This is a genomic window from Streptomyces sp. NPDC059906 (assembly GCF_042730645.1).
Lineage (GTDB): Bacteria > Actinomycetota > Actinomycetes > Streptomycetales > Streptomycetaceae > Streptomyces > Streptomyces rubrogriseus.
On sequence record NZ_JBHWKU010000005.1, the window covers coordinates 54673 to 112343 of the forward strand.

Here is a 57671-nt window from a genome sequence, read left to right on the forward strand (position 1 = left end):
CCCCGCAGCAGCCGATGGGCGGCGGGTACGGACAGCAGCCGCCGCTGTACCCCGAGCCGTCCCCGCCCTCGCTCGCGGACGCGGTGCGCGCCTTCACCACCGGCCAGATGTCCGCCGAGGACTTCCAGCAGATCTTCGCGACCTCGAAGGTCTACTGCCCGCGCGGCGACAACCCCGGCTTCCTCGCGCTGCACAACACCCAGCAGCCCGTGATCCCGATGTTCACCGGCCTGAAGGAGCTGCGCCGGTACGCGGGCAAGGAGTCGAAGTACTTCGTGATCACCGGGGCGGAGGTGATCGACCTGCTGCCGACCGGCTACGGCTTCGTCCTGGACATGGAGGGCGAGCACCGGATGGTGTTCGACGCCAAAGCCGTCGAACAGATGGTCGATTTCGCCATGCGCCGCATGTACGGATAGACGTCGCGGCGCTTGGATGTCCGCGAGCCCGGAGGGAATGCCCTCCGGGCTTTCGTGGTTCCAGGTGGCAAGAAGTTCAATGCTCAACTAAAGTGGGGCGTACGCCGCCCGAGGAGGCCGACATGCCCGCCGTGACCGTCGAGAACCCGCTGACGCTGCCCCGCGTATCCGCACCCGCCGACGCCGTCGCACGTCCCGTGCTCACCGTGACCACCGCGCCCAGCGGTTTCGAGGGCGAGGGCTTCCCGGTGCGCCGCGCGTTCGCCGGGATCAACTACCGCCACCTCGACCCGTTCATCATGATGGACCAGATGGGTGAGGTGGAGTATCAGCCCGGGGAGCCGAAAGGCACGCCCTGGCACCCGCACCGCGGCTTCGAGACCGTCACCTACATCGTCGACGGGATCTTCGACCACCAGGACTCCAACGGTGGCGGCGGCACCATCACCAACGGCGACACCCAGTGGATGACGGCGGGCTCCGGCCTGCTGCACATCGAGGCGCCGCCGGAGCAGCTGGTGATGTCCGGCGGGCTCTTCCACGGACTCCAGCTGTGGGTGAACCTGCCGGCCAAGGACAAGATGATGGCCCCGCGCTACCAGGACATCCGCGGCGGCAGCGTCCAGCTGCTGACCACGCCCGACGGCGGCGCGCTGCTCCGCGTCATCGCCGGTGAGTTGGACGGCCACGCCGGTCCCGGCATCACTCACACCCCGATCACGATGATCCACGCGACGGTGGCGCCGGGTGCGGAGGTCACGCTGCCGTGGCGGGAGGACTTTAATGGGTTGGCGTACGTCCTCGCGGGCAAGGGTTCGGTCGGTGCCGAGCGCCGTCCGATCCACCTGGGCCAGACTGCGGTCTTCGGCGCCGGCGGTTCGCTGACCGTCCGCGCGGACGAGAAGCAGGACTCGCACACGCCGGACCTGGAGGTCGTCCTCCTTGGCGGGCAGCCCATCCGTGAGCCCATGGCTCACTACGGCCCGTTCGTCATGAACACCCGCGAGGAACTCCAGCAGGCGTTCGAAGACTTCCAGAAGGGCCGCCTGGGAACGATCCCGGCCGTGCACGGGATGTCTGAGGGTGGACTGTAGGGGTCGCTGAAGCTATACGCGGACGAGCCCAGCCCGGAGATGAAGGGCTCGTCCGCGCTGGCTGCCGCCTTGCCACCTGGGCGGATCTTTCCTGCGGGGCGCTGATATGGCCTTTGGTCGATTGCTGGCGATGGGTGCGACGGTCCTGAGCGGGTGTCTTGCGGACTGTGCGCGGGGCGCGGTGACGCTGTCCGGGCCAGGGAGTCTCGGGCCTGTGGCTTGCGTTGGGGCAGGTGGTTCTTGCACAGCTACCCCGCCCCGGCGGCTGCCCTGCGGGGCTATTCTTCTGGCCTGAGTTTGGGGGCGAGGGGGTGAGCTCGTCCACCAAGGCATGAGTGGATGAGGGGGCCCCATGCAGCAGTTGTACGTCGTCGGTCTTGAGGTGGCGCCGACGGATGTAGGCAGATTGCCGCTGGCCTTCGAACGGCTGTTGGCGCATATGGAGCAGCACGTCTCTCCGGCCACGAGTGGTCTATCTGCTGCGGCTCTAATGGCTGGCAAGGGTGAAATAGTTGTCCCGGGATACGGACAGGGACGTCCTGAGCAACACGTGCGTTGGTTGCCCGTCACTGTGGCCGATAACGTCCGCGCACTACGGATAGAAATCGAGCAGGATCTCCCCAAAGGTGGCCGATTCCTGTGCCAGCTCACCGCCTCCGAATACGACGGCAGGACAGGTTTTCGGGTCGTTATGGGCCGACAGAATGACGGCCTACTTGCCCCCGCCACAGTGGAGGACCTTAGGCCGCCTCGCGCGCTTAACGCGATCATGCGAGACCCTGATCTTAAGTGTACAGATGGTCGTGACAGCATCACCACCAACGTGATGCCGGTGCTGACGGCCCAGCTCCCTTTGATCCGTGAGCGTCTTTGCGCTCCTGAACGTCGCCTGCCCATTCTCGTTGTTTCCTCGGTTCGGACGATGGGGCCGCCGACCGCGTTTGCTCGCCAGGCCGCCCGTCGCCTCGCGGGTCTTGCCCACGTCGTGGTCATTTCTGGCTGGCTGGCATTCGATTCCTTCAATGCCGGACTTGAACGAAATCTGCTTCCACGAGATGGGGCGCGGCTTTATTGGCCCACCACGGATGCAAGAAGTCCATGGTGGGGATCAGCCGATCTCTACGGCGATCACGATGTCCTCCTGGGCAGACTTACTCGGCTTCTTGCTCCCCTCAGTGTCGTGGCTCGTGGGAGGGATCGTCTCTGGGATGCCATCCGCTCCGCCGAGACAAATGCACTCTTGGACGACCTTGCGGGCACAGAGGGTGAACAGATTGCTCGGCTGAAGGAAAAGCTAGAGGACGAACGTGACCAGCTTGTGCAGCTGCTCGAGCAGAACGAACAGCTGGAAAACCAGGTTGCCCGTCTGGGGATCGAAGTGGCCAACCTCACCGCTCAGCTTGAGACGGCGACGCTGCCGACTGTTGCTGAGCCGACCGACGTGCGCGGACAGCCGGTTGCAAACCCTGGCGACTTCTCCTCTGACTGGGATCGCTGGACTGAGGAATCTGACGGGGCCCTCATTTTCACGCCCAATGCGAAAGATCAGTGGCAAAGGTGCTCATATCCGTATCCGGAACGGATGAGGGAGGCGCTGGATACGCTAGCTGATCTCGCTAAGGAATGGAGGAAACAGAAAGGCAGCGTGGGAACCTCGCTTGTCTCGTGGATCGGCGATCGGACTCCCTTGGTTTATGCACCGTCGGATGAGCCTCTACGTAGGGCGAAATTGCATGAATTCAAGTTTGAGCGCAAGAAACCATGGGACCGGCAGCCTCATGTCAAGCTGGACGATCACACCACCCCGGACCGGGTTGGAAGGATCTACTTTGCCATTGACGGCGAAGTGCATCGATGGATTGTGGACCATGTTGGATTGAAGTTGTATGGCCTCTGATCGAGGCTCTTGCGGTATGCAATGTGATTTCGGTGGCAAGGATGCCCAGGGCTCCCTTTTCGCATCTCGATCGTTTTGGTGCCCGCAGCGATAAGGTCGAAGTCCTTGCGGCAGAGGTCGAGTTCGCGGGCGTGGGGCTGGCGCTCCTGGTGGCTGGTTCAGTCAGCATGTGGCTTTTCTAGGTTGCCGAGTGCGAGTGGCGAAGGACTCGCCCTGGCAACCGGCCGGGCCCCATCGTTCGCGCTTCTACTGCCAGCCGTCGAGGGAGACCTCCGGGCCTCCCGCGAGGTATCGGTGGAGGGCGCTTGAAGTGGTGTCCACGAAATTCTTGGGGATTGCGCCAGCGTCGGTCCAGCAGACCTGAGCATGCTTGCGTGGTTCACGATTCTCGGGTTCGCCGGTCCATTCGTGAGCGGCGAAGACGACGGTGAGGAAACCGTTGGGTGCTTCGACACCCCAGGCGCCATGGATGATGTGGGCGACCTGCAGGGACTCTGGCTTCACGGTCAGGCCCGTCTCCTCGTACAGCTCCCGCACGGCCGTTTCCGTGATCGGCTCGCCGGGTTCGCTCTTGCCAACGGGGAGGTCCCACATGCCCTGGGCGAACTTGGCGTTCTGGCTGCGCTGGAGGAGGACGACGCGGTTGGTGGCCTGGTCGTGGACGATGACGGCGGCGACCAGGAGGGTCATGGATTCGAGGGCGGGCTTTAGGGCTTTGGGCTGCTCGTTGCTTGTCCGCTGAGCCACGGCTGGTGTCCCTTCGTCGGCCGGTTGGTGGGCAGCTTAGGCCAGCGCTTCGCGTGCGCGGCGGGCGAGTTCGGCGGCTCCGGGCACTCTGCGGCGCTGGTAGATGGTGAGTGTGGAGCGGAGCGAGGTGATCGCTTTGCGGGTGCGGTCGGAGGTCATGCTTTCCATGAGGGTCAGGGCCTGGGACCAGGCTGCTACGGCCTCGTCGGCGCGGGCCTGGGCGGCGAGGCTGTCGCCGAGGTCGGCGTAGGTGAGGGCGTGGACGCGCTTGTACTTCTCGGGGTCCCACCGGACCAGGGCGTCGCGGTGCTGCTGTTCGGTGCCGATGTGGTCGGCGAGGTCGGTGAGCGTGCGGGCGGTGTGACTGGCAAGGGTGCCGGCGGCGGGGCCGCTGACGCGGGAGTAGCTGGGCTGGGGGCCGTCGTCGCGCAGTAGGGCGTCTTCGGCGGCGAGCAGGGCGCGGGCCGCTGCGGGTCTCTCGCCTGTGGCGGCGTAGGCGCGGGCGTGGGTGATGCGGAGGAGAGCTTCGGTCTGGCCGTCGACGTGACGGAGGCCGCGGGTGAGGGCTCCTTCGACGAGGTCGACGCAGTGGTGGGGCTGCTTGAGGCTGAGGGCCTGGTGGGCGAGGGCGCGCATCATCCAGGCGGCGTGTCCGTGGGGATCGGCTTCGCAGGCAAGTTGGTAGCCGACCTGGTAGTAGCGCTGGGCGGCGCCTTCCTGGCCGAGGTCGTGGTGCTTCCAGCCTGCCAGGTAGGCGAGTTCGGCCACGGCGCCGAAGGCCGCCTGTCGTAAGACTTCGTTCGGGTAGCGGCCTCGGAGCATGGGGGCGGCGGTGTCGGCGAGGTAGGCGGTGACCGTGGTCAGGCCGTGGCCACCGCCGAGCCGTTCGTCGGCCGCGCTGAAGGCTGCGGTGACCTGGCGTACGACGTCCACGTCCTCGTCACCGACCACGGATGTGCCGGTGCGGGCGCGGAGCATGCGTGCGGTGGCCTCGTGGTCGTGGGCGAGCGGCATGGCGACGCCAGCTGTGGTGAAGGCCGCTACCGCGAGGAAGCGACGGCGCTCGACGTCGGCGCGGCCCAGGCCGGTGGCTGCCAGGACGGGATCCCGCTCGACCGCCTCCTCGGCTTCTGGTACGCGCAGGCCGATCTCGGTCTGGGTAATAACGCGGCCTGCCCTGCGTGACAGGGCTTCGGCGAGGTACTGCCCGGTCCGTCCGGTGGGCTGGCGCGTGCCGTTCGCCCAGTGGGAGACGGCCGACTTGTTGGTCTGGAGAGTCTCGCCGTTCTCTGCGGCGATGCGTCGGACGTCCTTGGCCAGAGCCTCGTAGGTGCAGCCAATCGCGTCGAGGGCGTCACGCAGGCGGGAGTTGGGGTCTCTTCGCGCTGCCACGATCGCCTCCCGTCCGGAGCTGTAAACCGCGTATACCGCTTCAACTGCCTCTCACGGTACCCACTGTGCGTGACGGAGGGTTCACTAATCATCAGCCGCCCGGCCCCGGTCCGACACCGCGACCAGGCTCCCCCTTCGGCCGGACGGCCCCGAAGTTCCGTACGCCTACACCGGGTTCGGGCATTCCTGTGCTCGAACCCAGCCGATCAGAGACGGAGACACGGTGACCACCATCAACACCACGGCCATCACGGTCGAGCTGCCCGAGGCGTTCGACGAGCGCTGGAGCCGCTTGCCCGGCATCCAGGTCGACGGCCGACGCATCACCATCGACCCGGCCGAGTACTTCTTCCGCTTCGAGTCCAACACCTGGCTCGTCGCCGACTGGGAGCTGGTCAAGTCCCAGCTCCTGGACGTGGGGGAGACCACCGAGAGCGCGGTCGAGCAGCTCGCGCTGGACTTCATCAAGGCCCACGCCGAGTCCACCTCGGACGCCGCCCCCGTACTCTCCACCGCCTACGCGGTGTACGCGTACCTGTTCCGCGACGAGCACCTCATCGGCCTCGGCCTGCCGCAGATCACGGCCGAGCACCTGCGGATGCTGCGCGAGGCGGCCACGCTGATGGCGCTGAACAAGGTCGAGCTGGACGGGCACATCTCCAACGTCGGCCCGTGCTGGTTCTTCCCAGCCGCAACCTCCGTCGTCTTCGACCTGGACGACGAGATGGGCGGGATGCTCGACGAGGTCTACCACGGTGGCTGGTTCAACGAGCACCGCCGGATCGAGTCCATCAAGGCTCACGCCGCACTCGGCGGCAGGCTCGTACATGGCTGCCAGTCCGTGCCGGACCAGACCGGCGGCGTCGTGGCGCCCTACGGTGCCTCGATGGCCGCCTTCCGCGACGACCTCGCGGCCTTCAAGGCCGGATGGATCGAGCAGGTCTACGCCCACCGCGTGAGCCCAGCCGCGTAACACCGCACACCAGGCTCCGGGGCGGGCCGGCACCTCTCGCCCGCCCTGGACGCCCTCAACCTCCTTGGAGCCCCCACGTGACCACGAACCCCAGCGCCGAACTCCTCGACAACCTGCTCACCATGGCCAGCCGTACCACCGCCGTGCGCGAGGAGGTACGCGTGTGGTCAATGTCCGGTGTCGAGCGCCTGACCTTCCCCGACGCCACCACCGCGATCTTCAAGTACGCGAAGCGGCCGTTCGACAGCGAGGATCAAACTCTCCGTCTGGCGCGCACGCTCGGCGTTCCCGTCCCGCAGGTCCACGCCTCCGCGGCCCTGGACGGCTGGCTCGGCATGCTCATGGAGGACCTCGACCCCGCCGTCCGCGACGCCGACGACCTCGACGGCACCGCCGCGGCCGTAGTGCTGCACGGCACCTGCACGGCCCCCGCCCTGCCCGTCCTCGACCAGAACCGCCTCCGCACGCTTCCGAACCGGGCCCTGGAGCACCTCGCCCGGCTCCGCAAGGCCGACCGGTGGCAGGAGGCGGACGACGTCGAGGACACGCTCGATCGAACCGCCCAGGCCGCCGAGACCCGCTCGGCCGGTGCCACAGTGGCTCCATTCGGCTGGGTGCACTCCGAGTTCCACCCCACCAGCCTCCACATCAGCAGGCACGGCTGGCGACTGCTGGACTTCGCCCGCGCCTTCACCGGCCCCGGCCTGCTCGACCTCGCCAGCTGGCACGGCACCCTCGACGCCCCCGACCCCGTACGCCTGCGGGTCTTCCTGGAGCAATACGTCACCGCCGGCGGTACCCCCGACGCCCTCGACCGGCGTGGCGGGCTCACCGCCGAGAACTGGGCGCTGGGCTGGCACCGCATGTGGGCCGTCGAGTGGTTCATGGAGCAGTCCATCCGCTGGATCAACGATCCCGCCACCGACCCCGCCTACATCAAGGCCGTACGCCGTCACCTCACCGACGTCCTCCACCTCCTGGAGGTCTGACGTGCTCGCCCAGGCGTCCCCGTGGTACGTCCACGCTCTTCAGCGCACAACGGCCAGCCCCGCCGAACCACTGTCCGTACCGGCGCGGATGGAATGGACCACGCGGCCCGGCAGCGGGCCCAGCGCCGAAATCCTCGGCCCGGATCTGCGTCGCAAGCAGCTGCTGGAACTCGGCTGCGGCCCCGGCCACAACGCCGCCCACCTCGCCACCCGTTACGGCGCCCAGGTCACCGGCGTCGACCTCGTCGGCCTGCAGGTCCGTCGAGCCCGCTCGCACTACGGCCGACTGAACAACCTCACCTTCGTGGCGGGCCACGCCCTGCACTACCTGCAAGCCTCCGACGAGCAGTTCGACGCGGTCTACTCCGTCTTCGGAGCCGTCGGCCTCGTCGTCCCCGAACTCCTGCTCCCGGCCATCGGCCAGCGCCTCAAGCCCGGCCGCACTCTCGCCTTCTCCGTTCCCCACCCCCAACGCGGCGGCCTCCGCCCGGCCACCGACGACCGGCCCCGCCGCGACTACGTCACCCTCCCCGACCGCACCCAACTGATCATCCCTCGCTGGGACTTCGACGCCGATCGCTGGGAGAGACATCTCGATCGCGCGGGCCTCTGGCTCAGCTCGGCCCAGGAATTCCACGACGCCCGGCACGGTCGCTGGCCCACCACCCTGCTGATCACCGCGCGCAAGCTCTGACCCCCAACCAGTTCCCCTGGGAGAATCCGATGCGCCCGCCCTACCTGCTCCTCGACATCGACGGCGTCCTCATTCCCTTCCCCGACGCGGACGGCTCGACCCCAGCCACCCACGCCCGCCACGACGTCGTGCCCGCCGGCCGCAGCGCCGACGACCCGGTCACCATCTGGCTCAACCCCTCCCACGGCCCCATGCTCATGGAAGTGGTCCGTACCGGCATGGTCACGCCAGTCTGGTGCACCAGCTGGCGCCAGGACGCCTCCACTCTGATCGGACCGCTCCTCGGTCTCCCACCCCTGCCGCACGTCGATCTCCCGCACCCCAAGATCACAACCAGTCACCCCAATGGCTACCTGTGGAAGCGCGACCACGTCGACGCCTGGCTGGCTGACGCCCCCGCTGTGTGGATCGACGACGACTTCACTGGCCTCGACCACTCCTGGGCCGCAGAGCGCACCGCTCGTGGCGCGGCGACCCTGCTGGTTCAGCCTTATCCCCGTGCCGGGCTGCGGGGTGAACACCTGGCCGAAGTCCGAGCGTGGGCCGGGCGGCTGCTCGCCGGTCGGACTGGTGCATCCGCTGCTCCGAGCGGAACCGAAGCAGCCTGACGCGAAGCCGTGGCAGAACAGTCGGTGCCCCGCCGCGTTGCATGGCGAGGGCATCTGACCGGGTTGCGGTGCGATGCTGTCGGCGATGGCCAGGCCATTCACCGTCGGTCGGCGAAGCGGTGGCCGGGCTGGGCGCGGGGTTGTGCAAGAGACGGCTCCTGACGGTTGGGAGACGCAGGGGCGCCAGAGCAGCGAAGCGGCTGCCCGGAGCCCCGAGGACACCGTCAATGCTCCGGAGAATCACCGGTTTCTCTAACCGGCGATGTGGGTGTACTCCTCTCCCTCGCTCGTCTCGGTTCAGCAGCAGGTCAGACCGCTTCTGCTAGCACCTTCTGCTGCCTCGATTCGCCAGTCTCTGCGTCATCGCCCTCGGCCCGTTCCGGTCGTACGAACTCGACCGTCGCCCGCTTCTCGACGGGCGTCGACCTTCCCGCGCCGGTCGCCTTGGTGACTGTGACCCTGCGCACGAACAACTTGACGAAGTTCCGGCGCTCCTGGGCCGTAGCGGCCTCCCACCACGACCCCTCGCCCACCGGATCGACGTCCCCCGCACCCAAGGGCAGCCACAGGTGGATCGGGAGCGTCGGCGTCGCCGCCTCTTCCAACTCGGTGAGACGGGCCTCCGCCCGCTCCATACGGCCGAGGAGCCGTTCCCTGCGCTCCCGGAACCGGCGTCGTCCGACGGGGTCGTCGTAGTCGCCGGCCTCTTCCCTGTCGTACAGCTCTTCCAACGCGTGCTTGGCATCGGCCCGTTCGGTGACGAGGCTTCGGCGTTCGCCCACGATCTCTGGCTGTTCCGTCTGTGCTGCGTACCGTCGAGCAGTCGCGGCGAGGATGACCGCCGTCTCGGGGTCGTCCTCGGCCGTCTGGATGAGGGCGAAGATCCGCCGGGCGACGTACAGGTCCAGGGTCTGCATGCTGATCGTGCACTCGCCCTCGTGCTGGCCCGGCAGCGCTTTCCGGCGGCGGCAGCGGTACGCGGCCTTGTTGGGAGTGGTGGCACGGTGCGACGTCATCACCGCCCCGCAGTCGCAGAACAGGACGTCCATGGCGGAGAGGACGGCATGTCCACGCGACAGGCCCTTGCCCTGGCCCCGCCCGTCGAGCCACTTCTGCAGTTCGTGCCAGTCGTCCGGCGGGATGATCAGCGGGTACGCCTGGACCGGCTTCATGGTCTCGGGGTCACGCTCGATGCGGTAGCTCTCGATGGTGCTGGTCAGTTTGCCGTCCTCCCGGCGCTTGTACACCGGGGTCGCCGCGTAGCCCGCGATGCGCGGGTCGCGGAGGATGCGCATGGCCGTCTTCGGGTCCCAGACGCTGTCCTTCGTCTTCTTGCCGACCCGCTGCCCCTTCGTCGGCACGTCGTCGGCGGTCATCTGCGCACAGATGCCCGTGAGGGAGCCCGGGTGTCGGCGGCCCCCACCGGGCCGGTACGGCATGTCCTTGTGCTCCTTGATCCGCGCCCACATGTCCTGAATCACCGGGACCTCGTCGGGATCGTGCTCCAGGACATGGATCACGACGGGCCTGCCGTCGGCTGTCGTTCGCGTCGCGGGGACCATGCGAAAGCCGTACGGCGGCTTGCCGCCCACATAGCCACCGAGTTCGCGAGCCGTCTTCTTCGCGCCCCGCACCGCGTCGCTCTTGTTCTTGCTCTCGCTGTGGGCCGCGTCCAGCCGCAGGATCAGATGGATCAGGTCCATCAGGTTGCCCTTGCGGAACTCGCCCTCGGTGAGGCTGACGATCGTCACGCCGAGGTTGAGCAGTTCCGTGACGATGGGGATGGCATCCAGCGGATCCATCCGGGACAGGCGGCTGATGTAGTAGACGATGATCAGGTTGATCCGGCCGTCGTGGCAGTCCTTCAGCAGCCGGTCGAAGTCGGGGCGGCCGTCGCCCGTGAACGCGGATATGCCGAGGTCCTCGTACTCAGTGATGCTGACGGCCCCGCGCCGCTGGGCCTCGGCCACACCCGCAGCGCGCTGCGTGACCGTGCTGACCTCGGACTTATTGGCGCGTCCCACGGACTGACGCCCATAGACACCGGCATGGATGTCCATGCCGGTCACCACCCCTGGTCTGATCATGTGGGGACTCTAGCTGATTTTTTGAACCCCCAACTGGTTTCACCCAAGGGCACGCCCTGGCACCCGCACCGCGGCTTCGAGACCGTCACCTACATCGTCGACGGCATCTTCGACCACCAGGACTCCAACGGTGGCGGCGGCACCATCACCAACGGCGACACCCAGTGGATGACGGCGGGCTCCGGCCTGCTGCACATCGAGGCGCCGCCGGAGCAGCTGGTGATGTCCGGCGGGCTGTTCCACGGGCTCCAGCTGTGGGTGAACCTGCCGGCCAAGGACAAGATGATGGCCCCCCGCTACCAGGACATCCGCAGCGGCAGCGTCCAGCTGCTCACCTCCCCCGACGGCGGCGCGCTGCTGCGCGTCATCGCCGGTGAGCTGGACGGGCACGACGGCCCCGGCATCACGCACACGCCGATCACGATGGTCCACGCCACGCTGGCGCCGGGCGCCGAGGTCACCCTGCCCTGGCGGGAGGACTTCAACGGCCTCGCCTACGTCATGGCCGGACGCGGGTCCGTGGGCGCGGAGCGGCGTCCGGTCCACCTCGGGCAGACCGCCGTCTTCGGCGCCGGGGGCTCGCTGACCGTCCGCGCGGACGAGAAGCAGGACGCGCACACCCCGGACCTGGAGGTCGTGCTGCTCGGCGGGCGGCCGATCCGGGAGCCGATGGCCCACTACGGCCCGTTCGTGATGAACACCAAGGACGAGCTGATGCAGGCCTTCGAGGACTTCCAGAAGGGGCGTCTGGGGACCGTCCCGGCGGTGCACGGCATGTCGGGCGAGGGCCCCGGGGCCTGACCGCGCCTCACCCGGGCGGGCCGTCCGCGCAGGACAGCCCGCCCGGTGCGTGATCGGGTGGGGGCGTGCAGCTGCTCCCCGGTCCGGTGCGCCGGTTCGCCGCCTGGTGCGCCGTCATCCTGCTCGCCAGCGGTGTCGTCTACGTCGCCGTCCGGCTCTGCGTCGAGTTCCGCACCGCGGTGACCCCGGCGCTGCTCGCGCTGCTCGGCACCGCCCTGCTCCGGCCGCTGCACGCCCGGCTGGTGAAGGCCCATGTGCAGCGGTCGCTGGCCGCCGGGCTGACCTGCGCGGCCGTACTGGCCGTGGTCGGCGGGGCGGTGTACATCGTGGTCTCCGCGCTGGTCGAGACCGGCGACCAGATCGTCGCCTCCGTGCGGGACGCGGCGAAGGGCATCGCCGACCACTTCGGTGCGGCGGGCACCTCGCTGGACGACGTGGCCTCCAACGCCCGCGAACTGCTGGGCAAGTTCGGCGGCACGGCCGCCTCCGGCGTGGTGACCGGGATCAGCGTCGTCGGCGAGATGATCGCCATGGCCGTGCTCGCCCTGCTGCTCGTCTTCTTCTTCCTGCGCGACTCCGACCGCGCCGTCACCACGGTGCGCGCCCTCGCCCCGCCCGGCGCCGCCGACACGGTCGAGGCCATGGCCCGGCGGGCCTTCGGGGCCGTCGAGGGCTTCATGCGGGGGACGACCCTGATCGCCCTCATCGACGCGTTCTGCATCACCGTCGGCCTGCTCGTCCTGCGCGTCCCCGGCGCGGTCGGGCTCGGGGCGCTGGTCTTCGTCGGCGCCTACATCCCCTATCTCGGCGCGTTCATCTCCGGGGCCGTCGCCGTGCTGGTGGCGCTCGCCGACCGGGGGTTCGTCATCGCCCTGTGGGCCCTCGGCGTGGTGCTGGCCGTGCAGGTGCTGGAGGGACACGTGCTCCAGCCGATGATCCAGAGCCGTACCGTCCAGATGCACCCGGCCGTCGTGCTGCTGGCGCTCACCGCGGGGGCGTCGGTGGCGGGCATTCTCGGGATGCTGCTCGCCGTGCCCCTGACCGCCGCCGCGTTCGGGATCGTGCACGAGTTGCAGGGGCGTTACGGGGCCTCGGACTCGTAGAGCTCGTACCAGATGCTCTTGCCCTCGCCGCGCGGGGCGACGCCCCACGCGTCCGCGAGCAGCTCGACCAGCATCAGCCCGCGTCCGGAGGACGCCATCTCGCCCGGCCTGCGCTTGTGCGGCAGGTCGTCGCCGTTGTCGGTGACCTCCACCCGGATCCGCCGCTCGCCCGGCTCCCCCGCCACCTCGGCGACGAGCAGGGCGTCGGTGTCGGTGTGGACCAGGACGTTCGTCAGCATCTCGGAGAGCAGGAGTACCGCCGCGTCGCGCTGCTCCTCGCCCGGCCAGTCGTGCAGCAGGTCGCGCAGATGCTGCCGGGCGGTGGCGATCCGGGCGGGCTCGGCCTGGGCGACCGTCAGCATCGTGCGCCGCACCGGTGCCCGGGTGGCGGTGGATTCGCCGCAGCCGCAGCCCTCGCCCTGCCGGCACAGCAGCACCAGCGCGATGTCGTCCTCCCGGCGGTCGGACAGCGGGCCGACGGTGTGGTGCGAGGAGGGGCCGTGCACGGCCTGGACCAGCGCGTCGGCCAGCTCCTCCAGACCGCCGGTGTGCTCCTCCAGGATCACCCGCAGGCGGTGCCAGCCGCTCTGCAGATCGTGGCCGCCGGTCTCGACCAGGCCGTCCGTGCACAGCATCAGGGTGTCCCCGGGTTCCAGGGCGAGCCGTGTCGTCGGGTAGTCGGTGTCCGGGTCGATGCCCAGCGGCAGCCCGCCCGCCGTGGCGAGGATCAGCGCCGTCCCGTCCGCCATCCGCACCACCGGGTCCAGGTGCCCCGCGCGGGCGCTCTCCACGGTGCCGGTGGCGGGGTCGACCTCGGCGTAGTAGCAGGTCGCGAAGCGCAGGTCGCCGGGGTCGTCCTCGGCCGCGGCGAGACCGTGGAAGAAGTGGGAGGCACGGGCGAGCACCGCGTCGGGACGGTGCCCCTCGGAGGCGTAGGCGCGCAGGGCGATGCGCAGCTGCCCCATCAGCCCGGCGGCCCGCACGTCGTGGCCCTGGACGTCGCCGATCACCAGGGCGAAGCGGCCCCCGGGCAGCGGGATCATGTCGTACCAGTCGCCGCCGACCTGGAGGCCGCCGCCGGTGGGGACGTAGCGGGCGGCGACGTCCATGCCGGGGATCTCCGGGCCGAGCATGGGCAGCATCGAGCGTTGCAGCCCCTCGGCCAGCTCCCGCTGGTTCTCCGCGGCGCCGGCCCGGGACAGGGCCTGGGCGAGCATCCGCGCCACTGTGGTCAGCACCGAGCGCTCGTCCGGCGTGAACGCGACCGGGTAGGTGAAGGCGGCCATCCAGGCGCCCATCGTGCGCCCCGCCACGGTCAGCGGCAGATAGGCCCAGGAGCGGCGGCCGAAGCGTTCGGCGAGCGACCACGTCATGGGATAGCGGGACCGGTACTGCTGCGGGGAGGAGAGGTAGACCGCGCGGCCGGTGCGGACCACCTCGGCGGCCGGGTAGTCGGTCTCCAGGGACATGTCCACGAACGGGTTGGCCTCGTCGTCCGGCTGCCCGTGGTGCCCGATCACGGTGAGGCGGTCCCCCGAGACCCCGAACACCGCGAGCCCGTCCGGGGAGAACCCCGGCATCGACAGCCCCGCCGCGACCCGCAGCACCTCCTCGGTGGACCGCGCCTCGGCCAGGGCCCGGCCCGCGTCCAGCAGGAAGGCCTCCCGCGAGCGGCGCCACTCCCCGGTGACCGCGCTGAACCCGCCGGGGGTGCCCGGCCTCGGCTCGGCGACCTCCTGGAGGGTGCCGGTCAGCACGTACGCCTTGCGCTCGCGGTCGAAGGAGGGCTTGGAGCGGCTGCGTACGACCCGGACGATCTGGCCGTGCTCGTCCATGATCCGGATCCGGACCTCGGCGAGGGTGCCCTCGGCGACGGCGAGCTGGACCACCCCGGTGATCTCGTTCCAGTCCACCGGATGCAGCCGGGCCCGTACCTGCGCCTCGGTGAGGGTCGCCGGTCCGGCGGGCAGGCCGAGCAGGCGGGCGGCCTCTCCGTCCACCGTGACCTCACCCGTAGCGGTGTCCCAGTGCCACAGTCCGGTCGCGAGGGCGGCAAGGACGTCCCCCACCTCGGGCAGGGGCTCACCAGTGCGCATTGCCCCACTTTAAGAAGAGGTCGTCGACCGCTGCCACCGCTCGTGGCGGCCCCGCGGAGCGTCAATCGGGAGGAAGGCAGCCGTGGCTGCCCGGTACGCTGGGGTTGTTTCACGTGAAACGCGAAACACCATCCCCGATCCGCGAAGGCTGGATGAACGACGATGCATCGGTACAGGTCCCACACCTGCGGCGAGCTCCGCTCCTCTGACGTCGGCACCGACGTCCGACTGAGTGGCTGGCTGCACAATCGGCGCGACCTGGGCGGCATCCTCTTCATCGATCTGCGCGATCACCACGGCATCACGCAGCTCGTCGCCCGTCCGGGCACCGAGGCCTACGAGGCGCTGGACAAGCTGACGAAGGAATCGACCGTTCGGGTCGACGGCAAGGTCGTCTCCCGCGGCGCCGACAACATCAACCCCGACCTGCCCACCGGCGAGGTCGAGGTCGAGGTGGGCGAGGTCGAGCTGCTCGGCGCCGCCCAGCCGCTGCCCTTCACCATCAACACCGAGGACGGGGTCAACGAGGAGCGGCGCCTGGAGTACCGCTTCCTGGACCTGCGCCGCGAGCGCATGCACCGCAACATCATGCTGCGCACGTCGGTGATCTCCTCGATCCGCAGCAAGATGGTCGCCCTCGGCTTCAACGAGATGGCGACGCCCATCCTCACCGCCACCTCCCCCGAGGGCGCCCGCGACTTCGTCGTGCCCTCCCGCCTGCACGCGGGCCGCTTCTACGCCCTCCCGCAGGCGCCGCAGCAGTTCAAGCAGCTGCTGATGATCTCGGGCTTCGACCGGTACTTCCAGATCGCGCCCTGCTTCCGCGACGAGGACGCCCGCGCCGACCGCTCGCCGGGCGAGTTCTACCAGCTCGACGTCGAGATGAGCTTCGTCGAGCAGGAGGACGTCTTCCGCCCGATCGAGCAGCTCATGACCGAGCTGTTCGAGGAGTTCGGCAACGGCCGCCACGTGACCTCGCCGTTCCCGCGGATCCCGTTCCGCGAGGCGATGCTGAAGTACGGCTCCGACAAGCCGGACCTGCGCGCCCAGCTGGAACTGGTCGACATCACCGACGTCTTCGAGGGCTCGGAGTTCAAGGCCTTCGCCGGCAAGCACGTGCGCGCGCTGCCCGTCCCGGACGTCTCGGGCCAGCCCCGCAAGTTCTTCGACCAGCTCGGCGACTACGCCGTCTCGCAGGGCGCCAAGGGCCTGGCCTGGGTGCGCGTCGGCGAGGACGGCAAGCTGTCCGGCCCGATCGCGAAGTTCCTCACCGAGGAGAACGTCGCGGAGCTGACCAAGCGGCTCTCGCTGGCCCCCGGCCACGCGGTGTTCTTCGGCGCGGGCGAGTTCGACGAGGTCTCCAAGATCATGGGCGCGGTCCGCGTCGAGGCCGCCAAGCGCGCCGGCCACTTCGAGGAGAACGTCTTCCGGTTCTGCTGGATCGTCGACTTCCCGATGTACGAGAAGGACGAGGAGACGGGGAAGATCGACTTCTCCCACAACCCCTTCTCGATGCCGCAGGGCGGCATGGACGCCCTGGAGAACCAGGACCCCCTGGACATCCTCGCCTGGCAGTACGACATCGTCTGCAACGGCGTCGAGCTGTCCTCCGGCGCCATCCGGAACCACGAGCCGGAGATCATGCTCAAGGCCTTCGGGATCGCGGGCTACGACGCGGAGACCGTGGAGCGCGAGTTCGCCGGCATGCTGCGCGCCCTGCGCTTCGGCGCCCCGCCGCACGGTGGCATCGCCCCGGGCGTCGACCGCATCGTCATGCTGCTGGCCGACGAGCCCAACATCCGCGAGACCATCGCCTTCCCGCTCAACGGCAACGCCCAGGACCTGATGATGGGCGCCCCGACCGAGCTGGACGAGACCCGGCTGAGGGAACTGCACCTGACGGTGCGCAAGCCGCAGCCCAAGTAGTCCGCGGCGGCCGCACCGCGGCGACCGTCGTTCCTGATCCGTCGGGCCTGATCTGCCGTTCCTGATCCGTCGGGCCCGGTCTGCCGGTTCTGATCTGCCGGTTCTGAATCACGAAGGAGAAGTGCTGTGCCCCTGGTGTCCGTCGTGATGCCCGTGTACAACTCGGCGGCCACCCTCGGCGCAGCCGTCCGGTCGGTGCTCACGCAGACCCACGGTGATCTGGAGCTGCTGGTCACCGACGACCAGTCCTCCGACGGCTCCATGGACCTGCTGCGCGAGTTCGCCGCCCAGGACGAGCGCGTCCTGCCCCGCTCCGCGCCGGAGCGGGGCGGCGCGGGCCGGGCCCGCAACCTCGCCATCGAGCGGGCCCGCGGGGACTACGTCGCCTTCCTCGACTCGGACGACATGTGGCTGCCGGAGAAGACCGAGAAGCAGCTCGCCTTCGCCGCGGAAGGCACCGCGCCCCTGACGTTCACCTCGTACTTCAAGATGGACGCCGACCACGACGGCGAGAGCACCGACTGGGTCCCCAACGGCCGGGTGATCCGCGCGCGGGGGCACGTGGACTACCGCGCGATGCTGGTCCAGGACCACATCGGTGCCCTCACCGCCATGTACGACCGCAACGTCCTGGGCACGAGGCTGATGCCCGAGATGCGCAAGCGCCAGGACTACGCCCTGTGGCTGTCGATCATGCGGGACGGCGCCGACGCCCGGGGGCTGGCCGAGCCGCTCGCGGTGTACAGGGCCCATCAGGCGGGATCGCTGTCCTCCAACAAGCTCTCGCTCGTGGAGTACAACTGGGCCCTGTACCGCGAGCACGAACACCTGTCGGTGCCGCGGGCGACGCGGGCACTGGCCGGCGCCGTGTGGCAGTCGCTGCGCAACTCGCGCATCTAGCCCGCCCGGGGCTACCGGGCCACGAACTGGGTCAGGATCGCCTGGACCTCGTAGATGTCGACGCCCTTGGTGAAGGTCTTCTGGACGGGGGTCTGGGAGCCGGAGAGCCAGATCTTCAGTTCGGCGTCGAGGTCGAAGTGGCCGGCGGTCTCGACCGCGAAGTGCGTGATGCTGCGGTACGGGATCGAGTGGTACTCGGTCTTCTTGCCCGTGATGCCCTGCTTGTCGACCAGGATCAGCCGCCGGTCGGTGAACAGGATGGTGTCGCGGATCAGCAGGTAGGCCGCGTGGACCTGCTCGCCCTGGCCGAGCAGGCGCGCGTACTCCTGCTGCGCCTGGGCCGGGTCGATGCTGTGCGCGTTGCCGAAGAGTGCCATGGATGTCCCCCACGTGAGCCGGTTCTTCGTTCGATCTTCGCAAACGCCGAGGGCCCGGGAGAAGCTGCTGCCTCTCCCGGGCCCCTGCTGTAGCGAGCGCGTTACGCGGCCGGCTTCTCCTCGAGACGCGGGAAGAGCACCGCGCCCTTGGTGACCGTCGCACCGGCGGGCAGCCGGCCCCAGTCCGCCGCGTCCTGGACCCGCTGGTCCGCGAGGGCGCCCAGGGAGGGCTCGGCGCCGAGGGAGTCCCAGAGCTTCTGGGAGGTGTCCGGCATGACCGGGTTGAGGAGGACCGCCACGGCGCGGAGTGCTTCCGCGGCCGTGTAGAGGATCGTCGCCAGGCGGGCCTTGCCCTCCGGGGACTCGTCCTTCGCGACCTTCCAGGGCTCCTGCTCGGTGATGTAGCCGTTGACCTGCTTGACGAAGTCGAAGACCGCCAGGATGCCGCCCTGGAAGTCCAGCTCCTCGCCGATCTTCCGGTCCGCCTCCGCGACCGCCCGGGCCAGACCGTCGTGGATCGCCTTCTCCGCGTCACCGTCGGCCGTCGCGGCCGGCAGCTCGCCGCCGAAGTACTTGTTGACCATGGCCGCCACGCGGGAGGCCAGGTTGCCGTAGTCGTTGGCCAGCTCGCTGGTGTAGCGGGCGGAGAAGTCCTCCCAGGAGAAGCTGCCGTCCTGGCCGAAGGCGATCGCGCGCAGGAAGTACCAGCGGTACGCGTCCACACCGAAGTGCGAGGTCAGGTCCTGCGGCTTGATGCCGGTCAGGTTGGACTTCGACATCTTCTCGCCGCCGACCATCAGCCAGCCGTTCGCGGCGACCTTCCCCGGCAGGGGCAGGCCCTGCGCCATCAGCATCGCCGGCCAGATGATCGCGTGGAAGCGGAGGATGTCCTTGCCGACGAGGTGGACGTCCGCCGGGAACGTCGACTCGAAACGTGCCGGGTCCTCGTTGTAGCCGACCGCCGTGGCGTAGTTCAGCAGGGCGTCGATCCACACGTAGATGACGTGCTTGTCGTCCCAGGGGACCGGGACGCCCCAGTCGAAGGTCGAGCGGGAGATGGAGAGGTCCTGGAGGCCCTGGCGGACGAAATTCACGACCTCGTTGCGCGCGGACTCGGGCTGGATGAAGCCCGGGTCGGCCTCGTAGTGCGCGAGCAGCCTCTCGCTGTACTCGCTGAGCTTGAAGAAGTAGTTCTCCTCGCTGAGGATCTCCACCGGCTTCTTGTGGATCGGGCACAGCTTCTGGCCCGCGTACTCGCCCTCGCCGTCGAGCAGCTCGCCGGGGAGCTTGTACTCCTCGCAGCCCACGCAGTACGGGCCCTCGTAGCCGCCCTTGTAGATCTCGCCCTTGTCGTACAGGTCCTGCACGAACTCCTGGACGCGGTCGGTGTGCCGCTTCTGCGTGGTGCGGATGAAATCGTCGTTCGCGATGTCGAGGTGCTCCCACAGGGGCTTCCAGGACTCCGTGACGAGCTTGTCGGCCCAGGCCTGCGGGGTGACCCCGTTCGCCTCGGCCGTGCGCATGATCTTCTGACCGTGCTCGTCCGTGCCGGTGAGGTACCACACCTTCTCGCCGCGCTGGCGGTGCCAGCGGGAGAGCACGTCGCCTGCGACGGTCGTATAGGCGTGGCCCAGGTGAGGAGCGTCGTTGACGTAGTAGATGGGGGTCGAGACGTAGTACGCCTTCGCCCCCTGCTTCTCGGTTCCAGTGGCCGCCATGGTCGAAATCCTACTGGGCCCGCGGAGATCGACTCACACGCGTTTCGGGGGGTGGACGGGGGGCTTCCCCTTCGTCCACCCCCCGAGGGGTCGTGCGTGCGGCTGTTGCGACCGGCTACGGGCGCCAGGTGGCCAGTACGGCCTCGTACAGCTCCTTGTCGGTGAGCTCCTTCGGGGTCTCGCCGGCCAGGAGGTGGGAGGCGTTGCCCGTCTTGAGCTTGCGGAGGTAGTCGAAGGCCTTGTTCTCCGGGTCGCCGAAGGCGACGAAGGAGAAGTGGACGTTCGGGTGGTTCGCGGCCGCCTTGGTGAGGGACTGGGTCGCGGGGGTCTTGGCGTCGGGGGCGCCGTCGGTCTGGAAGATCACCAGGGCGGGGGTGCCGGGCTCCGCTTCCTTGGTGTGGTGGGCGAGGACGGCCTCTACGGCGGCGTGGTAGCTGGTGCGGCCCATGCGGCCGAGCGCTGCGTGCAGCTCGTCGATCTTGTTCTCGTGGTCGGTGAGGGTGAGGTCGCCGGTGCCGTCCACCTCGGTGGAGAAGAACGTGACGTGGACCGTGGCCTCGGGGTCGAGGTGTGCGGCGAGGGCGAGGGTCTGCTCGGCGAGGGCCTGGGCGGAGCCGTCCTTGTAGTACGGGCGCATGGAGGCGGAGCGGTCGAGGACCAGGTGGACCTTGGCGCGGGTGCCGGTGAGGTCGTGCTTCTTGAGGGCGGTGGCGGCGGCCTTGTAGGCGGTGGTGAGGCCGGGGGCGCGGGAGCGGAGGCGCGCCGCGGGGGTTGCGGGTTTTGACGCCTCGGCTGCGCCTTCGGCGTCCGTGTTCCCACCCGCACCGCCCGTGCTGCCTTCGTTGTCGGGTGCGGGTGGCCCCTGTGGGGCTTCCTCGCCGTCGGCGGCTGCGGGATCGGGGGTGGGCTCCGGCTCCGCCTCGGCCTCAGCCTCCGCCTCGGCCTCAGCCTCCGCCTCGGCCTCAGCCTCCGGCTCGGCCTCAGCCTCCGGCTCGGCCTCAGCCTCCGGCTTTGCCTCGGGCTTCGCCTGGACCTCGGCCTTCGGCTTCGCCTGGGGCTCGGGCTTCGGCTTGGCCTCCGGTTTGGCCTCCGGCTCGGGGGTTGCCTCCGCTTCCGGGGTCGGGGTCGGGGTGGTGGTCGGCGGGTCCGTTGGCTTGGGGACTGTGATGTTGGTGAAGGCGGCCTTGACGAGGTCGTGTTCGTCGGGGGTGGATTCCGAGCGGGGCTCGGGGATCTGGGAGGACTCCGGCTCGGCCGCGGTGGTCTCGGCCGGCTCCGGGGGTGCGGTGGGCTGGGACGGGAGCTTCGGCTCCGGCGCGGTGACCGGCGGTGCCGTCTCCTGCGTCGCACCCTCCGCCTGTGCGGTCCGTTCCTTGCGTGAGCGGCCGAACGCGTTCCGCAGGAGAGTGAGAATGCCCATGAGCGCAACCCTTCGCGTGAGTTGATGCCGTCAATCCCTGGCCAGGACGGACACGTAAGGTTAGCGGTCCCGGCTTGTGATCTTGTGCAGGGTCTGACATGCGGGCGGCGAGGCGTCAAGGGTGGATCCGGACGCCGTCGTAATTCCCCTGCGGATCACACGGGTTCACCCTCCGTTCACTGCGACGCCCGGTCCCGGCACGTGTGCGCGCCTACGGTCGCGCTGACACCAGGGCATACAGGGATTCTCAAGGGGAGAACACAGTGCGCAAGATCCTGCCGTTGATCGGGACGCCGTCCGGTTCGCATCCTGGCGGCCGGTCCGCGATGACCTGCCGTTTCCGGTGTGGTGACGCCTGCTTCCACGAGGTGCCGAACACCAGCTCCAACGAGTACGCCGGCGATGTCATCGCCGGTGCGCTCAGCCGCCGTTCCATGATGCGTGCCGCCGCCGTCGTGACCGTCGCCGCGGCGGGCGCCGGGGCCGTCGGCGTGGCGGGGGCGCCGTCGGCGCAGGCCGCGCCCGCGGCCGGAAAGGGGCACGGGAGGCCCGCCAAGGCGTCCGGTGCGCGAGGGCTGCGGTTCACGCCCGTCGCGCCCAACACCGACGACGCCGTGACCGTTCCGGAGGGGTACCGGCAGGAGGTCGTCATCCGTTGGGGTGAACCCATTCTGCGCGGGGCGCCCGCCTTCGACCCGGAGCAGCAGAGCGCCGAGGCGCAGGCGGGGCAGTTCGGGTACAACAACGACTTCCTCGCGCTGCTGCCGCTGCGGGGCGAGCACGACCGGCAGCTTCTCGTCGCGAACCACGAGTACACCGACGAGGTGCTCATGTTCCGCGGCTACGACCCCGAGAACCCGACCCGCGAGCAGGTCGAGATCGCCTGGGCCGCGCACGGGCTGTCGGTCGTCGCCGTGGAGGAGGAGCGGCGCAGCGGGCGGCTCACCGCGGTGTCGCGGCATCGGCTGAACCGGCGGGTCACCGCCACCAGCGAGTTCCGGCTGACCGGCCCGGCCGCCGGGTCCGACCTGGTGAGGACCTCCGCCGACCGCAGCGGCCGCAAGGTGCTCGGCACCCTCAACAACTGCTCCGGCGGCACCACCCCGTGGGGCACCACGCTGCACGGCGAGGAGAACTTCAACCAGTACTTCGCCAACAGCAGCCGGGACACCGACAAGCGGTACGGGATCGGGACCGGGGCCACCGAGCGCAAGTGGGAGCGGTTCGACAAGCGGTTCGACGTCGCCCAGGAGCCGAACGAGGTGCACCGGTTCGGGTACGTCGTGGAGCTGGACCCGTACGACCCGGACTCGGCGCCGCGCAAGCACACCGCGCTCGGCCGGTTCAAGCACGAGGCCGCGACCGTGCGGCTGACGTACGACGGGCGGCCGGTCGTCTACACCGGCGACGACGAGCGGTTCGACTACTTCTACAAGTTCGTCGGCAGCAAGCGGATGCGGCACGGCAGCTCCCGCTGGGCGCGCGAGCACAACCTCTCCCTGCTCGACGAGGGGACGCTGTACGTCGCCAGGCTCAGCGGCGACTCCCCCGCCATCGAGATCGACGGGACGGGGACGCTGCCGCGCGACGGCGAGTTCGACGGCGGCGGCGAGTGGATTCCGCTGGTCACCGCCACGGAGCGCGGTGCCGTCTCGCACGTCGAGGGGATGAGCGCCGAGGAGGTGTGCGTCTTCACGCGGCTCGCCGGGGACAAGGTCGGTGCGACCAAGATGGACCGGCCCGAGGACATCGAGCCGTCGCCGACGACCGGCAAGGTGTACGTCGCCCTCACCAACAACTCCAACCGGGGCAAGACCGGTTACGCGGGCCCCGACGAGGCCAACCCGCGCAACTCCAACAAGCACGGCCACGTCCTGGAGCTGACCGAGCGGTGGAACCGGGCCGACGCCACCCGCTTCGGGTGGTCGCTGTTCCTGGTCGCGGGTGACCCGGAGGACCCGGCGACCTACTTCGCGGGCTTCCCCAAGGACCGGGTCAGCGCGATCTCCTGCCCGGACAACGTCGCCTTCGACGACCACGGCAACCTGTGGATCTCCACCGACGGCAACGCGCTCGGCACCCACGACGGGCTCTTCGGTGTGGCGACCCGGGGTGACCGGCGCGGTGAGCTGAAGCAGTTCCTGACCGTGCCGACCGGCGCGGAGACCTGCGGCCCGCTCGTCCAGGACCGGCGGGTGCTGGTCGCCGTGCAGCACCCGGGCGAGGTCGACGGTGCCTCCGTGGACCAGCCGGCCAGCTCCTGGCCCGACGGGCCGGGGAGGATCGTGCGCCCGGCGGTCGTGGCGGTGTGGCGCGCGGACGGCCGCGACATCGGCGTCTGAGGCGGACGGTAAGCCAAGGGGGGAGCGGTCAGTCGGCCGCCGCGTGCAGGGTCGGGTCGACGACCGGTGCGCGGTGGCCGGTGCCGGCCAGGTCCAGGAACCGGGCGTCGCGCGCGGCGAAGTCCCCGGAGACCAGGACGTGGTCGATCTGCGTGCCGAACACGGGGAGGGCCCGCGCGGGCCGGCCGGCCGTGCGGTCCTCGCCCGCGAGCCGGGCCGCGTCGCGTCGCGTCGCGCATCGCACCGCGAGCGAAAGGCCGGGACTTGCACGCCGGGACCGGCACGGCGACCGGCACGTGGACGGACGCCGACGACGGGCGGGCGATGCCCGAATCTACGCCCGGGCGTGGAACTCCCGGACGACCTCGATGCGGCCCACGATGTGCCGGTTGAACTCGGCCAGCTCCTCCGCCGGGACCCACAGCTCCAGGATGGTCTCGCCGCCCGCCTGCCGTACCGGGTAGCGCGCGAGGAAGGCGGTGTCGGCCTCGAACCGGGTCACGTAGCCCGAGCCGGAGGCCGGGACGTTCCAGTCGCGGGCGATGCGGACGGCGTAGTCCTCGTTGAGGACCGGGTAGAAGATCGGCTGCTCGGGCAGGCGCGGGGGCCAGGCCGTCCAGCCGGAGGCCTCGACGAGCGCCAGCTCCTCGGGGCCGGTGGGCCGCCACAGGGTCGTCGTGCCGCTCCCGGTCCGCTGCTCGGTCATGGGCGGCGACGTTAGCCGCCCGGGCGCGGTCCCCGCCAAGGGTTTCAGAGCCGGGTGCGCGTCGGCCGGGGCGGGCCGGGGCCGGCGGCGGTCTCCGTGGCGGGCTCCGCGCGGGACCGGCGGCGCGGCGGGCGCCCGTACCGGCCCGTGAGCCACGAGACCAGGGCGACCGTGAGGCCGAGGGCGACGAGGAGCCAGGAGGCGGTGCGCAGCGTTTCGGTGAGGGCGTCGTAGACGGCGCCCGCGGCGGGCCCGTCCACCGGGCCGGGGAGTTCCGCGACGGTGAGCCGGCGGCCGACCAGGACGGCGAGGGCGAGCAGGGCGCCGCCGAGGGCGGTGCCGATCCCGGCGGCCGTGAGGGCGCGGCGGCGGCGGGCGGCGACGGCGATCCCGGTGACCGCGAAGGCGACGGCCGCCAGGGGCAGCCAGAAGGCGGCGACGTCGAGCACGTGGTAGCCCTTCCTGAGCCGGTCCGCCGCGTGGGCCGGGAGCACGGTGACCGCGAGGTGGCGGACCGGGATGCGCCGGGCGAAGGGCACGTGGTCCTCGGCGAGCCGGTCCCGCACGCGTTCGGTGACGGGAGCCAGGTCGGCGGTGATCGCGCGCCCCGCCGCGCCGTCGTCCCGCAGGGCGCGCAGTACGGCGGTGTGGACGGTGCGGTTCGCCGCGTCCCAGCCCTCGTGGAAGGCCTCGGTCCGGGTGAACGACCGGGCCGCGTCCCGCACGAAGAGCCGCACGCTGCCGCTCACGGGTCCTGCCGCGACCTCGTCGACGAGCCCCGCGAACCCGGCGCCCAGCGTGTCGGCGGCCGCGTCCCGTACGTCCGGATCGTCGGCGAGCGGGGCCATGGAGGCGACGTAGCGGCCCGTGTCGGCCGGCCCGTGCATCGCCCAGCCCGCCAGCGTGGCGCACGGTGCGAGCAGGCTGGCGAGGACGATCAGGGCGGCCGACAGGGCGCTCCGGAGGCGGGGGGACACCCTCCCAGGCAAACCCCCGCGCCCCCGCCGGGCGACCGGCGTGACTGCATTTGGCCCCCGGGGACGAGCCGGTCAGGTGGTGCGGGTGAGGGTGCGGGGCCTGGCCGCCCGGGCCTCCTCGGCGTCCTGGCGGGTGGCGTAGAGGTAGTACAGCCCGGCCGTCACCGCCGCCGCGAGCAGCAGGGACACGAGGACGCAGGTGAACATGGCCACGCCGCTGCCCGAGTACAGGAAGCCCAGGGCGCTGCCCGCGAACGCCCCCCACAGCACCGCGTGGCCCTCGCGCGGCAGCCGGTCGGCCACCGCCCGGACCACGTACCACAGGAGGGCGAAGGCGAGCACCGTCATGAAGCCGAACAGCAGGTTCCAGCCGGTGATGGGGCCGCCGTGACGGCGGACGGACGCCGCCCAGTAGCCGTAGACCAGGCCGATCGCCAGCGGCATCGCCCATTTCGCCAGCAGGTGGGTCCGCGCGCCGAAGACGTCGGGCGTCCGGCGCCCGGACGTGTCCCGTCCCGTACCGGTGCCGCCGGTGCGGGCGCCGGTGGACGTGGTGCGTGTGGGTACCGCGTGAGCCATGGGAGCACTCCTCTCGCCTCGCCCCCTCCGCCCCCGTCTACCAGCGCACACCTGGGCCCGCCGACTGGCAAGTCAGGACGCGGAGCGGTCGGGACGCGGGGCGGTCGGGATGCGGGCCGGTCGGGATGCGGGCCGGTCGGGCGCGTGTTTCGCTGGGGCCCGTGAGGGGTCGTGTCCGCAGGCCGGTGCGCGCCCGGTGGCGGCCGCTCGGCCGGCTCGTGCACGCCGCCGGTCAGGGGGACGCCGTGTCCCGGCACGAGCTGCTCAGTGTGCGCGGCCGGAGCGTCGCCTGGCTGTTCCCGCTGCTGCTGCTCGGCGGCATCATCGCGGGTGACATCACCACCGGGGCGTTCGAGATCATCTCCTGGACGGTGCTGGTGCCGGGGGTGGCCGCCGCGATCTGCGGGGTGTGGGGAACGGCCGCCTTCGCCGTACTCGCGCTCGGCGTCTACGTCATGGCCGACACGGTCTGGCAGCACCGGGACGAGACCGGGCCGGCCGGTCTGGTCCTCGTCGTCCTCGGCGGTCTCATCGCCATGGTGGCCGCCGGGTTCCGGGTCGGCGGCGAGCGGCGCATGCTGCACATGCGGGACATCGCCGACACCACCCGGCGCACCGTGCTGCGCCCGCTCCCGGTGGGTTTCGGCGGCCTCGACCACGCCGCCGTCTACCTCTCCGCGGACAGCGAGGCCCGCGTCGGCGGCGACTTCTACGACATCCAGCCCGGCCCGCACGGCACCCGGGTCCTCGTCGGCGACGTGCAGGGCAAGGGGCTCGGCGCGGTGGAGACGGCCGCCGCGCTGCTCGGCACCTTCCGCGAGGCCGGGTACCACGAAGCGGACCTCGTGACGGTTGCCGAGCGCCTGGAGACCCGCATGGTGCGCCACCGCGAGCACACCGCGGGCCTCGGCCGGGCCGACGGCGACCGGTTCGCCACCGCCGCGCTGATCGGTTTCCCGCCCGGTCTGCCGGACGCCGTGGACTGCGTCGTCTTCGGCCACGAACCCCCGATGGCGGTCGGCCCCCGCGGGGTGCGCCTGCTGCCGGTCGTGGGCGGGCTGCCGCTGGGCATGGCCGAACTGGCGCCCACCGGCCGGTCCGGGACGCCGCCGGTGCACCGGCTGCACCTGGCCGAGGACGAGACGCTGCTGCTGGTCACCGACGGGGTGACCGAGGCCCGGGACCCCGGCGGGGTGTTCTACCGGCCGGCCGACGACATCGCGCTCGCCCTCGCCGTCGACCCGCGCAGCGCCGTGCCCGCGCGGCTGGTGGCCCTCGTCCGGGACGGCACGCTGCGGCACTGCCGGGGGCGGGTGGCCGACGACACCACGGTCTTCGCGGTACGGCGGAGACCGGCCGGTCGGGAGCCGGCCGGCGGCGGCTGAGTGCCCCGCTTCGCAGTCGCAGCGGTTACGGTGCTGCGGTACGTGATCGACGTACGTGATCGACAGGGGGAGGGGACAGGGACATGCCCGGAACCGTGCTGCTGCTCGCGGCGGCGCCCGTGGGCCGCGGGTGCCTGGTGGACGCCGCCTCCGTGCTCCCCGTGCTCGCGGCGGTGCCGCCCGCCGTGCTCTCCGGCACGGACACGGCGAACGTCGTCGAACTCGCCGACCCGCTGGAGCCGCAGGCCGTCCTGACCCGGCTGCGGGCCGCGGCGGCGGCCCCCGGACCGCTCACGGTCTACGTCGCCGGGCAGCTCCAGCTGGACCGGCGCCAGCGCCTGCCGCACCTGGCGCTGGCCCGCACGACCCCGTCGACCGTCCGCTACACGGCGCTGCCCTGGCACTGGATCCGCGAGGAGCTGCGGCTGCGGCCGAGCGGCGCGACGACGCTGCTGCTCGATCTGCACGCCGACCACGAGACCTGGCAGTGGCTGCGGACCAGCCCGCTGGACTCCGGGCGCAACAACGCCGTCTACGGTCGCGTCGCGCCGCCGCCCGCACGGCGGGCGGTGGCCGTCCCGTCGTACATGCGGGGCGTGGCGACGATCCTGCGCAGCGGGCACCGGCCGCCGCCGGACGAGCTGCACCAGCAGGCGCTGGCCCGCGCCGCCGCCGACGCCCCGGGCAGCGGCGCGGTGACCGGCGCCGACCTGGTGCTGACGGCGCCGGGGCCGGTGGCGGGCGACCCGCACGCCGTCATCGCCGCCGCCGTGCAGGCCGGCCGGCACGGGGACGCCGACGCGCTCGCCGCCCGGCACGAGCGGGCCGCGGCCCACGCGCACGGGCCCGCCTCCGAGGACGCGCTGCACTGGACGGAGGTCCGGGCCGACCTGGCCATGTTCGCGGGGGACCCGGTGCGCAGCTGCCGGTCCTGGCTGACGGTGGCCGAGGCCCGGCTGGGCGCCGGGCAGCTTCCGCAGGCGCCCGCGGTGGAGGCGGCCGTCGACCGGGCCCACCATCAGTGGGGGCGGATCCGGGACGCCGGACCGGCCCGCGAACTGGGCGCGTCCCTCGCCGCGCTGCGCGGCCGCGTACCGGGCCGCCGCGAGGGCGCCCTGGACCATGTCCAGCGCGAACTGAGCCGACTCCAGACCCAGGGCTGAGCACACCCGCTCCGGCCGCAGGACCGAGGACGCCCCTCCCGGCGGCGGGCCTGGGGCCTGTCCGGCGGATCATGCCGCAGACGCGGGGTCTGGCACGCACTCCCCCACTGCCTCAAGGGCGTGGGAGGTGCCCCCAGCGGCGTTGTCGTCGGTTGCCAGGGCTCCGCCCTGGCGCCCTCCCCCGCCCTGCAGCTGCACGCACCAGACCCCGTTCACCGGCACTGATGGGATGCGGTGCCCTTCCTGCGACCTGATCCGCCGGACAGCCCTAGCCGTCCGCCGGGGCCGGCCCGTCCGCGGGTGGGGCGGCCTCCTGGGCCGGGGGCGGTGCCGCGTCCGCGGGGCCCGCGTTCGCGGCCAGCAGCAGGCAGGCCACGGCGGCGACGGCGGCGGCGAGCGCTCTGGCGTAACGTTCGGCGGTGCGGAAGCGTACGGGCACGGTGTCCTCTGCGGGATGAGGGATTGTGTCAAGCGCGGTTAAGTGCGCTTAATACGCGGTTTAACCTAGAGCCGTCCGCGCCGAACGGCAAGAGCCTCATGGGGAGTTGGCAGTGGGGGACCGTGACGACCGAAACGCCATCGGACGCCGGGTGCAGCGCCTGCGCGCCGAGCGCGGCATGACCCAGCGCCAGCTCGCGGAACCGGCGTACACACCCGCCTACATCTCCACCCTGGAGGCCGGCCGCGTCCGCCCCTCCGACGAGGCGCTGCGGCACCTCGCCGACCGGCTCGGCGTCGGCTACGAGGAGCTGGCCACCGGACGCCCCGCCCGCCTCGCCACCGACCTGCGGCTCAGGCTCACCGAGGCGCAGCGCACCCTGGCCACCGAGGGTGCGGAGCAGGCGGCCGCGCAGTACACCGGGCTGCTCGCCGAGGCCGAGACGTACGAGCTGGCCGAGGAGCGGGCCGCGGCGCTGCTCGGGCTCGGGGAGTGCGCCGTGGAGACCGGCGAACTGGCCGCCGGACGGCAGTACTTCGAGCGGGCCGAGCAGTGCCTCGCAGACGCCGGGGCCCCGCTACCCGCCCGGGTCCCCGCGCTGCGCGGGCGGGCGTTGGCCCACTACCTGGCCGGTGAACTGCGGTACGCCGTCTACCTGCTGGAGTCCACCCTCGACGAGCTGAACCGCGGCGGTCTGCACGACCCCGACGCGCTGCTGCTGCTCTACGCCAGCGCGATCGGCCCGTACATGGACATGGGCGCCCACGCGCGCGCCGCCCAGGCCGCCGAACTCGCCCTCTCCCTCGCCCCCAGCGCCGGGGACCCCGCCCTGGTGGCCCGCATGCACCGCTCCGTCGCCCGCACCCTGCTCGCCGAGGGCCGCCTCGCCGAGGCCGACGCCTCGCTGGCCAAGGCGGCCGAGCTGTACCGCACCCTGCAACTCCGCACCGAGCTGGCCAACTGCCACTGGATGCGCGGCTACGTCTGCGCCCAGAACGGCGAACTCCCGCGCGCGGAGGAGGAGATGCGGGAGGCCCTCGGCATGCTCTCGGCCACCCGCGCCGCCCTCTACAGCAGTCAGGTCGCCGTCGAGCTGGCCGACGTACTGCACCGGCGCGGCAAGTCGGAGGAGGCCGCCGAGCTGCTGCACGGGGTCCTCGACGACCTCTCCTCCGAGCGCGGCGCCGTGCACTCCGCGGGCGCGCACCGGCTGCTCGGCATCATCGCCGAGGACGCCCGGGACACCGAGGCCGCCGAGGAGCACTACGTCCGTGCGCTGAGCCTGCTGGAGCGGGCCGGCGCGGCCGGTGACCTGGCCGACCTGTGCCGACTCCTCGGCGACCTGCTGCGCCGCACCGGCCGCGTCGAGGCCGCCCTGGACGCGTACCGCACCGGCCTCGGGCACCGCACCGCGCCCGGCACCACCACCCTGGGCCCGGCCCCGGCCCAGCCGCCGCTCTAGCCCTGGCGGTCCGGCTCCGACTGCCTGGCTCGCGCCCGGCGGCCGCTTTGTTCCGGTCGTTCGGTTTGCGCCCGGCGGCCGTTCCGGCTGCGGTTGCCTGGTGCCCGTCCAGCGGCGGTTAAGGCTTCGGTCGCCCGGCGCTCGCGCAGTCGTCGCTCTGGACCTGGCAGTCCGGCTCGCGCACCGTCGCCGTTCTGGCTCTGGCGGTTCAGGCCGCGGGTGGTCCGGTGAGCGGTGCCGGGGGCGTCGTCAGGGAGGAGACCGGACGGTTGCAGGCGAAGTCGCGGGACAGGCGCCGCGGCCCCGGCAAGGGCCGTGCGGTGGCTCTCAGACCTGGGCCCGGCCCTGTCGCCGTGCCTCCGTCAGGCGGGCGGTTCCCGTCTCGGCGGCGGTGCGGGTGGCGTCGTCGGCCGGTTCGCCGAGGGTGCCGTTGGTGAAGCTGATCGCGTCGTCGCCCACCCGGACGGCGACCAGGTCCACGGTGAGGACCCCGGCCCAGGCGTCGGTGTCGGTCCGCGGGTCGGCCTCGTTGTCCGTCCCGTTGTCCGTCCCGTTGTCCGTCCCGTTGTCCGTCCCGGTGTCCGTCCCGGTGTCCGCGGCGGTGTCCGGTGGCGCGTCGCCCACCGTGACCCGCAGGCCGCCGCGGGCGTCCCCCGCCTCCGGCAGGTGCAGGCCGGTGACCCGGACGTCCCGTACGGTGCCGTGGGCGGCCCGGGCGGTGAAGTGCCCGCACGCGTCCGGCAGCGTCCCGAGCCACGCCAGCGTCCGGTCGAGGCCGGCGGCGCGGTAGGAGGTGACCCGGTAGTGGAGCTGGGCCCCGCCGTCCGCGTCGTCCAGGGCGGTCGTGGCCCGGGGCGCGGTGGCGGCGCCCGTGCCGAAGAGGTCTTCGGTGTACAGGACGTCCAGCAGCCGTCGGCAGTCGGACCGCCCCGCGGTGGCCTTGAGCAGCTCGTCGCGCCAGGTCGCGGCACCCCGCGTCGGCTCCCACGCGTCCCCGAGGTCGGCCGCCGTGACCAGGGCCGCCCGCGCCTGACCGCCGGTGAGCGCGGGTGGCAGGCCGGGTGACGGAAGGGCGGCCGGGGACCGCACGGACGGCGGTACCGGGCCGGTCGGCCGGTCCGGTCCCCGCCCGCCGCCGACGCAGGCGGTCGCCGTCAGTGCCAGCACCGCAGCGAGCGCCGCGCCGAGCAGGGGACGGGCGGCGCAGGCGTGCTGCATCGGTGCCTCCTGGAGGGCCGCCGCGACCGGCGCCGTGCCGGATCGGTCACCCCTCCACGGCACCACCGTCCCCGCCCCGCCACCAGCGTGCGCGGCCGTCCGGGTGAGAGCGCCGGGCGGCCGCGCGGGCCGGTTACAGGCCCAGCCACACCGTCGTGTCCGGGCCCAGTCGGCCGTCCTCCAGGGGTGCGCTGGCGAGCAGCACCTCACCGGCCGGCAGGTCGACCGCGGTGCCGGAGAGGTTGGCGACGCAGCGCCAGCCGTCCGAGCGGTCGAACCGCAGCACCCCCACCGGAACGTCGTCCGACCAGGTCAGCGACTCGCCGTCGAGCAGCTTGCGGCGCAGGCGCAGCGCCGTGCGGTACAGCTCCAGCGTCGAGCCCGCCACCCCGTCCTGGGCCTGGACGGCGTACGCCGCGAAGCCCGGCGGCTGCGGCAGCCACGCCCCGCCCGCGCCGAAGCCGTACGAGGGTCCCTCCGTCGTCCAGGGCAGCGGCACCCGGCAGCCGTCGCGGCCCTTGCGGACGTGGCCGGTCTGCTCCCAGATCGGGTCCTGGAGCACCTCGGTGGGCAGGTCGGCCACCTCGGGCAGGCCCAGCTCCTCGCCCTGGTAGAGGTAGGCCGAGCCGGGGAGCGCCAGCATCAGCAGCGTCGCCGCGCGGGCCCGGCGCAGCCCGGCCGCCGGGTCGACGGCGGGCGCGTGGCCGCCGGACAGCAGCCAGGCGTCGGTGTCCGTGTCCGGCGGCAGGACCAGGCGGGTGGCGTGCCGGACGACGTCGTGGTTGGACAGCACCCAGGTCGCCGAGGCGCCCGCGGCCCGCGCGTCGGCCAGCGAGCCGGTGATGACCTCGCGCAGCTCGGCGGCGTCCCAGCCGGTCTGGAGGTACTCGAAGTTGAAGGCCTGGCCGAGTTCGTCAGGGCGGGCGTACAGCACCCGCCGGGGGCCCGGGACCCAGGCCTCGGCGACGGCCGTGCGGGGCGGGGTGTAGGCGTCGAGGATCTTGCGCCAGTCGCGGTACACCTCGTGGACGTCGTCGCGGTCGTAGAACGGGTGGGTGCCCGGCGCGAACCGGGCCAGGGCCGCCTCGCCGCTCAGCTCCGGGTCGCCCAGGTCGCGCAGCGGCTCGGTCAGGTCCTTGACCAGCGCGTGCGCGACGTCCACGCGGAAGCCGTCGACGCCCCGGTCGCACCAGAACTTCAGCGTGCTGCGGAAGTCGGCGCGGACCTGCTCGTTCTCCCAGTTCAGGTCGGGCTGCTGGGGCGCGAACAGGTGCAGGTACCACTGTCCGTCGGGCACCCGCCGCCAGGCGCTGCCGCCGAAGACGGACTGCCAGTCGGTGGGCGGGAGTTCGCCGTGCGCGCCGCGGCCGTCCCGGAAGACGTACCGGTCGCGGGCGGCGGAACCGGGACCGGCGGTCAGCGCCTCCCGGAACCAGGCGTGGCGGTGCGAGGTGTGGTTGGGCACCAGGTCGACGATCACCTTCAGGCCCAGCCGGTGGGCCTCGGCGGCCATCGCGTCGAAGTCGTCCAGCGTGCCCAGGCGCGGGTCGACGTCGCGGTAGTCGTCGACGTCGTAGCCGCCGTCGGTGAGTTCGGAGGGGTAGAAGGGGCTGAGCCAGAGGGCGTCCACGCCGAGCGCGGCCAGGTGGGTCAGACGCTGGGTGACGCCGCGCAGGTCGCCGAGCCCGTCGCCGTCGGCGTCGGCGAAGCTGCGGGGATAGACCTGGTAGATGACGGCCTGCCGCCACCAGTTGGGGTCCTTGGACGACAGGTCGGGGGTGCTGGCGGTGCTGCGTACGGTCACGCGGCCTCCTTCGAGATGCCGAGTCGGTACCTGCGGGCGACACGAACAGATCTGTCCACATCACCCGAAAAGCGAACCCGTTCCCCTACGACGCGCCGGGGCCATACGCCTGGGCGCCGAGGTGCCGCGAGGACCGATGGCGCGGACACCGGCTCCGGTTCCCGGTCAGGGCAGGACCGGATCAGGCATCGAGCGGCCGTACAGCTCGTCCAGGCCGATCAGTAGAACGCCCCCTCCTTCGGCTTGGGCGCGCAGCGTGTCGCTGAATCCGGCGGCGCTGAAGCATCCCAGGGCGCACTGCGTCGTGTCGTATCCCCGTTCAGCGAGAACGTCACGGGCCCGCATGAGACGCTCCAGGTGGTTCACCCCCATGACGGTTCCCCATTTCGCCTCCCCGAGGAGGGACACGAAGGGCTTCTCGCCCCCTGATCCCGGACCGGCGACCGCCACATCGATCTCCGTCTGCCGTCGTGCCCTGGGGTCCGTCACCACGCCACCCCCGATCTGTCCCAGGGACATGCTCAACAGGGACCGGCCTGGTCCCAGCACGTACTCGCGGCACACCGCCTCGAAATGCGGACCTGCCACTTGGGCGGCGAACCGCTCCCTCGCCTGTGCCCAGACCTCGGCGGCCTGGCCGCTCTCCAACTGCGCCCAGGCCGGACGCATGACCGCCTCGTAGAAGTTGATCAATGGCTCGGTGACGCGGTACTGCGACTTGCCGGCCCGGAAGACGTCCGCCTCGCGCATGAGGAGGTGGCTGTCCTCCAGGACGTTGAGCGGATGGGAGATGTCGACGGACTTGCGACCGATGTAACCGGCGATGCCGCCGCGCGTCCTGTTCCCCTGAGCCACCGCTGCGAGGACGGAGTGGTACAACGCGGTGTCCCGGATGTCCGTCTCCTCTGCGAGCAGATAGCGCGCTTCCCGAAAGAGCGGGCTGTACGGGGAGAGGACGGTGCGGCGGACCCAGTCGTCGAAGTCGGTGAGAGATGTCGGTACGTCGTCAGCCAGGAACTGGCGACGGTAGGCCGGCGTCCCTCCCACGACGGAGTGCAGCCTCGCCGCCAGGGCGGGGTCGTCAGCGACTCCCCAGAAGTCGGCAGCGGCCCGGTACCCGAAGGGCCGAACGACGAGCTCGAGCTGCGCTCGTCCGCGCAAAGGCGCGGTACTGGCCAGCAGGCCGCCCATGACGGACATGGCCGACCCGCACAGGAGCAGCCTCATGCGGCTCTTCTCTGCCTGATACCGGTCGATTTCGCGCTGGATGAGCGAGGGCAGCTCCGGGGAGGACTTCACCAGGTACGGAAACTCGTCGATGACCACGAGGAAGGGGCGTCCTCCGCTGCCGGGAGCGGCAAGGCCGAACAGAGACGAGACCGCGTCATGCCAGGTGGCAAAGGCATAGGGCACCGGGGCCCCCATGTGGTCGGCGAGGGCCGAACCGAACTGGCGGAGCGACTCCGCCTCGGTCCCGGCAGTGGCCCCGAAGTAGAAGCCGCCGCACTGTTCGACAAGCGCCCGCAAGAGGTACGTCTTGCCCATGCGCCGCCTCCCACTGACCACCCCGAGCATGGCGTGCGGCAGGGGACGCCCTGCGAAGGTGGTCAGCGCTTCCCACTCCGCACCACGATCGAAGACGTGCGACGGCTTGTTGATGATCACAGACTTCTACTCCCGCACCAGGGCATAGGACTACACCTCAAAGGAGTGTAGTCCTTGCTCCATCGGGCGGGCGGCATCAATTGCTCAGAAAGCTGCCCACCGGATCCCGAGCGTGGCCATTCCGAGGAAGGCGGCACCTCCCGCCACCGGCGCGCCTGTGGCGCGATCCGCTGTCTCCCTCCGGTGGCCGATCGCCCAGAAGATCCCGGCCATCACAGCTCCCACGATCACCGCACACATCAGCGACAGAGCAAGCCACACCCCCTTGAGGCTCCCGCCACTACCGCCCACAGCCACCCAGTTGGTGGTCCGCACCGCAGACGACAGCAGGAAGGCCCCTGCGACGCCGACGGGCGAGCGGTTGCGGGCCGAGTAGGAGACGGCCATACGTCAGCAGATGACGTCCGCCACGTGGCAAGCGTGGCTGGGTGCACGCGTGTCGCAGTCCGCGAAGGCCTGGGTGCTCGCGACGGTGATCAACCGGTTCTGCGAAGACAACGGACTGATCGACCCCTCGTGTGCGGACGACGCCGACCGCGTCCCTGGGGCTCGACGCGAAACCGAGGACCACACGTCGGCCGGCCACATGCTCACGGCGACGCCTCTGGGAAGACGTGTGGGAGGCCCAGCGCCAGCAGGACGCGGGCCGGGAAGTCACACCCGACGCGCGCCCTTCCGGCCTGCCGCGGTTCAGTTCCCCGGATTTCGACCTCCTGGAGGTCGAGGCCCACGCTCACACGTTCCGTCCAGAGTCAGCGCTTCCGCTGCTCAGCGCCCTGGCCGACCTGCTCCCGTGGGTCTCCGTATCATGCAACGAACACACCCTCGACGAATCGGCGCAGCGGGAAGCCGTCCGGACAACGTACGAAGCCTGGCTCGTTCGCCTTGGCCTTTCGGCCGACGAAGTGAGTTCCTGGAGTCCCCGCGCTCCGAGACGAGGGAGGCCACGCAAGAACCCCCTTTAGGGGCGGCCCTTTGCCCGTGTCGCTGTCGCTGTCGTTGTTGCGCAGGACTGCTCAACGGCAGTCAGGTACAGCTCCACGTACCGGTCGACGTCCACGTCCAGGGCCACATCGACCAGGGGCTGTTCGCGCAGGCCGTCGTGCAGTTCGGACTCGCCGACGCGCAGTCGGCGGTCGACCAGGGTCTGGCCGCGGGACGGGCCGGGGGCCAGGGACACCTCGACGGGCAGCCGGTGCGTGGTCAGGCCCGCCGGGTCGATCACCGCGCAGACCGCGCCCGCGTCGCCGAGCCCGCCGCCGGGGTCCGTGGCGTCGGTGGCCGGGCCCCGGTGGGCGAGCAGCTCCCCGGCGAGCCGGGTGCCGGGTTCGGCGCTCGCGCGCAGCCGCCGTACGTCGGCGCCGGGCACGATCACCCGCTCGAACACGTCGAGGCCGTACATCGTGATCGGCACCCCGGCCGTGAGCAGGATCGCGGCGGCCTCCGGGTCGTGCCACACGTTGAACTCGGCGACCGGCGTCGCGTTCCCGGTGGCCACCGCGCCGCCCATGAACACGATCCGCTCGATGTTGCCGGTGACCTCCGGGTGGGTGCGCAGCAGCAGCGCGATGTTGGTCAGCGGCGCGGTCGGGATCAGGGTGACCGGCCGCGGGCAGGCGAGGATCTCCCGGCGCAGCAGCGTCACCGCGTCCACGTCGGCGGGGGCGCGGGTGGGCGGGGGCAGCCCGAGGTCGCCCATGCCGTCGGCCCCGTGCACGTGCCGCGCGGTACGCACGCCCTCGATCAGCGGCCGCTCGGCACCCCGGGCGACGGGGACGTCCGGGGCACCGGCCCGCTCCAGCACCGTCAGCGTGTTCCGGACGACCCCCGCCACGTCCGTGTTCCCGGCCACGCAGGTGACCGCGCGCAGGTCCAGGCGCGGGTGCCGGACCGCCAGCAGCAGGGCCAGGGCGTCGTCGATGCCGGTGTCGCAGTCGATGATCACCGGAATGGGCTGCTGCTGCTCGGAGACGGTGCGCACGGCCGGGGGCTCCTTGTTGCTTCGCGGGGACGCCGATGCCGGTGACCCTACGCGGGCCCGGCCGTGTCCCCGCGGCTCGGCACCACGACGCTTCCCGCCCGGGCGCGCAACGCCGGGTTCGTGGCCCTGCACGGGGAGTGCGGGCTCAGTCGGACGGCCACAGCTCAAGGCCGCGTGCCTCGACGCGGTCGGTGATGCGGTGCACAAGCGCGGTGCCGGACAGCTGTCCGGGCCGGCGGCCGTCGCGCAGGCGTACGTCGACGAGGTCGCCGTCCTGCGCCTCCCGCGCGCCGATCACCGCCTGGTACGGCACCTTCCGCGCCGCCCGGACCCGGGCACCGAGGCTGCCGCGCTCCGGGTCGGCGACCTCGGCGCGCAGGCCCAGGTCGGTGGCCTGCCGCAGCAGGGCGTACGCCGCCTCCCGCTGCGCCCCGGCCACCGGGAGCACCACCAGCTGCACCGGGGCCAGCCACGCCGGGAACGCGCCGCCGTGCGCCTCGATCAGGTGGGCGACCGCTCGCTCCACGCTGCCGATGACACTGCGGTGCACCATGACCGGGCGGTGCCTGGCGCCGTCGGGGCCGAGATAGCGCAGGCCGAAGCGTTCGGGCTGGTGGAAGTCGATCTGGACGGTGGACAAGGTGGACTCGCGTCCGGCCGCGTCCTCGATCTGTACGTCGATCTTGGGGCCGTAGAAGGCGGCCTCGCCCTCCACCGCCTCGTACGGCAGTCCGTCGAGAGCCTCGCGGAGCAGCGCGGTGGCCCGCCGCCACAGCTCCGGGTCGGCGACGTACTTCCCGCCGGGACCCGGCATGGACAGGCGGTAACGGGAGGCCCGGATGCCGAGGTCCGCGTGGGCGCGGCGGATGAGCCCGAGGGCGGCGCGGGCCTCGGCGGCGGCCTGGTCCGGGGTGCAGAAGATGTGCGCGTCGTTGAGGTGGATGGCCCGCACACGGGTCAGTCCGCCCAGGACACCGGAGGGCTCGGAGCGGTACATGGCGCCCAGCTCGGCGATGCGCAGGGGGAGTTCGCGGTAGCTGCGGGCCCGGGAGCGGTAGACCAGGGCGTGGTGCGGGCACAGGCTCGGGCGCATTACGACCTCCTCGGCGCCCAGCTCCATCGGCGGGAACATGTCGTCGCGGTAGTGCTCCCAGTGCCCCGAGATCTCGTACAGCTCGCGCTTGCCGAGGACGGGGGAGTAGACGTGCCGGTAGCCGGCCCGGCGTTCCGCCTCGCGGACGTACTCCTCCAGGGTGTGGCGCACGACCGCGCCGTTGGGCAGCCAGTACGGCAGGCCCGCGCCCATGAGGGGGTCGGTGTCGAACAGCTCCAGTTCGCGGCCGAGCCGCCGGTGGTCGTGGTTCCGGCCGTGGTCCCGGTCGTGGTCCCGGTCGTGCATGGTGGTCTCCCTCGGAACGGTCCACGGGACGAGCACCACGTGACGAAGCCCCGGGGCGCTTGCCCCGGGGCTTCGGACTTCTGGTCAGCAGTCAGCGCGCCGGGACGAATCCCGGCGTCGTCTCCAAGAACGGACGGACGCGCTTCACGGGGACGACGGTACGGGCGCGCCGGGCGCGGACGCGAGCGAATTTCCCGGCCCTCCGGCCCCCTCCCCCCCCGCCGGAGCCGTCAGAGCCGTCAGCGCACGATCACCAGCTCGTGCGAGGTGGTGTTGAGCCGTCGGCCCCCGTCCTCCGTACAGGTCACGACGTCCTCGATGCGGACGCCGAAGCGGTCCGGAAGGTGGATGCCGGGCTCGATGGAGAAGCACATGCCCGGTTCGAGGGGCTGCTCCTCGCCCTCCGCCAGATAGGGCGGCTCGTGGGTGGTGACGCCGACGCCGTGGCCGGTGCGGTGCGCGCCGTGCCCGGCGAGCCCGGCCTCCTCGATCACCGCGCGGGCCGCCCGGTCGACCTCCTGGCAGGACACCCCGGGCCGCACCGCCCCGAAGGCCGCCCGCTGCGCGGCCCGGACGGTCTCGTGGACCCACCGCTCGTCGTCCGTGGGCGCCCCGACGTGGACGGTGCGGGCGATGTCGAAGCCGTAGCCGTCCTTGAGGCCGCCGAAGTCCAGGACGACCATGTCCCCGTCCTCGATGACCCGGTCACCGGGCCGGTGGTGCGGGTCGGCCGCGTGGGGTCCGGCGCCGACCACCGTGAAGTCGACGCGGCTGCGGCCGTGCGCGCGCAGCAGCCCGGCCAGGTCGGCGGCCAGCTCGCGCTCGCTGCGCCCGCCGAAACGCAGCCCGAGGACCTCCTCGTACGCGGTGTCCGCCGCCGCTGCCGCGGCCGTGAGCCGGGCCACCTCCTGCTCGTCCTTCACCGCGCGCCGCATGGGCAGTACGGCGGACAGCGGCTGGTAGGTGGCCAGCGGCAGGGACGCCTGGAGGCAGAGCAGGTGCAGCGCCCACGTCGCGTCGGAGACGGCGTACCGGCCGTGCGGGCGCAGCAGCCCGGCCGCGGCGGCGTAGGCGTCCTGTCCCTCCCACCAGTCGAAGACCCGTACCGCGCCCGCGCCGGGGGCCGCCTCGGCGGTCGGGCGGTCGAGCGCGGGCACCAGCAGCCGGGGCTGGGAGGTGGCGGTGAGGACGAGGAGGGTGAGGCGTTCGGTGGGGGCGGTGGGTCGGTAGCCGCACAGCCACACCAGGTCGGGGCCGGGGGTGACCAGCACTCCGGCGAGTCCGAGGGCGGCGGCCTCGTAGGCGGTGCGGTCCATGCGGGCCGCGTAGACCTCGTCCGTGAAGGCGCCGGGGGCGGCGTCGCCCACGGCCTCAGACGTGTCCCGGCCCACCGCTGCCGAAGGCCCCGCTCGACCCCGGCAGCCAGCGGCGCCGCTTCTGGTCCTCGCCGCGGCGGCTGCCCGAGTGGTGCAGCTCGTAGGGCATGAGCCGCGGGCTCCCGTCGTTGTTCAGCGGGATCTCGTCGGGTTCGCGCATCTCGCGCTCCTCGCGGACGGCCCCGGTGTCCGGGAGGTGCGGCTGTTCGTCGGCGCGGGGGCGGTCCGGCTCCCGGTCCATGACCCGCATGCCGACGCGTACGGCCCAGACCAACGCCCCGGCGATCACCAGTCCGATGATGAAGACCACTGCCACTTTGGCCCCGCCCGAGGGCGCGGCCAGCAGTACATACGTTGCCGTACTCATGTTCTGATTATGTACCCCCAAATGAGATAAAGCGCCTGATATGTCTCTGACTGTGTCCCTGCCTGTGTCCCCGCCTGGGTCCTGACGCGCGGACGAGCGATTGGGGCGGGCCGGTGGCTGGTACCCGGTCGGCGTCAACGCCCATGAGTACGGCTTGGTCGGGGACGGCACCGCCGAGGACGGGCGGCCGGGTCTCCGGCAACGACTTCGGCGGCAACGGCTCGGCCTCGGCCTCGGCCCGTCAGGGTGCCCGCAGGGCGTCCACCGCGATCCGGGCCGCGGTGCCGATCACCGCGTCCGCCGCCGGGAGTACGGCCGCGGTGTGGGCGGTGCGGGTGAAGACGGCCACGGCGTAGCGGCCGCCGTCGGGGTACTCGACGACGCCGACCTCGTTGCGCAGGGTGGGCAGGCTGCCGGTCTTGCCGGCCACGTGCACGTCGTCGAAGGGGAAGCCCGAGGCCAGGCGGTGCGGCCACACCTGGAGGCCCATGATCCGGCGCATCGCGGCGCCGTACTCGGGCGGGCAGGCCTCGTCCCGCCACACCGCGCCGAGCAGGCGGGTCATGTCCCGGGGCGTGCTGTGGTTGGTGCGGGCCGGGTCCAGGGCACGCAGCCGGGTGATGACGTGCGGGTCGGTCAGCGCCCGCGCTCCGTCGGGCCCGGCGTCCTCGCGCATGGTGCCCAGCATCTCGCCGAAGCCGTACACCGCCCGCGTCCGGGTGAGGCCGAGCCGGGCCGCCGTGCGGTTGAGGGCCTCCAGGCCGACCCGGCGCAGCAGCAGGTCGGCGGCGGTGTTGTCGCTGACGGACATCATCAGGAACGCGGCGTCGCGCAGGGACAGCAGGACCGGGTCGAGCATGGCCGCGAGCCCGGTGGGCCCCGGGGTGCGGCCGGTCGGCGGGCACTCGATCCGCTCGGTGAGGTCCAGTTCCCCGGCCGCCGCCAGCTCGTGCAGCGTCACCAGCACGCACAGCTTGTGGACACTGGCCGTGCAGACCGGCTGGTCCGCCCCGGCCCCGACCTGCGCCCCCGAGTCGATGTCCACGGCGTGCAGCCACCCGGTGACCCCGGCGTCGGCGAACGCGGCGTCCAGCCGGGCGGCGGTGACGGTGTCGGTCATGACCGCTCCTCCGGCGCCGGGCCCACGCCCACCGCCCGAGCGGCCGCCACGACGAGCACCCCGGCCCGGACCCGCGCAGTCCGGAGGCCGCCGCCGCGGATGTGCGGACGGATGGGGGTCGTCGGGCGTGCGCGGTCGGGGCCTGTGCGGATGGTGGGGTACGTGGGTCGGTGGCGGAGGGCGGTGTCGGGGGTTATGGCCGGGCCTCCGGTGCCCGCGCCGGGGGGCACGGGCTGGGCGGTCGCCGCGGTGGGTGCGCTGGTTCGGGTGTGGGTCGTCGGGCGGGGGTGGTTGGGGTCGGTGGGGGTGGTGGGGTGTGTCGGGCGGTGGCGGAGGGTGGTGGCGGGGGTCATGGCCGGGCCTCGGGTGCCGTTGCCGGTGTTGGGGCGGGGGGCCGTCGGCTGGGCGGTCGCCGTGGTGGGTGGGCCGGTTCGGGTGGGGTTTGTCGGGCGGGGGTGGTTGGGGTCGGTGAGGGGGGTCGTCGGCTGGGCGGTCGCCGTGGTGGGTGGGCCGGTTGGGGTGGGGTTTGTCGGGCGGGGGTGGTTGGGGTCGGTGAGGGGGGTCGTCGGCTGGGCGGTCGCCGCGACGAGTGGGCCGGTTCGGGTGGGGTTCGTTGGGCGGGGGTGGTTGGGGTCGGTGGGGTGTGTCGGGCGGTGGCCGAAAGTGGCGGTGTCGGTCAAAGCCAGTACTCCGATGCCGGGCGAAGGTGCAGGGGCCGGGCGGGTGCCTCGGAGTGGGCGCCGGCCGTGGTGCGCAGGGCGTGGGTGGCCGCGTCGGCGAAGGCGCCGACGGCTGCGTCGCCGCGTCCCTTGGGCCAGGCCGCGGAGTGCCGCCAAGCGGGCGGGGCCCCGGCCAGCGGGCGCCAGACCAGGTCCTGGTCGCCGGGGGTCACCAGCCGGGTGTCGCGGGGGCCGAGGGCGACGGCCCCGGACGACAGGACCAGGCCGCGGACGAAGCTCGCGCCCTGGCCGTGCCGTACCGCGGCGGGCGTGTAGCCGCCCCGGGCGCAGGCGGTGAGCAGGTCGTCGTAGACCGCGGGCGCGTCGGCGCGCGGGAAGAGGACCAGGTCGTAGCCGGTGAGGGCGGCGAGCGGCACGGCGTCCAGCTCCGTCTGGGGTGCGCCGCGCGGCAGCAGTACGCCGAGGTCACGGCGGAGCACCGGGCCCAGTTCCAGGCCGGTGACGTCGCACGGGTGGTGGATGAGGCCGACGTCCAGCTCGTGGGCGGCGAACCCGGCGAGCTGCTGGGCGGTGGTCAGCTCGTGCAGCTCCAGTTCGAGCCCCGCGTGCCGGCGGCGGAAGTCGGCCAGCAGCGCGGCGACGGTCTCGCCGGAGATGTCGGGGGACAGGGCGGCGCGCAGCAGACCGCTCTCGCCGTCCCGGATGCGGCGCGCCGCGGTCCGCAGCGACTCGGCGCGGGCCAGCAGCTCACGGGCCTCGGCCAGCAGCAGCGTGCCCGCCTCGGTGATCGCCACCTGCCGGCTGGTGCGCTCGAAGAGCCGGACGCCCAGCTCCTTCTCCAGCCGCTGGATGCGCTGCGACAGCGGCGGCTGGGCCATGCCGAGCCGGGCGGCGGCACGCCCGAAGTGTGACTCTTCTGCAACAGCCACGAAGCACTCCAGGTGCCGCACCAGGTCCACGACCAGTAATCATATCGGGGATTGATCGATCCGACATCCATATCGGTCTTGGACAGGGGCTCGGCGGGGTTGCTCTCCTCGGGCCATGCGCTCCTTCCGTGACCGTGACCGTGACCGTGGCCCCGCGCTCCGCGCCCGTCGGTGGGCCGGTGGGCTCGCCCTCGCCCTCGTCCTCCCCCTGGCCGGCTGCGCCACCGGCACCGGCACCGACGCCGACGCCGACTCCGGGCGTCCGCGAGCGTCGTCGGCCGCCCCCGCCCCCTCCGCCACCGCGGCGCCGGAGGTCCGCGCCCAGCTCCGGGTGGACGGTGACATCCGCGAGTACCTCCTGCACCGGCCCCCCGCCCCCGCCGCCGACGGCGCCGACGGCCCGCGGCCCCTCCTCGTCGCCTTCCACGGCCGCGGCGCCGACGCCGCCGAACTGCGGGCGAAGACCCGGCTGGAGCGGGCCGCCACCGCGCGCGGCATGCTCGTCGCCTTTCCCGAGGGCCTCGGCCACGGCTGGGGCGCGGGCACCCGGGCGACGAAGCAGCGCCCGGACCCCGGCCTGGACGTGCGGTTCACCGAGGCGCTGGTCAAACACCTGGTCCGCACCGAGCGGGCCGACCCCGGCCAGGTCTACGTCGCCGGGTTCTCCAACGGCGGCTCGATGGCCCTGCGCATGGCCGCCGAACGCCCCGCCCTGCTGGCGGGTGCGGCCTCGGTCTCCGGCCAGCTCCCCACCGGCGACGCCGCGGTGGAGCCGACCGGACCCGTCCCGGTCATGGTCGTCTACGGCGCCGACGACCCCGTACGGCCCCTCGCGGGCCTCCCCTCCCCGCCGCCGGATCCCCAGGAGCCGATCCTGCCGACCCGGTCGGCGCGGGACAGCGCGGCGGCGTTCGCGGCGGCCGGGGGCGCGGGCGAGCCGGTCACGCGGCAGGAGAAGGGCTACGACCGGACGGTGTGGCGGCTCGGGAACGAGGCCCCCGGCGGCTCCCGGCGGCCCGGCGGCACCGTGCAACTCCTCGTCGTCGACGACGCCGGTCACACCTGGCCGGGCTCGACCGTCCCCCCGCCCGAGGGGTTCGGCCCCGTCAGCAAGGCCCTCGACGCGACCGACACGATCCTCGACTTCCTCACCGGCCCCGGCCGCTGACCGACAAGGACCATCCCATGCCCGACGTTCCCCACCTCACCTCTCCCCGCCGCCGCAGGCCCCGCAACGGTGTGCGGGCCGTCGCCGCCGTGGGCGTCGTCCTCGCGATCGCCGCGGGCGGCTCGTACGCCGCCGGGTTCGGCCCCTTCGCGCGCGGCGACGACGGACCCGACCCCGCCGCGACGAAGCAGGCGCGCGCCTTCCTCGCCGACTGGGCCGCAGGGCGGCTGCCGAGCGCGGCCGGACGCACCACCGAGCCCGCCAAGGCGCAGGAGGTGCTGCAGAGCTTCACCGCGGGGCTCGACATCGAGAAACCGAAGCTGACGGCGGCCGACGACGGCGTGAAAGAGGGCGAGGACGGCACCCTCGGCATCCCCTTCACCGCGCGGATGCCGGTCACCGGCCTGGGCACCTGGACGTACGAGTCGGAGCTGCCGCTGCGCGAGCAGGACGGCGGCGGCTGGAAGGTGGACTGGCGGCTGTCGCTGGTGCACCCGCGGCTGAGCGAGACGGAGAAGTTCCGCCTGGAGCGCGAGGAGAGCGCCCCGCCGAAGGTCACGGACCGCGAGGGCGTCTCGCTCGTGGGCGCCGCGTACCCGTCCCTGTCCCCGCTCCTGGGGCGGCTCGCCGGTGACGCGGGCGGCGGCGGCCCGCGCGGCGCGGTCGAGCTGGTCGACCGGACCACCGGCGAGACCGTGCGCACCGAGGCGTCCTTCGGCAAGGAGCCCGACCCGGCGACGGCGGACCGGCCCGTGCGCACCACCCTGGACGCCGGCTGGCAGTCCGCCGCCGAGCAGGCCCTCAAGGAGGCCGACGGCAAGAACGCCTCCCTGGTCGCCCTGCGCGTCGACAACGGCGAGGTCCTCGCCCTCGCCAACTCGCCCTCCGCCGGCTTCAACCGCGCCGCCTCCGGCACCTACGCGCCCGGCTCCACCTGGAAGATCGTCACCAGCAGCGCCCTGCTGCTCAAGGACGCGGTCGCGCCCGACGACGTCGTGGACTGCCCCAAGTACCTGACGGTGGGCAAGGAGTTCCACAACGTGGAGACCTCGGAACACCCCGGCGCCACCTTCCGCAAGGACTTCACGGAGTCCTGCAACACCGCCTTCATCAGCCTGCGCGGCAAGCTCGACGACGGGGAGCTGGGCAAGGTCGCCCGCACCTACTTCGGTGTCGGCCAGGAGTGGCACATCGGCATCCCGACGTACGACGGCTCGGTGCCGGTGCCCAAGGACGAGACGGAGAAGGCCGCGTCGATGATCGGGCAGGGCCGCGTCCAGGCCAACCCCCTGATCATGGCGTCGGTGACGGCCACCGCGGTCTCCGGAGAGTTCCACCAGCCGTCCGTCACCGCGGGCAACGAGGACGAGACCCGCACCGAGCCGCTCCCCGACGAGGTCGTCACCCAGCTGCGCGGTCTGTTGCGGGCCACCGTCACCGACGGCACCGCGCGCGTCCTGGCCGACCTGCCGGGTGCGGTCGGCGCCAAGACCGGCACCGCCGAGGTCTCCGACGACCAGGACAACAACGGCTGGCTCGTCGCCCACCGGGGCAACGTCGCCGTCGCCGTGGTCGTCGAGGAGGGCGTCACCGGCGGCGGCTCGGCGGGGCCGATCGTGCACAGCCTGCTGTCGGCCGTACCGGAGGATCCTTCTTGAGGACCCTTCTTGAGGACCCTTCCTGAGGATCCTTCCCGAGGACCCTTCTTGAGCCCGTACCGAGTGGGATCAGCCGAGCCGCACCGGCAGTTCCACCAGCCCCCGCAGCAGGGTGCTGGTGCGCCAGGTGAGCGTCGCCGGGTCGGCGGCGAGGGCGAGCGCGGGATGCCGGTCGAGCAGCAGGCGTACGGCGACGGCGGCCTCGACGCGGGCCAGCGGGGCGCCCAGGCAGTGGTGCGGGCCGTGGCCGAAACCGAGGTGGCCCCGCGGGCGGCGGCCGATGTCGAAGCGGTCGGGGTCGGGGAAGTGCGCCGGGTCGCGGGAGGCGGCGGCGAGGGAGACGAGTACCGACTCGCCCGCCGCGATCGCGGTGCCCGCCAGCTCCAGCGGCTCGGCCGCGAAACGGAACGCGGAGGCGTGGACGGGCGAGTGGTAGCGCAGCGACTCCTCCACGGCGGCCTCGGTCAGCTCCGGCTCGGCGCGCAGGCGGGCCAGCTGGTCGGGGTGGGTGAGCAGGCCGTGGACGGTGGCGGAGATCAGGTTGACGGTCGTCTCGTGCCCGGCGACCAGGATGAGGAAGGCCATGCCGAGCAGTTCGCCGGGGGTGAGTTCGCCGCTGTCGGCCGCGCCGACCAGGTCGCCGAGCAGCGTGCCGTCCGGGGTGCGGCGCTTGGCGTCGGTCAGCTCGGTGAGGTAACCGGTCAGCGCGGTCGCCGCCGACCCGGCCGCCTCGGGCGAAGTGGGCATGACCAGCTCGTTCGACCAGGTGTGGAAGGTTCCGCGGTCGTTCTCCGGGATGCCCAGCAGCTCGCAGATCACCGTGACCGGCAGCGGCAGCGCGTACCGGGCGACCAGGTCGGCCGTGCCCGCTCGCGGCAGCGCGTCCAGCAGGTCGTGCGCGATGCGCTCGACGCGCGGGCGCAGCGCGGCGGTCCGGCCCGGCGTGAAGTGTCCGGCGACCAGCCGGCGCAGGCGGGTGTGCTGCGGCGGGTCGCTCTGGAGCATGTTGTGGCCGATGGCGTGCCCGCCGTCGCTGTCCCAGGAAGCGGAGTGCCGGATGTCGTTGCGCAGCCGCGGGTCGGTGAGCGCGGCCCGTGCCGCGTCGCGCGTCACCACCAGCCGGCTCTCCCCGCTGCCCGGCACGAGCACCCGGTGCACGGCGCCCACGGCCCGCAGGGCGGCCAGTTCCTCGGAGGTGGGCGCGGTCATGGGACCTCCTGTGAAAGAGACGGCTAAACGGGGAGCGCTCCCCGTTTCCTCGGCCGACGATAGCATCGGCGTTCGGAGCACGGGGAGCACTCCCCGGTTCGTACGACCCGGAGGGCGAGGATGACCGACGGCGCACACGACGGAGCGCCCCGGCAGCGACGTGACGCACGGCGCAACCGGGAGCTTCTGCTGGAGGCGGCCCACGAGGTGTTCACCGAGCAGGGGCTGGACGCGGCGCTGGACGTGATCGCGCGCCGGGCGGGGGTCGGCAACGCGACGCTCTACCGCCACTTCCCCACCCGTGCCGCCCTGGTGGACGCCGTGTTCAGGGACTCGCTGACCGGCACGATGGACGCCGGGGAGCGGGCCAGGAAGGCGCCGGACGCGTGGGCCGGGCTCACCGGTTATCTGGAGGTGGTCTTCGGCGCCCTGGCCGCGGACCGGGGCTCCAACGACCTCATGACCACGCACCTGCGGGGTGTCGACAGCCTGGAGGCCGTGCACGAGCACAACCGCCGGACCGTGGACGCGCTGCTGACCCGCCTGCGCGACGAGGGCACCGTCCGCGCCGACGTCACCACCGAGGACGTCCTGTTCGGGCTCGCTGCGCTCGGCCGCGCCGTCCCGGCACTGACCGCCGCGACCGCGACCGCGACCGCGGCCACGGCGACCGCGGCCACGGCGACCGCGGCGTCCGCGCCCGCGGCCGTGACCGGGCCGGACGCCTGGCGCCGCCCCCTCGCCCTGTTCCTGGGCGGCCTGCGTACCGCGCCGGCCGCCGCGGCCCTGCCCGCGCCCGCGCTCACCGCCGCCGAACTCGGCGAGGTCCTGCGCGAACTGGGCCCGCACCGCACCCGCGCCGGGGACCGCGAGCCCCGCGCGTGAGACGGACCGGGCTCAGCCCCGGGGGTCGGCGCCGGTACCGGTGTCGGTGTCGGTGTCCTCGCGCTTGACCGTCTCGCCCGGGATGACGCGCGGCGTCCCCGGTTCGTCCGCGTCCCGCGCCGCGCGGGCCTCGGACTTGAGGATGCGGGCCGACTTGCCCGCCGAGCGGGTCAGCTCGGGGAGCTTCTTGACGGCCAGGACGGCCGCGACGACGACGAGAATGATCGCGAGCTCGCTGAGTCCGAACACGGCGCTCTCCTGGGGGACGTACGGTCGCGGGCCCGCGGCACGGGCCCGCACACGGAATCTACGGCACGGCCGGCGGGCCCGGCGCTCGCGGGGCCCGGTGGCTCTCAGTGGCCTCTCAGCGGCCCTCGAAGGCTCTCAGAGGTCGAACTCGTGCGGCGGCAGGTCGAGGGCGTAGCACGCCTCGCGGACCACGGCGCGCTCGTCCTTGTCGAAGTCCCCGTCGGCGCCGCCGATCACGATGCCGATCTGGACCACGGCCCGTGCCTCGGCGGGCTTCTTCTTCGCCTTGGCGATCTCCTGGAGGATGCCGACCTTGCCGAAGGCGAAGTCGGCGGACAGCTTGTCCAGGTTCTCCTCGAAGCGGCGGCGCAGGTCGTCGGCGGGGAAGTTCTGCAGCACCTCGTTGGTCGAGATCAGCTGGGCGACCCGCTGCCGCTCCGAGGCGTCGACGCTGCCGTCGGCCGCGGCGACCAGCGCGCACATCGCCATGCTCGCGTCGCGGAAGGCGCCGCTCTTGAGGTCGTTCTTCTTCGCCGCGAGCTGCGTCTGCATCTGCGACGCGGACTCCTTGAAGCGGTCCCACAGGGCCATGAGAACTCCGTACTCCGTACCGGTCGGACGGGAAGGGGGGTGACGGGAAGGGGGGCGGGAAGGGGGGCGGGAAGGGGTGATCGGGCTGGTCGGGGAGGCCGGGACTGGCGGCCCCGAATCTCTACAGCACTGTAGAAGCTATCAGCCTTCCCCGACCCCGGAGCCGTGGCCGTACACGGCGTGGGAGCCGTACGACGCCCGGTGCTCGACCAGCTCCCGCATCCAGCCGTCGACGAGGGCGTCCCAGTCCTGCGGTCCGGCGGGGCCCTCGTGCGGGACGGTGAAGCGGCTGAGCGCGTCGTGGCCGCCGTGGCCGTCGGAGAGCGGACCGCCGCGCTTGTCCGCCTCCAGCACCACCTCGAGGGCGCCGGGTACGGCCAGGAAGGTCAGCTCGATCTCGTCGACCTGGTGGGCGTAGTGCGGGGGCGGGGTCAGCTCGATCTCCTGGTGGAAGGGCAGCTGCTGCCCGGTGCCGCCGATGCGGCCGTACTCCAGGTCGGCGGAGCGGAAGCCGCAGCCGAGCCGGCCGAGGGCCGCCAGGACGGCCTCCTGGGCCGGGAGCGGCGCCACGGCGAGCGGGTCCAGGTCGCCGCTGTCCCGGGCGCCGGCGACCGCCAGCTCGGTGCGCACGCCGAGCACGACGCCCAGCTGCCGCCCGTACAGCTCGGTGGCCGGGGTCTCCCAGGGCAGTGTCACCGTGAACGGGATGCTCGTCTCCTCGCCCGCCGCGAGCCGGAAGGCCCCGCCCACGGTGTGCCGGCCGAAGACGACGACGACGCCCTCGCCGTCCCCTACGACGGTGGTCTCCCCGTGCCCGGTCTCCACGTGCCCGGGTTCCCCGTGCCCGGTCTCCACGCGGGCCACCAGCTCCAGCGCGACCTGCTCGACGTCGTGGCCGGCGGTGCCGCCGACGAGGCGGACCCGGCCCGACAGCGTGCCCCCCGGCCGGGCGGCGCCCGGGTCGAACGTCGTGTCCACCGTGGGTCCGCCCACGCCGAGGGAACCGAGCAGCCGCTTGAACACCATCGAGGCGTTCTCTCCTTCACGTTCGTGTGGGGAACAACCGGAACCGGCCGGCCGTTCTCTACAGGCGAGTAGAAGCATAGGGGTCTCAGGACTCCCGATCTCTTTGCTCGTCCTTTACCATGAGGAAGAATCCTCGGGTGCCCGGCTGGTACCGGCGCCCACCGACCCCGTTAAGGAGTCCCGTTCCGTAATGGAGCCTCCCAGTACCGGCCGTGCCACGGCCGGCCCGCCAGTGCCCCCGTATGCGCGTGAGGGAAGCGGGGTGGCACGGTGACCGAGGTCCTGCTGCTCCTGCTGGCCCTCCTCCTCACCCTGGCCTGCGCGCTCTTCGTCGCGGCCGAGTTCTCCCTCACCACCGTCGAGCGCTCCGACCTGGAGCGTGCCGCCGAGTCCGGTGAGCGCGGCGCGGACGGCGCCCTGAGGGCCGTACGCTCCCTGACCCTCCAGCTGTCCGGTGCCCAGCTCGGCATCACGGTGACCTCGCTGGTCATCGGCATGCTGGCCGAGCCGTCGATCTCGGTGCTGCTGCGCGGCCCGCTGACGGCGATCGGCCTGGGCGGCGCCGCCTCCACGGTGGCGACCCTGCTCGGCGTGGTGCTCTCCACCGTCGTCCTGATGGTCGTCGGCGAGCTGGTCCCCAAGAACTGGGCGATCTCCCGTCCGCTGGCCGTCGCGAAGGTCGTCGCGGGCCCGCAGCGCGGCTTCACCACCGCCTTCGGCCCCTTCATCCGGCACCTGAACAACACGGCGAACCGTTTCGTGCGCCGCTTCGGCCTGGAACCGGCCGAGGAGCTGGCCTCCGCCCGCAGCGCGGAGGAGCTGGTCGCCCTCGCCCAGCACTCGGCCGCGGAGGGCGCCCTGGAGGCGGACTCGGCCGAGCTGTTCGTCCGTACGCTCCACCTGAGCGAGCTGACCGCGGAGAACGTCATGACGCCGCGCGTGGACGTCAAGGCCCTGGAGGCCCGCGCCACCGCCGCCGACGCCGCGAACCTCTCGCACGCCACCGGCCTGTCCCGCTTCCCGGTCTACCGGGACAGCCTGGACGAGGTCGTCGGCACCGTCCACATCCGCGACGTGCTGGCCCTGGAGCCGGAGAAGCGCCGGGCCACCCCCGTCACCGAGCTGGCCACCGCGCCGCTCCTGGTGCCGGACAGCCTGCCCGCCGACCGCCTCCTGGAGCGCATGCGCGCCACCCGCACCATGGCCGTCGTCATCGACGAGTACGGCGGCACGGCGGGCGTGGCGACCGTCGAGGACATCGTCGAGGAGGTCGTCGGCGAGGTGCGCGACGAGCACGACCCGGTCGAGATACCGGACCTGCTGCCCGCCCCCGCGGACCCCGACGGCCGCGCGGCCTGGGAGGCCGACGGCTCGCTGCGCCTGGACCACCTGGCGCGCATCGGCCTGACCGCGCCGGAGGGGCCGTACGAGACCCTGGCCGGCCTGGTCGCCACCCACCTGACGCGCATCCCCGCCAAGGGTGACGTGGTCGCCCTGGACGGCTGGCGCATCGACGTCCTCGACGTCGACCACCACCGCGCCGACCGCCTCCGCGTCACCGCCCCCGCGGCGGACGGCGCCCAGTCGGCGTACGAGCGGTCGGCGTACGAGCGGCCGGCCGTCGCCCGGTCGGCGCGGGACGAGCGGGAGCCGGCCCGATGACCGTCGTACAGCTCTTCATCGGCGCGCTGACGCTGCTGACCAACGCGTTCTTCGTGGGCGCCGAGTTCGCCATGATCTCGGTGCGCCGCAGCCAGATCGAGCCGCGCGCGAAGACGGGCGACAAGCGCGCCCGGATGACCCTGTGGGGCCTGCGGCACATCTCCCAGATGATGGCCACGGCCCAGCTCGGCATCACCGTCTCCTCCCTGGTGCTCGGCGCGGTCGCGGAGCCGGCCATCGCGCACCTGATGGAGCCGGTGTTCGAGGCGGTCCACATGCCGCACGCGCTGGTCCACCCGGTGGCCTTCGCCATCGCCCTCACCCTGGCGACGTACCTGCACATGCTGATCGGCGAGATGATCCCGAAGAACATCGCGCTGGCCGCCCCGGCGACCACCGCGCTGCTCCTCGGCCCGCCGCTGGTCGCCCTCACCCGGGCCCTGAAGCCGGTCGTCTTCGGCATCAACGCCTTCGCCAACACGCTGCTCAAGCTGCTGCGGGTGGAGCCGAAGGACGAGGTCGAGGCCGTCTTCACCGACGACCAGCTGGCCCGCATGGTGGTCGACGCCAGCGAGGCCGGACTGCTCACCCCGGCCGACGGCGAGCGCCTGCGCGACGCGCTGGAGCTGGGCACCCGCCCGGTCGGCGAGATCCTGGTCCCGGCCCAGAAGATGCGCACCGTCCCGCACACGGTCACCCCGGCCCGGCTGGAACGCATGGCCGCCGACGCGGGCTACTCCCGCTTCCCGGTCACCGGCCCCGGCGGCACCGTCCTCGGCTACCTGCACATCAAGGACACCCTGGGCCTGACCGACCGCGAGAGCCCCTTCCCGCGCACGGCCCTGCACCGCGTCACCCGCGTCCGCATCGACACCCCCCTGGACGACACCCTCACCGCCCTGCGCACCGAGGACAGCCACCTCGCCGCCGTCACCGGCGAGACGGGCGCGGTCCTGGGCTTCGTCACCATGGAGGACGTCCTGACGGAACTGGTCGGCCCGACGACACCGGTGGCGTCGTAACGCGACGCCGCCGATCGCCCCCCCCGGTCGGCCGCGTTCCGTTCCCTTCCAGGCGCCTTGTGCGCTTGACCCCCGATTGCCCCCACCACGCATTAGAGTGCCGCCGTGCGCTGAGTGTGCTGTGAGTCACAGCGCGACACGGCGGACGGGCTGGGGGAGTCCGTCCGCGCTCGAACGCAAGTGCTTGGGGGGTTCTGTGTACGAAATGGTCAAGGGGTCCAACATCGCCCTGTCGACTCTGAGCGACAGCGTCGGCTCGGTGATCGTGAGCCTGGGATGGGCCAGTCCGACCGGCGAAGGCGATGCGGACGTGTCCGTCCTGCTGTTGGGCGGCCAGGGGAAGGTGCGCAGCGACGCCGACTTCTACTTCTACAACAACGCGGTCGCTGCCGACGGCAGTGTGCAGCTCCTGGGCAAGGCTCCCACGGGGGAGGGCAGCGAGGACCGTATCGTCTTCGATCTGACGGCGATTCCGCCGGACGTGGAGCGGGTGGTCGTCGCGGCGAGCCGGTACGAGGGCGCCCGTTTCGGAGAGCTGGACGACCTCCGGGTGACCCTGGCCGACGGGACCGGCGACGGCCTGCTGCGGTTCGCGATCGACGACGCCGGGTCGGTGAGCGCCTTCATCTTCGGCGAGTTGTACCGCCGCGGTGAGGAATGGAAGTTCCGGGCCGTCGGCCAGGGCTACGACAACGGCCTGGCCGGGCTCGCGACCGACTTCGGCGTCGACATCGACGACGACGCGTCCAGCGAGGACGAGCAGCCGGACGACGAGGCGGCGGACACCGCCCGTCCCGCGGCCGTCACCGAGGAGCAGCCGGCCCGCACCGCGGTGCAGGAATCCGCACCCGCGGCGACGGCCGAGCAGGTGCCGTCCGCGCCGTTGGAAGCGGTCCCCGCTCCCCGGCGGCCGCAGGAGGACGCGCAGTCGAAGAAGACCGCCGCACGTCCGCGCACCGCCAAGAAGAAGGTCACCCTGCCCAAGGTGGTGAAGAAGTCCCTCGCGGAGAACGACTCCTGGAAGGAGGCGAGGCTCTTCCCGGTGTCCGCGCTCAAGAGCGACCGGGACCGCGAGACACGTGCCACCTCGGTGCTGCTGTCGGTGATGGCGCAGGTGCCGGAGTTCGGCAGGAGGCTCACCGCCGCCTTCGGTGCTCCGGCCGGCCGCATGGAGACCTTCACCGAGGTCTCGTTGCCGCACGGCGACACCCCGCGCCGCCCGGACGGCGTCATCCGGGTGGAGCGGGCCGGCAAGTTGTGGACGGCGCTGGTCGAGACCAAGACCAACGGCAACGCACTCAAGCCCGAACAGGTGCAGGCGTACGCGGACATCGCCGCCAGACGCGGCTACGAGGCCGTCATCACGCTCTCGAACGACGTCGCGCTGGAGGGCAGCCCGCTCGTCGACGTCAAGATCGACGGCCGGCGCAAGCACAAGGTGGCCCTGTGGCACCTGTCCTGGGCCGAGGTGGCCCACCAGGCACAGATGCTGCTGCGGCACGAGGGCGTCGGCAACGCCGCACACGCCTGGCTGCTCCAGGAACTCCTCCACTACCTCCAGCACGAGAACTCCGGCTGCCACGGCTTCCAGAACATGGGCGCGGCGTGGGTGCCCGTTCGCCGCGGCATCGACGACGAGACCCTGTGCCAGGGCGATCCGCGCCTGCTGGAGGTGGTCGAGAGCTGGGAGCGTCTCATCAGGCAGGTCTGCCTGGGACTCGGCGGCGAACTCGGGCACAAGGTGCTCCCCGTACGGCGCGCGAAGCGCGGAGCCGATCCCGGAGCCCGGCGGGCGGACATGGCGGACCGCCTGTGCGCGGACGGCAGACTGCACGCCGAACTGCGCATCGAAGGCACCCCTGGCGTACTGGCGATCACCGCCGACCTGCGCACCGGAAAGCTGCGCACGTCCTTCGACATCCCGGCACCCGAGCAGGGGTACCCCCTGACCTGGTCGAAGCGCCTCATTAAGCGGCTGGCCGAGGCACCGGCCGACCTGCACGTCGAGACGCTGGTCGAGGGGGAGACGGGCGGTCCGCGGGGCACTCTGGAGCGGCTGCGCCCGGAGCCCGGGGACATGCTCCCGAAGAACGGCGCCCAGATCACCGGCTTCCGGCTCTCCCTCTTCAAGGGCATGGGCAACTCCCGCGGCAAGACGGAGTCGGGCTTCATCCGGAGCGTCGACGACGCCGTGCAGCGGTTCCACGCCTCCGTCGTCACGTCCCTGGACCGGTCGGCTCCCCAACCGACGCCCTCGGCGGAACGCGCCGCGGCGCCCTGATCACCGAACGACGGCGAGGAGGACGGCCTCCGGAGCGGACGGCCTCCGGGCCGTCCTCCGGAGCGCGTCGAGGGGAGGGCGTTCCACGTCACCGGCCGGAGGTCTGACGTGGGAACCTCGGCGTGGGTGTGTTCGTCTCCACCCACGACAGCGACATCCGTACCCGTCGGGGGGAGACGCCCATGGCCATGGTCGGCCTGTTCTGGATCACTGAGGGGTGTGTGTACGTGGGGGCGAAGCCCGCCGGTGCGGCTCCCGGGGTGCGGCTGACCGAGGGCGGGGTGGAGATCCTGGGGGACGGGCAGGGCGGCCGGTCCTGGGGCTGGGACGAGGTGCGCGGGCTGGACGTGCGCGACGTGGCCGTGCGGTCGGCCGGGCGGCGGCTGGCGTCCATGGCGTTCGACTCGGTCGTCGTGCTGTTCACGGGCGACGGTGAGCAGCCGCCGCTCTTCACGGTGCTGGTGGAGACGGAGGGCGACGGCACGGTCGAGGCGAGCGTTCTGGCCGCAGTCACCGGCGGGATCCACACCCCGGACGAGTACGACCTCTCCCGTACCCTTCTCGCCCGCCTCGCCGACGGTTCCACCTCCGTCGGTGAACTGCTCGGCTGGCGCCGGGACGAGCCCGAGGACGTCGCCCCCACGAAGGAGCAGCGCTTGGCGCTGCTGCGGGGGTGGACGGCGGCGGCCTCCGTCTGAGCGCGGTTACCGCATTTCGGCGGACTTCCCGGCCGCCGCACCCGCGTGACACCCGTTCACCGGCGTGGGGGTGATAGGGGTCGGCGATGTGACGCGAGCGGAGACGGGTACCGACGGTTCTGGGGACGGGCCGCGGCGGGGTGCGCAGGCCGCGCTGCTCGCCGCCACCTTCATGGGCATCCTCGACGTGCTGATCGTCAACGTCGCCGCCCCCTCCATCCAGCGCGACCTGCGGGCGGGATTCTCCGACATCCAGCTCGTGATCAGCGCATACGTGCTCGCCTACGCCGTCGGCCTGACCACCGGAGGGCGCCTGGGCGGCGCCTACGGGCACAAGCGGGTCTTCGTCACCGGCCTGCTGGCGTTCGCGGTGATGTCGACGGCGTGCGCGGCGGCGCCGAACGTCGACGTGCTGGTGGTCCTGCGCATCGGGCAGGGACTGGCCGCCGCCCTGATGCTCCCCCAGGTGCTGGCGCTGATCCAGACCGTCTTCCCGCCGGAGGAACGCCCCCGGGCGCTGGCACGGTACGGCGCGACCCTGGGGCTGGGAGCGATCGCCGGGCAGTTGCTCGGCGGGCTGCTGCTCGACCTCGACGTGCTCGGCCTGGGCTGGCGTTCGGTGTTCCTGGTCAACGTGCCGGTCGGTCTGGCCGCCGCGGCGGGCGCCGCCGTACTCCTCCCGGCGTCGCGGCCCGGACCGCGCCGGCGGCTCGACGTCCCCGGGCTGTTGCTGACCGCGCTCGCCATGACGCTGCTCGTCTACCCACTGATCCGGGGCCAGGCGAGTGGTTGGCCGCTGTGGATCTGGCCGTCGTTCGCCGGCTCGGTGCTGGCGCTGGCCGCGCTGTGGCGGGTGGAGCGGAGATGCGCCGAGGCCGGCGGCTCGCCCCTCGTGCGGCCCTCCCTCCTGCGCAGGCGCGGGTTCAGTCTCGGCCTGGCCGTCGTCGTCGCCTTCTACAGCGGCAACTACGGGCTGTTCCTGCTGCTCGCCTACGTCTTCCAGGAGGGCATGCACCTGTCGCCGCTCGGCTCGGGCACCGCCTTCCTGCCGCTCGGCATCGGCTTCGCCGCCGCGTCGATGGCCGGACGGAGACTGGTCGCCCGGTACGGCAAGAAGGTGCTGGTCGCAGGCGCCGGCACCATGGCGGCCGGCTATCTCGTCCTCATCGTCACCCTGCTGCCCGGCCCCGCGTCGTCCGCGCCCCTGGCGGCACTCGCCATGGCCCCGGCGCTGCTCGTCGCCGGTGCGGGCGGCGGCCTCGTCGCGGCGCCGCTGGTCGGCAGCATCCTCGCGACCGTCCCCGCCGAGGACGCCGGTGCGGGTTCCGCCGTCCTGCTCACCGTCAACCAGGCGGCCATCTCCCTGGGCGTCGCCGTCTTCGGCACGCTCTTCGTCGCCCTGCTCGGCACCGATCCGCAGGCCGCGGCGGCGAACGTGACGGTCACGGACTTCACGGACGCGCTGATCGGCTGCGCGTGGCTCCTGGTGGCCCTCGCGGTGGTCACCGGCCTCCTGATCCGGCGGCTGCCACCGCGACGGGCGGGGTGACGCGGGTGCCGCGCGGTGACGCGGGTGACGCGACACCTGGCAGAGCCTGACCCACCCCACCCCACCCCACCCCACCCCCTACCGGGGTATCACCCCCGGCTTGGCTCCCCAGAGTGACGTCCCGGCTCGCACCGTCTTCCTACCTTCCCTCCGTCAGCGTCACGACGAGACGGAGGAGGCGGACGGATGGGTCGCTTCAGGAGCTTCAAGAGGGTCCTGACCACCGCCGTACTGACCACGCTGCTGGTCGGCGGCACGGCCGGCTGGGCGTCGGCGAGCAGTGCGAGCGTGCCCGGCGGCCCGCTCCCCGGTACCGCCGCCTGGCTGGCGGACGACTCCCTGGGCAGGGAGCTGCCGGACCCCGCCACGGCCACTCCGGCCGAGGTGGCGGCGTTCTTCGCCGGGCTGAGCGGCGCCCAGCAGCACGGACTCGTCGAGGACCATCCGACCGTCGTGGGCAACCTCGACGGCGTCCCCGTGCACCTCCGTTACGAGGCCAACGCGCCCGCGGGGGACCGGGTGCTGGCGTACGACCCGCGCGGGCGTGGCACGATCGCGCGGGTCGCGGGCGACCTGGAGAACGCCGCCCACGTCTCGGTGATCGTCCCGGGCTCTGACATCGACGCCTCGGCCTTCGACCGTACGGCGCAGCGTGCCGCCGACCTCCAGGCGGCGGCGGGCGACGACACGGCCGTCATCGCCTGGGCCGGATACACCACGCCCTCCGGCATCGGCCCGGACCTGGCGACCGGGCGGCTCGCCGAGGCGGGGGCCGAGCGGCTGGTCCGTCTCACCGAGGGGCTGGACGCGGCCGGTCTCCCCGATCCCGCCCTCTTCTGC

General features: G+C 72.3%; 49 protein-coding genes and 1 pseudogene (2 of these 50 only partly in view). 24 read left to right on the forward strand and 26 right to left on the reverse strand.

Going from position 1 to position 57671, the window contains the following annotated elements; translation table 11 throughout:
• The 3 genes from ACFV9J_RS09975 to ACFV9J_RS09985 all read left to right on the forward strand — a co-directional run.
• Positions 1 to 419, forward strand: partial view of an SseB family protein gene (locus ACFV9J_RS09975; RefSeq protein ID WP_003975142.1) — the 3' portion only. It extends 52 nt beyond the left edge of the window; the window shows 419 of its 471 coding nt (coding positions 53-471); the start codon falls outside the window, past its left edge; its stop codon occupies positions 417 to 419.
• Positions 420 to 541: 122 nt separating this feature from the next.
• A complete protein-coding gene (locus ACFV9J_RS09980; RefSeq protein WP_385352339.1) occupies positions 542 to 1513 on the forward strand; it encodes a pirin family protein in 972 nt (323 codons plus the stop codon).
• Positions 1514 to 1865: 352 nt separating this feature from the next.
• On the forward strand, positions 1866 to 3410 hold the full coding sequence (locus ACFV9J_RS09985) for a hypothetical protein (RefSeq protein ID WP_385352341.1): 1545 nt from the start codon (positions 1866 to 1868) through the stop codon (positions 3408 to 3410).
• 246 nt (positions 3411 to 3656) lie between these two features.
• Here ACFV9J_RS09985 and ACFV9J_RS09990 read toward each other — a convergent pair whose 3' ends face one another.
• Positions 3657 to 4157 carry an NUDIX domain-containing protein gene (locus ACFV9J_RS09990; protein ID WP_385352343.1) on the reverse strand — a complete coding sequence of 167 codons (501 nt, stop codon included), beginning with the start codon at positions 4155 to 4157 and terminating at the stop codon, positions 3657 to 3659.
• 36 nt (positions 4158 to 4193) lie between these two features.
• Positions 4194 to 5549 carry a tetratricopeptide repeat protein gene (locus tag ACFV9J_RS09995; RefSeq protein ID WP_385352345.1) on the reverse strand — a complete coding sequence of 452 codons (1356 nt, stop codon included), beginning with the start codon at positions 5547 to 5549 and terminating at the stop codon, positions 4194 to 4196.
• Positions 5550 to 5772: 223 nt separating this feature from the next.
• On the opposite strand from ACFV9J_RS09995, the gene ACFV9J_RS10000 reads away from it, so the two are divergent.
• The 4 genes from ACFV9J_RS10000 (at position 5773) to ACFV9J_RS10015 (ending at position 8813) form a co-directional block, all read left to right on the forward strand.
• Positions 5773 to 6522, forward strand: a complete 750-nt coding sequence (locus ACFV9J_RS10000; protein WP_385352347.1) for a hypothetical protein — start codon at positions 5773 to 5775, stop codon at positions 6520 to 6522.
• 77 nt (positions 6523 to 6599) lie between these two features.
• Positions 6600 to 7511 (forward strand): phosphotransferase family protein, encoded by a 912-nt coding sequence (locus ACFV9J_RS10005; RefSeq protein WP_385352349.1) that lies wholly within the window; start codon positions 6600 to 6602, stop codon positions 7509 to 7511.
• 1 nt (position 7512) lies between these two features.
• Positions 7513 to 8205, forward strand: a complete 693-nt coding sequence (locus ACFV9J_RS10010; RefSeq protein ID WP_385352351.1) for a class I SAM-dependent methyltransferase — start codon at positions 7513 to 7515, stop codon at positions 8203 to 8205.
• A gap of 29 nt (positions 8206 to 8234) precedes the next feature.
• Complete coding sequence (locus ACFV9J_RS10015; protein WP_385352353.1) at positions 8235 to 8813, forward strand: HAD domain-containing protein; 579 nt, start codon at positions 8235 to 8237, stop codon at positions 8811 to 8813.
• 308 nt (positions 8814 to 9121) lie between these two features.
• Here the strand turns inward: ACFV9J_RS10015 and ACFV9J_RS10020 are convergent, their stop codons facing one another.
• Positions 9122 to 10900, reverse strand: coding sequence for a recombinase family protein (locus ACFV9J_RS10020; protein WP_385352355.1), 1779 nt, complete (start codon positions 10898 to 10900; stop codon positions 9122 to 9124).
• A 21-nt stretch (positions 10901 to 10921) separates the two neighbouring features.
• Here ACFV9J_RS10020 and ACFV9J_RS10025 point away from each other — a divergent pair, with 21 nt between their 5' ends.
• Positions 10922 to 11701: a pirin family protein gene (locus ACFV9J_RS10025; RefSeq protein WP_385352357.1), complete on the forward strand. Its 780-nt coding sequence runs from the start codon at positions 10922 to 10924 to the stop codon at positions 11699 to 11701.
• Positions 11702 to 11766: 65 nt separating this feature from the next.
• On the forward strand, positions 11767 to 12804 hold the full coding sequence (locus ACFV9J_RS10030) for an AI-2E family transporter (RefSeq protein WP_385352359.1): 1038 nt from the start codon (positions 11767 to 11769) through the stop codon (positions 12802 to 12804).
• On the opposite strand, the gene ACFV9J_RS10035 is transcribed toward ACFV9J_RS10030, so the two are convergent.
• Entirely contained in the window at positions 12783 to 14900 is a 2118-nt protein-coding gene (locus ACFV9J_RS10035; RefSeq protein WP_385352361.1) for a SpoIIE family protein phosphatase, read from the reverse strand. The two genes, ACFV9J_RS10030 and ACFV9J_RS10035, sit on opposite strands and share 22 nt — an antisense overlap.
• A 162-nt stretch (positions 14901 to 15062) precedes the next feature.
• Here ACFV9J_RS10035 and aspS point away from each other — a divergent pair, with 162 nt between their 5' ends.
• On the forward strand, positions 15063 to 16826 hold the full coding sequence (aspS, locus tag ACFV9J_RS10040) for an aspartate--tRNA ligase (RefSeq protein ID WP_385352363.1): 1764 nt from the start codon (positions 15063 to 15065) through the stop codon (positions 16824 to 16826).
• A gap of 126 nt (positions 16827 to 16952) precedes the next feature.
• Positions 16953 to 17726, forward strand: coding sequence for a glycosyltransferase family 2 protein (locus ACFV9J_RS10045; RefSeq protein ID WP_385352365.1), 774 nt, complete (start codon positions 16953 to 16955; stop codon positions 17724 to 17726).
• Positions 17727 to 17737: 11 nt separating this feature from the next.
• On the opposite strand, the gene ACFV9J_RS10050 is transcribed toward ACFV9J_RS10045, so the two are convergent.
• From ACFV9J_RS10050 to ACFV9J_RS10060, 3 genes are all read right to left on the reverse strand, one after another.
• Positions 17738 to 18103: a PH domain-containing protein gene (locus tag ACFV9J_RS10050; RefSeq protein ID WP_003975148.1), complete on the reverse strand. Its 366-nt coding sequence runs from the start codon at positions 18101 to 18103 to the stop codon at positions 17738 to 17740.
• A 101-nt stretch (positions 18104 to 18204) separates the two neighbouring features.
• Positions 18205 to 19821: a methionine--tRNA ligase gene (gene metG, locus ACFV9J_RS10055; RefSeq protein WP_385352368.1), complete on the reverse strand. Its 1617-nt coding sequence runs from the start codon at positions 19819 to 19821 to the stop codon at positions 18205 to 18207.
• Between the two features lie 115 nt (positions 19822 to 19936).
• A complete protein-coding gene (locus tag ACFV9J_RS10060; RefSeq protein ID WP_385352370.1) occupies positions 19937 to 21241 on the reverse strand; it encodes a VWA domain-containing protein in 1305 nt (434 codons plus the stop codon).
• Positions 21242 to 21504: 263 nt separating this feature from the next.
• Between ACFV9J_RS10060 and ACFV9J_RS10065 the strand changes: the two genes are divergently transcribed.
• Positions 21505 to 23583, forward strand: a complete 2079-nt coding sequence (locus ACFV9J_RS10065) for a PhoX family protein (RefSeq protein WP_385352372.1) — start codon at positions 21505 to 21507, stop codon at positions 23581 to 23583.
• A 28-nt stretch (positions 23584 to 23611) separates the two neighbouring features.
• Here ACFV9J_RS10065 and ACFV9J_RS10070 read toward each other — a convergent pair.
• From ACFV9J_RS10070 to ACFV9J_RS10085, 4 genes and pseudogenes are all read right to left on the reverse strand, one after another.
• Positions 23612 to 23809, reverse strand: a pseudogene (locus ACFV9J_RS10070) (endonuclease/exonuclease/phosphatase family protein); the annotation flags it as partial.
• Between the two features lie 108 nt (positions 23810 to 23917).
• On the reverse strand, positions 23918 to 24289 hold the full coding sequence (locus ACFV9J_RS10075) for an ADP-ribosylation/crystallin J1 (protein WP_385352374.1): 372 nt from the start codon (positions 24287 to 24289) through the stop codon (positions 23918 to 23920).
• A 44-nt stretch (positions 24290 to 24333) separates the two neighbouring features.
• Positions 24334 to 25266 carry a hypothetical protein gene (locus ACFV9J_RS10080; RefSeq protein WP_385352376.1) on the reverse strand — a complete coding sequence of 311 codons (933 nt, stop codon included), beginning with the start codon at positions 25264 to 25266 and terminating at the stop codon, positions 24334 to 24336.
• 72 nt (positions 25267 to 25338) lie between these two features.
• The gene (locus ACFV9J_RS10085; protein ID WP_385352378.1) at positions 25339 to 25845 is read right to left on the reverse strand and encodes a hypothetical protein; all 507 of its coding nucleotides are present in this window, start codon (positions 25843 to 25845) and stop codon (positions 25339 to 25341) included.
• 125 nt (positions 25846 to 25970) lie between these two features.
• Between ACFV9J_RS10085 and ACFV9J_RS10090 the strand changes: the two genes are divergently transcribed.
• Positions 25971 to 27230, forward strand: coding sequence for a PP2C family protein-serine/threonine phosphatase (locus tag ACFV9J_RS10090; RefSeq protein WP_385352380.1), 1260 nt, complete (start codon positions 25971 to 25973; stop codon positions 27228 to 27230).
• Positions 27231 to 27313: 83 nt separating this feature from the next.
• Positions 27314 to 28393 carry a hypothetical protein gene (locus ACFV9J_RS10095; protein ID WP_385352382.1) on the forward strand — a complete coding sequence of 360 codons (1080 nt, stop codon included), beginning with the start codon at positions 27314 to 27316 and terminating at the stop codon, positions 28391 to 28393.
• A gap of 268 nt (positions 28394 to 28661) precedes the next feature.
• On the opposite strand, the gene ACFV9J_RS10100 is transcribed toward ACFV9J_RS10095, so the two are convergent.
• Entirely contained in the window at positions 28662 to 28832 is a 171-nt protein-coding gene (locus ACFV9J_RS10100; protein ID WP_385352384.1) for a hypothetical protein, read from the reverse strand.
• 112 nt (positions 28833 to 28944) lie between these two features.
• On the opposite strand from ACFV9J_RS10100, the gene ACFV9J_RS10105 reads away from it, so the two are divergent.
• On the forward strand, positions 28945 to 30294 hold the full coding sequence (locus tag ACFV9J_RS10105) for a helix-turn-helix domain-containing protein (RefSeq protein WP_385352386.1): 1350 nt from the start codon (positions 28945 to 28947) through the stop codon (positions 30292 to 30294).
• Between the two features lie 327 nt (positions 30295 to 30621).
• Here the strand turns inward: ACFV9J_RS10105 and ACFV9J_RS10110 are convergent, their stop codons facing one another.
• The 10 genes from ACFV9J_RS10110 to ACFV9J_RS10155 form a co-directional block, all read right to left on the reverse strand.
• Complete coding sequence (locus ACFV9J_RS10110; RefSeq protein ID WP_385352388.1) at positions 30622 to 31512, reverse strand: hypothetical protein; 891 nt, start codon at positions 31510 to 31512, stop codon at positions 30622 to 30624.
• A 133-nt stretch (positions 31513 to 31645) separates the two neighbouring features.
• On the reverse strand, positions 31646 to 33316 hold the full coding sequence (locus ACFV9J_RS10115; RefSeq protein ID WP_385352390.1) for a glycoside hydrolase family 13 protein: 1671 nt from the start codon (positions 33314 to 33316) through the stop codon (positions 31646 to 31648).
• 165 nt (positions 33317 to 33481) lie between these two features.
• Positions 33482 to 34975: an ATP-binding protein gene (locus ACFV9J_RS10120; protein WP_385352902.1), complete on the reverse strand. Its 1494-nt coding sequence runs from the start codon at positions 34973 to 34975 to the stop codon at positions 33482 to 33484.
• A 90-nt stretch (positions 34976 to 35065) separates the two neighbouring features.
• The gene (locus ACFV9J_RS10125; RefSeq protein WP_385352392.1) at positions 35066 to 35368 is read right to left on the reverse strand and encodes a hypothetical protein; all 303 of its coding nucleotides are present in this window, start codon (positions 35366 to 35368) and stop codon (positions 35066 to 35068) included.
• A 574-nt stretch (positions 35369 to 35942) separates the two neighbouring features.
• Positions 35943 to 36962, reverse strand: coding sequence for a nucleoside hydrolase (locus ACFV9J_RS10130; RefSeq protein ID WP_385352394.1), 1020 nt, complete (start codon positions 36960 to 36962; stop codon positions 35943 to 35945).
• Positions 36963 to 37107: 145 nt separating this feature from the next.
• A complete protein-coding gene (gene thrS / locus ACFV9J_RS10135) occupies positions 37108 to 38361 on the reverse strand; it encodes a threonine--tRNA ligase (protein ID WP_385352396.1) in 1254 nt (417 codons plus the stop codon).
• A 239-nt stretch (positions 38362 to 38600) separates the two neighbouring features.
• On the reverse strand, positions 38601 to 39728 hold the full coding sequence (locus ACFV9J_RS10140) for a M24 family metallopeptidase (RefSeq protein ID WP_385352398.1): 1128 nt from the start codon (positions 39726 to 39728) through the stop codon (positions 38601 to 38603).
• Between the two features lie 4 nt (positions 39729 to 39732).
• The gene (locus ACFV9J_RS10145; RefSeq protein WP_385352400.1) at positions 39733 to 40104 is read right to left on the reverse strand and encodes a DUF6479 family protein; all 372 of its coding nucleotides are present in this window, start codon (positions 40102 to 40104) and stop codon (positions 39733 to 39735) included.
• 241 nt (positions 40105 to 40345) lie between these two features.
• Complete coding sequence (locus ACFV9J_RS10150; RefSeq protein ID WP_385352402.1) at positions 40346 to 41224, reverse strand: serine hydrolase; 879 nt, start codon at positions 41222 to 41224, stop codon at positions 40346 to 40348.
• Positions 41225 to 41900: 676 nt separating this feature from the next.
• On the reverse strand, positions 41901 to 42833 hold the full coding sequence (locus ACFV9J_RS10155; RefSeq protein WP_385352404.1) for a LysR family transcriptional regulator: 933 nt from the start codon (positions 42831 to 42833) through the stop codon (positions 41901 to 41903).
• Positions 42834 to 42948: 115 nt separating this feature from the next.
• Here ACFV9J_RS10155 and ACFV9J_RS10160 point away from each other — a divergent pair, with 115 nt between their 5' ends.
• Complete coding sequence (locus ACFV9J_RS10160; protein WP_385352406.1) at positions 42949 to 44001, forward strand: alpha/beta hydrolase family esterase; 1053 nt, start codon at positions 42949 to 42951, stop codon at positions 43999 to 44001.
• A gap of 17 nt (positions 44002 to 44018) precedes the next feature.
• Positions 44019 to 45659: a penicillin-binding transpeptidase domain-containing protein gene (locus tag ACFV9J_RS10165; protein WP_385352408.1), complete on the forward strand. Its 1641-nt coding sequence runs from the start codon at positions 44019 to 44021 to the stop codon at positions 45657 to 45659.
• Between the two features lie 69 nt (positions 45660 to 45728).
• Here ACFV9J_RS10165 and ACFV9J_RS10170 read toward each other — a convergent pair whose 3' ends face one another.
• The gene (locus tag ACFV9J_RS10170) at positions 45729 to 46868 is read right to left on the reverse strand and encodes a cytochrome P450 (protein ID WP_385352410.1); all 1140 of its coding nucleotides are present in this window, start codon (positions 46866 to 46868) and stop codon (positions 45729 to 45731) included.
• 120 nt (positions 46869 to 46988) lie between these two features.
• Between ACFV9J_RS10170 and ACFV9J_RS10175 the strand changes: the two genes are divergently transcribed.
• On the forward strand, positions 46989 to 47753 hold the full coding sequence (locus tag ACFV9J_RS10175) for a TetR/AcrR family transcriptional regulator (RefSeq protein ID WP_385352412.1): 765 nt from the start codon (positions 46989 to 46991) through the stop codon (positions 47751 to 47753).
• A gap of 12 nt (positions 47754 to 47765) precedes the next feature.
• Here the strand turns inward: ACFV9J_RS10175 and ACFV9J_RS10180 are convergent, their stop codons facing one another.
• The 3 genes from ACFV9J_RS10180 to ACFV9J_RS10190 form a co-directional block, all read right to left on the reverse strand.
• Positions 47766 to 48002, reverse strand: a complete 237-nt coding sequence (locus ACFV9J_RS10180; protein WP_385352414.1) for a twin-arginine translocase TatA/TatE family subunit — start codon at positions 48000 to 48002, stop codon at positions 47766 to 47768.
• A gap of 135 nt (positions 48003 to 48137) precedes the next feature.
• Positions 48138 to 48593 (reverse strand): tellurite resistance TerB family protein, encoded by a 456-nt coding sequence (locus tag ACFV9J_RS10185; protein ID WP_385352416.1) that lies wholly within the window; start codon positions 48591 to 48593, stop codon positions 48138 to 48140.
• 141 nt (positions 48594 to 48734) lie between these two features.
• Positions 48735 to 49619, reverse strand: coding sequence for a sporulation protein (locus ACFV9J_RS10190; RefSeq protein WP_385352418.1), 885 nt, complete (start codon positions 49617 to 49619; stop codon positions 48735 to 48737).
• Between the two features lie 270 nt (positions 49620 to 49889).
• Between ACFV9J_RS10190 and ACFV9J_RS10195 the strand changes: the two genes are divergently transcribed.
• From ACFV9J_RS10195 to ACFV9J_RS10220, 6 genes are all read left to right on the forward strand, one after another.
• Positions 49890 to 51281, forward strand: coding sequence for a hemolysin family protein (locus tag ACFV9J_RS10195; RefSeq protein ID WP_385352420.1), 1392 nt, complete (start codon positions 49890 to 49892; stop codon positions 51279 to 51281).
• Positions 51278 to 52303, forward strand: a complete 1026-nt coding sequence (locus ACFV9J_RS10200) for a hemolysin family protein (RefSeq protein WP_385352422.1) — start codon at positions 51278 to 51280, stop codon at positions 52301 to 52303. The genes ACFV9J_RS10195 and ACFV9J_RS10200 overlap by 4 nt, the downstream gene beginning before the upstream one ends.
• 205 nt (positions 52304 to 52508) lie before the next feature.
• A complete protein-coding gene (locus ACFV9J_RS10205) occupies positions 52509 to 54584 on the forward strand; it encodes a TerD family protein (protein ID WP_385352424.1) in 2076 nt (691 codons plus the stop codon).
• Positions 54585 to 54706: 122 nt separating this feature from the next.
• Positions 54707 to 55282 (forward strand): hypothetical protein, encoded by a 576-nt coding sequence (locus ACFV9J_RS10210; RefSeq protein ID WP_385352426.1) that lies wholly within the window; start codon positions 54707 to 54709, stop codon positions 55280 to 55282.
• Between the two features lie 88 nt (positions 55283 to 55370).
• Positions 55371 to 56831, forward strand: a complete 1461-nt coding sequence (locus ACFV9J_RS10215; protein ID WP_385352428.1) for an MFS transporter — start codon at positions 55371 to 55373, stop codon at positions 56829 to 56831.
• 186 nt (positions 56832 to 57017) lie between these two features.
• Positions 57018 to 57671, forward strand: the 5' portion of a protein-coding gene (locus tag ACFV9J_RS10220; RefSeq protein WP_385352429.1) for an alpha/beta hydrolase. The gene runs 357 nt beyond the window's last position; the window shows 654 of its 1011 coding nt (coding positions 1-654); the start codon lies at positions 57018 to 57020; the stop codon falls past the right edge of the window.

What these genes read in the sequence shown, in the direction of transcription:
- ACFV9J_RS09980 (WP_385352339.1), top strand. Translation starts at nt 542, where the DNA reads ATGCCCGCCGTGACCGTCGAGAACCCGCTGACGCTGCCCCGCGTATCC.
- ACFV9J_RS09985 (WP_385352341.1), top strand. Translation starts at nt 1,866, where the DNA reads ATGCAGCAGTTGTACGTCGTCGGTCTTGAGGTGGCGCCGACGGATGTA.
- ACFV9J_RS10015 (WP_385352353.1), top strand. Translation starts at nt 8,235, where the DNA reads ATGCGCCCGCCCTACCTGCTCCTCGACATCGACGGCGTCCTCATTCCC.
- ACFV9J_RS10020 (WP_385352355.1), bottom strand. Translation starts at nt 10,900, where the DNA reads ATGATCAGACCAGGGGTGGTGACCGGCATGGACATCCATGCCGGTGTC.
- ACFV9J_RS10035 (WP_385352361.1), bottom strand. Translation starts at nt 14,900, where the DNA reads ATGCGCACTGGTGAGCCCCTGCCCGAGGTGGGGGACGTCCTTGCCGCC.
- aspS (WP_385352363.1), top strand. Translation starts at nt 15,063, where the DNA reads ATGCATCGGTACAGGTCCCACACCTGCGGCGAGCTCCGCTCCTCTGAC.
- ACFV9J_RS10050 (WP_003975148.1), bottom strand. Translation starts at nt 18,103, where the DNA reads ATGGCACTCTTCGGCAACGCGCACAGCATCGACCCGGCCCAGGCGCAG.
- metG (WP_385352368.1), bottom strand. Translation starts at nt 19,821, where the DNA reads ATGGCGGCCACTGGAACCGAGAAGCAGGGGGCGAAGGCGTACTACGTC.
- ACFV9J_RS10060 (WP_385352370.1), bottom strand. Translation starts at nt 21,241, where the DNA reads ATGGGCATTCTCACTCTCCTGCGGAACGCGTTCGGCCGCTCACGCAAG.
- ACFV9J_RS10075 (WP_385352374.1), bottom strand. Translation starts at nt 24,289, where the DNA reads ATGACCGAGCAGCGGACCGGGAGCGGCACGACGACCCTGTGGCGGCCC.
- ACFV9J_RS10085 (WP_385352378.1), bottom strand. Translation starts at nt 25,845, where the DNA reads ATGGCTCACGCGGTACCCACACGCACCACGTCCACCGGCGCCCGCACC.
- ACFV9J_RS10090 (WP_385352380.1), top strand. Translation starts at nt 25,971, where the DNA reads ATGCGGGCCGGTCGGGCGCGTGTTTCGCTGGGGCCCGTGAGGGGTCGT.
- ACFV9J_RS10095 (WP_385352382.1), top strand. Translation starts at nt 27,314, where the DNA reads ATGCCCGGAACCGTGCTGCTGCTCGCGGCGGCGCCCGTGGGCCGCGGG.
- ACFV9J_RS10110 (WP_385352388.1), bottom strand. Translation starts at nt 31,512, where the DNA reads ATGCAGCACGCCTGCGCCGCCCGTCCCCTGCTCGGCGCGGCGCTCGCT.
- ACFV9J_RS10125 (WP_385352392.1), bottom strand. Translation starts at nt 35,368, where the DNA reads ATGGCCGTCTCCTACTCGGCCCGCAACCGCTCGCCCGTCGGCGTCGCA.
- thrS (WP_385352396.1), bottom strand. Translation starts at nt 38,361, where the DNA reads ATGCACGACCGGGACCACGACCGGGACCACGGCCGGAACCACGACCAC.
- ACFV9J_RS10145 (WP_385352400.1), bottom strand. Translation starts at nt 40,104, where the DNA reads ATGAGTACGGCAACGTATGTACTGCTGGCCGCGCCCTCGGGCGGGGCC.
- ACFV9J_RS10150 (WP_385352402.1), bottom strand. Translation starts at nt 41,224, where the DNA reads ATGACCGACACCGTCACCGCCGCCCGGCTGGACGCCGCGTTCGCCGAC.
- ACFV9J_RS10160 (WP_385352406.1), top strand. Translation starts at nt 42,949, where the DNA reads ATGCGCTCCTTCCGTGACCGTGACCGTGACCGTGGCCCCGCGCTCCGC.
- ACFV9J_RS10165 (WP_385352408.1), top strand. Translation starts at nt 44,019, where the DNA reads ATGCCCGACGTTCCCCACCTCACCTCTCCCCGCCGCCGCAGGCCCCGC.
- ACFV9J_RS10170 (WP_385352410.1), bottom strand. Translation starts at nt 46,868, where the DNA reads ATGACCGCGCCCACCTCCGAGGAACTGGCCGCCCTGCGGGCCGTGGGC.
- ACFV9J_RS10175 (WP_385352412.1), top strand. Translation starts at nt 46,989, where the DNA reads ATGACCGACGGCGCACACGACGGAGCGCCCCGGCAGCGACGTGACGCA.
- ACFV9J_RS10185 (WP_385352416.1), bottom strand. Translation starts at nt 48,593, where the DNA reads ATGGCCCTGTGGGACCGCTTCAAGGAGTCCGCGTCGCAGATGCAGACG.
- ACFV9J_RS10190 (WP_385352418.1), bottom strand. Translation starts at nt 49,619, where the DNA reads ATGGTGTTCAAGCGGCTGCTCGGTTCCCTCGGCGTGGGCGGACCCACG.
- ACFV9J_RS10200 (WP_385352422.1), top strand. Translation starts at nt 51,278, where the DNA reads ATGACCGTCGTACAGCTCTTCATCGGCGCGCTGACGCTGCTGACCAAC.
- ACFV9J_RS10205 (WP_385352424.1), top strand. Translation starts at nt 52,509, where the DNA reads ATGGTCAAGGGGTCCAACATCGCCCTGTCGACTCTGAGCGACAGCGTC.